This window comes from Burkholderia sp. Tr-20390 (assembly GCF_017104595.1).
Taxonomy (GTDB): domain Bacteria; phylum Pseudomonadota; class Gammaproteobacteria; order Burkholderiales; family Burkholderiaceae; genus Burkholderia.
The window spans coordinates 1-48784 of sequence record NZ_JAAGPC010000055.1 but is presented as its reverse complement, the minus strand read 5'-3'; the positions used below and the strand labels follow the sequence as shown (position 1 = coordinate 48784).

Below are 48784 nucleotides of genomic sequence, written 5' to 3'. Positions count from 1 at the left end.
CCCGCGCCCGTTCCTGCACACGCTGTCGCACGCGGCGCTCGACTGGGCCGGCGTCGACGTGACGCTGGTCGACGACCGCTGGGTGCCGGAGGACGATGCAGCCAGCAACGCGCAGCTCGTGCGCGACACGCTGCTGCAGCACGCCGCCGCCCCTGCCCGCTTCCTGCCGCTCGTCGACACGCGCGCCGCGCTCGACGCGCACGTCGCCGCGCTGAACGCGAACGCCGACTACCGCGTGCCGAGCGTCGCGGTGCTCGGCATGGGCGAGGACGGCCATACCGCGTCGATCTTCGCCGATGCGCCCGAATGGGATCACGCGATCACGACGCCCGAGCGTTTCGTCGCCGTCCATCCCGGCGCCGCGCCGCATGCGCGCGTGAGCTTCTCGCTCGATGCGCTCAAGCGCGTCGACCGGCTGTTCCTGCTGATCGCGGGCGAACGCAAGCGCGCGGTGCTCGACGCCGCGGCCGCATCGCTGCAGAAGAACGCGATTTCCCAACTGGCCAACGACAAGGGGACCCAGCTCGATGTCTACTGGTGCGCAAAGTAAGGCGGTCGTCGCGGGTCAGCATGCCGACGGCCCGCGCCTGCTCGCGGACGTCGGCGGCACCAACGCGCGCTTCGCGCTGGAAACCGGCCCCGGCGAGATCACGCAGATTCGCGTCTATCCCGGCGCCGACTATCCGACGATCACCGACGCGATCCGCAAGTATCTGAAGGATGTGAAGATCAGCCGCGTGAACCACGCGGCGATCGCGATCGCGAATCCGGTCGACGGCGACCAGGTCACGATGACCAACCACGACTGGAGCTTCTCGATCGAGGCGACGCGCCGCGCGCTCGGCTTCGACACGCTGCTCGTCGTCAACGATTTCACCGCGCTCGCCATGGCGCTGCCGGGCCTGACCGATGCGCAACGCGTGCAGGTCGGCGGCGGCGCGCGCCGCCAGAACAGCGTGATCGGGCTGCTCGGGCCCGGCACCGGGCTCGGCGTGTCGGGGCTGATTCCGGCCGACGACCGCTGGATCGCGCTCGGCAGCGAAGGCGGCCACGCATCGTTCGCGCCGCAGGACGAGCGCGAGGACCTGGTGCTGCAGTACGCGCGCAAGAAGTTTCCGCACGTGTCGTTCGAACGCGTGTGCGCGGGACCCGGCATGGAGATCATCTATCGCGCGCTCGCCGCGCGCGACAAGAAGCGCGTGGCCGCGACCGTCGACACGGTCGAGATCGTCGAGCGCGCGCATGCGGGCGACGCACTCGCGCTCGAGACGGTCGAATGCTTCTGCGGGATTCTCGGCGCGTTCGCGGGCAGCGTCGCGCTGACGCTCGGCGCGCTCGGCGGCGTGTACATCGGCGGCGGCGTCGCGCTGAAGCTCGGCGAACTGTTCACGCGCTCGTCGTTCCGCGCGCGCTTCGAGGCGAAAGGCCGCTTCACGCACTACCTCGAGAACATCCCGACCTACCTGATCACCGCCGAATACCCGGCGTTCCTCGGCGTGTCGGCGATCCTCGCGGAGCAGCTGTCGAACCGCTCGGGCGGTGCGTCGTCGGCCGTGTTCGAACGGATCCGCCAGATGCGTGACGCACTGACGCCGGCCGAGCGCCGCGTCGCCGATCTCGCGCTGAACCATCCGCGCTCGATCATCAACGATCCGATCGTCGACATCGCGCGCAAGGCCGACGTGAGCCAGCCGACCGTGATCCGCTTCTGCCGCTCGCTCGGCTGCCAGGGGCTGTCCGACTTCAAGCTGAAGCTCGCCACCGGCCTCACCGGCACGATCCCGATGAGCCACAGCCAGGTGCATCTCGGCGACACGGCCACCGACTTCGGCGCGAAGGTGCTCGACAACACGGTGTCCGCGATCCTGCAGTTGCGCGAGCACCTGAATTTCGAGCACGTCGAGAACGCGATCGAGATCCTGAACGGCGCGCGGCGCATCGAGTTCTACGGGCTCGGCAACTCGAACATCGTCGCGCAGGACGCGCATTACAAGTTCTTCCGCTTCGGGATCCCGACGATCGCGTACGGCGACCTGTACATGCAGGCCGCATCGGCCGCGTTGCTCGGCAAGGGCGACGTGATCGTCGCGGTGTCGAAGTCGGGGCGCGCGCCCGAGCTGCTGCGCGTGCTCGACGTCGCGATGCAGGCCGGCGCGAAGGTGATCGCAATCACGTCGAGCAACACGCCGCTCGCGAAGCGCGCGACCGTCGCGCTCGAAACCGACCACATCGAGATGCGCGAGTCGCAGCTGTCGATGATCTCGCGGATCCTGCATCTGCTGATGATCGACATCCTCGCGGTCGGCGTCGCGATCCGCCGTGCGTCGACGAACGGCGAACTGCCCGAGGCCGTCGCGCAGGCGAGGGCACGCGCGAGCGACGACGAAACGGCCGACGTGCTCGACTGGCTGAGCCACGGCGCGTCGCCGGCGGCGAAGGACGTCGCGCGGGATTGACGCGGCGCGGCGGCAGCCGCTTTCCGCGTTCGAGACAAAAACGCCACCGGCGCAGCGCGCGCGGTGGCGTTTTTCATTTTGCCGTCAGGCCGCGGATCAGGCGCCCGCCTTGACGGGCCGCCCGTGCCAGCGCAGCACGAGGTAGCGGCCGGCGAAACACAGCACGCCCGCAACGCCGATCGTCACGCCCATCGCGAACGGCGTGCCGTCCGCGAGTGCGCCGATCGCGACGCTCGCGAGCGCGCCGAGCGCCAGCTGCATCGCGCCGAACACGGCCGCCGACGCGCCCGCGTTGTGTGGATAGCGATGCATGAGGTCGGTCGTGCAGTTCGCGGACAGGATCCCGACCACGCCGACGACGAAGAACAGGCACACGACGATCGACCACAGCCCGCCCCACCCCGTCAGCGCGACGAGCGCGACCGCGAGCGACGCGATGCAGCTCACGAGCGACGCGGCCGCGATGATGCGCAGCGAGCCGAGGCGGCCGACGAGCCGCGTGTTCGTGAAGTTGCCGATCATGATGCCGACGACGTTCAGGCCGAACAGCAGCCCGTAGTGCTGCGGCGACACGTGGAAATACTCGATGTACACGAACGGCGTGGCGGTGATGTACGAGAACATCGACGCGAACGCCATCCCGCCGCACAGCATGTGCCCCCAGGCGACGGGGTCGGACAGGATGCGCCCGTACGACGCGAACGATGCGATCACGGCCGCGCTCTTGCGCCGCTCCTTCGGCCAGGTTTCGGGCACGCGCAGGTACGCGGTCGCCGCGCATACCGCGCCGAACACGGCCAGCACGACGAACACGCCGCGCCAACCGGAGAAGCGCAGGATCTGCCCGCCGATCAGCGGCGCGAGCAACGGCCCGACCGCGGTGACGATCGCCACCATCGACAGCACCTTCGCCGCGTCGGTCGGCTCGTGCGCGTCGCGGGCGATCGCACGCGACAGCACCGACGCCGCGCCGGCGCCGAGCGCCTGCAGGAAGCGCACGAGGATCAGCATGTCGATCGACGTCGACACGAAGCAGCCAATGCTGGCGAGCGTGAACAGCGCGATGCCGCCGAGCAGCACGGGGCGGCGGCCCCACGTGTCGGACAGTGGGCCGTACAGCAGCATGCCGACCGAGAAGCCGGCCATGAAGCTCGTCAGCGTGCGCTGCGCGGCGCCGGGGCTGACGGAGAAGCCGGCGGCGATCGACGGCAGGCTCGGCAGGTACATGTCGGTAGCGATCGGCCCGCAGGCGGCGAGCGCGCCGAGCAACAGGATCAGCCGGGCATCGGGCCGGCGTCGGATGACGTGAGACATGGGTATCCGGAATGGAGCCCGCGCGCATCGGGGCGCGCGTGGCGGTGAAGACGGGAGGCCGCGCCGCGAACGGCGCGCCCAGGCCCATGATTGTACGCGCAACTTTTTTGCGTGCTGGCGGCCGCGTGCGCGGCTGGCGGGAAAACACCGGCGCGACGCCCGCCGCGCGGGATCGAGCACCGGGATTCGATTAAGCTTGCAGCTTCCCGCCCCTCTTGTCTGACCAATTCGCCGCACGACCGAACCGATGACCGCTTTCCTGCTGATCTGGAGCCCCAAGAAATGGCCGTGGCCCGAACTGCCCGACGTCGCCGCGCGCGTGAAGGCCGGCGAGGCCGTGCATGACGTGTGGGGCTGCGGGTTCGCGCGCGGCATCCTGCCGGGCGACCGCGTGTTCCTGCATCGCGTCGCGAAGGAGCCCAAGGGCGTGTTCGGCTCCGGCTACGTGACGCGCTCGCCGTACGAGGTGCCCGATCCGTCGACGAAGCGCGGCTACCGGCTGTGCATCGACTTCGTGTACGACTGGCTGGTCGACGCGCACCAGGACGTCGTGATCGCGCGCGACGCGCTGCGCGTCCATCCGTATTCGGTGCAGACCTGGGATGCCCAGAGCTCCGGCACGGTGATCAAGCCGATGGTCGAAGGCCCGCTCGAGAAGCGCTGGGCCGAGCTGACCGGCAAGCGCAAGCCGCCGCCGTTGCCGGATCGATAACGGGGCCGAATCGCCCGCTCTTCCTTCCCGGTCCGCGCGATCCCTCGCGCGCCGATACGCCGCAGACCGCGCCGCGGGCCCGCCGCGCGCGTCTCCGGTACAATCAGACGATCGTTCCGCCCAGGCGCCGCGGCCCGTGCACAGGCCCCCGCGCCCTTCTCTCGCAGGTTTCGTCCATGTCCAACAATCAGATCCTCTTCGAACGCGCCCAGAAGACCATTCCCGGCGGCGTCAACTCGCCGGTGCGCGCATTCCGTTCGGTCGGCGGCACGCCGCGCTTCGTCGCGCGCGCACAAGGCCCGTACTTCTGGGATGCCGATGGCAAGCAGTACATCGACTACATCGGCTCGTGGGGCCCGATGATCGTCGGCCACGTCCATCCGGAAGTGCTGTCGGCCGTGCAGAACGTGCTCGCCGACGGCTTCTCGTTCGGCGCGCCGACCGAAGCCGAGATCGAGATCGCCGAGGAAATCTGCAAGCTCGTGCCGTCGATCGAGCAGGTGCGGATGGTGTCGAGCGGCACCGAGGCCACGATGAGCGCGCTGCGTCTCGCGCGCGGCTTCACGGGCCGCAGCCGCATCGTCAAGTTCGAAGGCTGCTACCACGGCCACGCGGACAGCCTGCTCGTGAAGGCCGGCTCGGGCCTGCTGACGTTCGGCAACCCGACGTCGGCCGGCGTGCCCGCCGACATCGCGAAGCACACGACCGTCCTCGAATACAACAACGTCGCCGCGCTCGAAGAAGCGTTCGGCGCGTTCGGCGACGAGATCGCCGCCGTGATCGTCGAACCGGTCGCCGGCAACATGAACCTCGTGCGCGGCACGCCGGAATTCCTGAACGCGCTGCGCGCGCTGTGCACGAAGCACGGCGCCGTGCTGATCTTCGACGAAGTGATGTGCGGGTTCCGCGTCGCGCTCGGCGGCGCACAGGCGTACTACGGGATCACGGCCGACCTCACCTGCCTCGGCAAGGTGATCGGCGGCGGGATGCCGGCTGCCGCGTTCGGCGGCCGCCGCGACATCATGGCCCACCTCGCGCCGCTCGGCGGCGTCTACCAGGCCGGCACGCTGTCGGGCAACCCGATCGCGGTCGCCGCGGGCCTGAAGACGCTGCAGCTGATCCAGGCGCCCGGCTTCTACGACGCGCTCACCGCGCAGACCAAGCGTCTCGCCGACGGCCTCGCGGCCGAAGCGCGTGCGGCCGGCGTGCCGTTCGCGGCCGACTCGATCGGCGCGATGTTCGGCCTCTACTTCGCCGAACGCGTGCCGACCAGCTTCGCCGAAGTGACGAAGAGCGACACCGAGCGCTTCAACCGCTTCTTCCACCTGATGCTCGACGAAGGCGTGTACTTCGCGCCGTCGGCGTACGAGGCCGGCTTCGTGTCGAGCACGCACGACGACGCGGTGATCGACGCGACGCTCGCGGCCGCGCGCCGCGCATTCGCGGCACTCGCTGCCTGACCCGGGTCCGCGCGCATGTTCTCGGATATCGATTTCGCCCACATGCAGCGCGCGCTCGCGCTCGCCGCGCGCGGCATGTATACGACGGCGCCGAACCCGCGTGTCGGCTGCGTGATCGTCAAGGACGGCGACGTGATCGGCGAAGGCTTCACGCAGCCGGCCGGCCAGGATCACGCGGAAGTGCAGGCGCTGAAGGACGCGCGTGCGCGCGGCTACGACGTCGCGGGCTCGACCGTCTACGTCACGCTCGAGCCGTGCAGCCACTTCGGCCGCACGCCGCCGTGCGCGAACGCGCTGATTGAAGCGCGCGTCGCGAAGGTCGTCGCCGCGATGGAAGACCCGAACCCGCAGGTGTCGGGGCGCGGCCTCGGCATGCTGCGCGACGCGGGCATCGATGTGCGCTGCGGGCTGCTCGCGCACGAAGCGGGTGAACTGAACGTCGGCTTCGTATCGCGGATGACGCGCGGCCGCCCGTGGGTGCGGATGAAGACCGCCGCGTCACTCGACGGCCGCACCGCGCTGCCATCCGGCGAAAGCCAGTGGATCACCGGCGAGGCCGCGCGCCTCGACGGGCACGCATGGCGTGCGCGCGCCTGCGCGATCCTCACCGGCATCGGCACCGTGCGTGAAGACAACCCGCTGCTGACCGTGCGCGGCATCGACACGCCGCGCCAGCCGCAGCGCATCCTGGTGGACAGCCGCCTCGACCTGCCGCTCGACGCGCGGCTGCTCGAAGGCGCGCCGCTGCTGATCTTCTGCGGCCGGCTCGACGCCGCCGGCGAAGTGCGCGCGAACGTGCTGAAGTCCCGTGGCGCGGAAATCGTGCCGATCGCGAATGCGCAAGGCAAGGTCGACCTGCCCGCGATGCTGGCGGCGCTCGGCGCGCGCGGCGTCAACGAGCTGCACGTCGAGGCCGGCCACAAGCTGAACGGCTCGCTGCTGCGCGAGCAGTGCGTCGACGAATTGCTCGTCTACCTCGCGCCGAGCCTGCTGGGCGCCGATGCGGCCGGCATGTTCGACCTCGCCGCGCCGGCGAACCTCGACGCGCGTACGCGGCTGTCGTTCCACGGATTCGAGCGGGTCGGCGACGATCTGCGAATCCTCGCGCGCTTCGCGCCGCCCGACGCCGCGCACTGAACGGGATCGTCACGACGTTTGCCGGCGTTGTCGCGGCAAGATCAATCTCGAAGTCGACATGATCGCGCGCTACGTCGAACGGATGCTGTCGTCGTCGCAAGGCATGCATCAGGACTGATCGTCAGCCGCGGACGGGCGGTTCGGCCCGTCGTGGCCGGGGCGCCGCCCTCGCACACCTCGTTCTGTGGGTCGCCGGTCGAGCCCCCCGCGCGACGCATGTCGCCCATCGCGTCGGGACGACGCGGATTGTTCACACCCCATTTCTCGCCGCGCCGCCGCTCGCCCACCTGCACCGACAGCTGGCCGAATGGCCAACGACGCGCACGGGTCATGCCGCCGCGCTAAGATGCGTCGACAGCGGTTCCGGCGCCGCAACGCACGGCGCGGCCGCGTATTGGTCACCCTCTTCCTCAAGGAGTCGTCCCCATGTCCATTTCGATGTATCAGGCCTCGGTGCCTGTCCTGATCCGTGGCCTGACCAATCTTCAGCACATTCTCGGCAAGGCGCAGGCGCATGCGGCCGAAAAGCAGATCGATCCGTCGGTGTTCGTCGGCGCCCGCCTGTACCCGGACATGCTGCCGCTCGTCCGCCAGGTCTACATCGCGACCGACACGGCCAAGGGCTGCGCCGCGCGCCTCGCCGATGTCGATATCCCCAGCTACCCGGACGTCGAGCAGACCTTCGACGAACTGCACGCCCGCATCCAGAAGACGATCGACTACCTGAAAAGCTTCGACGCCGCGCAGATCGACGGCAGCGAGGCGCGCCAGATCGTGCTGAAGATGCGCGTCGGCCCGATCGAGTTCACCGGCCAGTCGTACCTGCTGAACTTCGTGCTGCCCAACTTCTTCTTCCACGTGACGACCGCGTACGACATCCTGCGCCACAGCGGCGTCGAGCTCGGCAAGCTCGACTACCTGGGCGGGCGCGACCAGCACGCGTGACGCGCGGCCGGGCAAAGCCCGGCCCGCCACTGTCCGCACGCGCATGCAGCCATTGCGCGGCGGCCCCACCAGGCCTGCCGCGCAGGCCGGCCGCAGCGCTTTCCGGAGCGCTCGCCGGTCGCGCGCGGTCCACGCCAGCCGAAACGTCGTCCGGCTGGCGTAAAATACGCACTTTCCTCTTTCACGCCCCCTTATGACGCTCGCCTCCACGCTCGACATCATCGCCGAGCTGAAAGCCGGCCGGATGGTGATCCTGGTCGACGAAGAAGACCGCGAAAACGAGGGCGACCTCGTGATCGCCGCCGAATTCGTCACGCCGGAAGCGATCAACTTCATGGCCAAGTACGGCCGCGGCCTGGTTTGTCTGACGTTGACGCAGGAACGCTGCAAGCAGCTGCACCTGCCGCTGATGACCTACCGCAACGGCACGCAGTACGGCACCGCGTTCACGGTCAGCATCGAAGCGGCCGAAGGCGTGACGACCGGCATCTCGGCCGCCGACCGTGCGCACACGATCGCCACGGCGGTCGCGCATGACGTGCGCCCCGAGCACATCGTGCAGCCGGGCCACGTGTTCCCGATCATGGCGCAGCCGGGCGGCGTGCTCGTGCGCGCGGGCCACACCGAGGCCGGTTGCGACTTCACCGCGCTGGCGGGCCTCACGCCGGCCGCGGTGATCTGCGAGATCATCAAGGACGACGGCACGATGGCGCGCCTGCCCGACCTGATCGAGTTCGCGCAGGAACACAACCTGAAGATCGGCACGATCGCCGACCTGATCCAGTACCGCAGCCGCACCGAATCGATCATCGAGCGGATCGCCGAGCGTACGATGCAGACCGCGCACGGCACGTTCCGCGCGGTGCTGTACCGCGACCAGCCGAGCGGCTCGCCGCACATCGCGCTGGTGCGCGGCACGCCGTCGCCGGACGTCGATACGCCGGTGCGCGTGCACGAGCCGCTGTCGGTGCTCGACCTGCTCGAGACGGGCGTGTCGACGCACTCGTGGACGCTCGACGCCGCGATGCGCGAAATCGCGGAGCGCGACCTCGGCGTGATCGTGCTGCTCAACTGCGGCGACACGAAGGAACACCTGATCGACGTCTTCAAGGCGTTCGACGAGGAAGAAAAGGCCGCTGTGCTCAAGCGCCGGCCGGTTGATTTCAAGACGTTCGGCATCGGCGCGCAGATCCTGCGCGATGTCGGGGTCAGCAAGATGCAGGTGCTGTCGAATCCGCGCAAGCTGGGCAGCATGTCCGGCTACGGCCTGGAAGTCACGGGCTTCATTCCGATGCCCGGCGGCGAAGCCAAGTCCTGCCCGGCGTCCAACGCGTAACCCGCCACGGCGCTTTCGCCCTATAACCGTTCATCCACACCACGGACAAGATCATGGAAATCGGACAATACCAACCGAATCTCGAAGGCGACGGCCTGCGTATCGGCATCGTGCAATCGCGCTTCAACGAGCCCGTGTGCAACGGCCTCGCCGACGCGTGCGTCGAGGAACTGGAACGCCTCGGCGTTACCGGTGAAGACGTGCTGCTCGTGTCGGTGCCCGGCGCGCTGGAAATCCCGCTCGCGCTGCAGAAGCTCGCGGAAAGCGGCCAGTTCGACGCGCTGATCGCGCTTGGCGCGGTGATCCGCGGCGAGACCTACCACTTCGAACTCGTGTCGAACGAGAGCGGCGCGGGCATCACCCGCATCGGCCTCGACTTCAACCTGCCGATCGCGAACGCGGTCCTGACGACCGAAAACGACGAGCAGGCCGTCGCGCGCATGACCGAAAAGGGTCGTGACGCCGCACGCGTCGCCGTCGAGATGGCCAACCTGACGATGGCCCTCGACCAGCTCGGCGATGACGACGAGGACGAAGAAGAGGAAGACGACGAAGAGGAGCGCGCATGAAGAAGAGCGCCCGCCGACAATCGCGCGAGCTGGCGACGCAGGGGCTGTACCAGTGGCTGCTGTCGAACGCGTCCTCCGGTGAGATCGACGCGCAACTGCGCGGCGCGCTCGGTTACGACAAGGCCGACAAGGAGTTGCTCGACGCGATCCTGCACGGCGTGATCCGCGAGCACGCCACGCTCGTCGAAGCGCTGACGCCGTCGCTCGATCGCCCGATCGACCAGCTGTCGCCGGTCGAACGCGCCGTGCTGCTGATCGCCACGTTCGAGCTCACGCACCACGTCGAAACGCCGTACCGCGTGATCATCAACGAAGCCGTCGAACTCGCGAAGACGTTCGGCGGCTCCGACGGCTACAAGTACGTGAACGGCGTGCTCGACAAGCTCGCCGCGAAGCTGCGCCCCGCCGAAACGCAGGCGCGCCGCAACGGCTGAACCCGTTGGTCCGGAACGGGCGCGCATGCGCCCGTTTTTTCTTTTGCCCCGCCTCCCTCGCCCTGCCCGCCCGATGAATACCGCCACCGATTCGCTCGTCAGACTCGCCGCACGCGTCGACGCGATCCAGCCCTTCTACGTGATGGAACTGATGAAGGAGGCACAGCGTCTCGAGTCCTCCGGGCGCGATGTTATCCACATGGGCATCGGCGAGCCGGATTTCACTGCGCCGGAGCCAGTCGTCGAAGCGGCCGCGGCCGCGCTGCGCCGTGGCGTCACCCAATATACGAGCGCGCTCGGCATCGCACCGCTGCGCGAGGCGATCGCCGCGCACTACGCACGCGCCTACGGCCTCACGATCAGTCCGGAACGGATCGTCGTGACGGCCGGCGCGTCGGCCGCGCTGCTGCTCGCGTGCCTCGCGCTCGTCGGGCGTGACGACGAGGTGCTGATGCCCGACCCGTCGTATCCGTGCAACCGGCACTTCGTCGCCGCGGCCGAAGGCCGCGCGGTGCTCGTGCCGAGCGGCCCGGATGCGCGCTTCCAGCTCACCGAGGATGACGTCCGCACACGCTGGGGCGACCGCACGCGCGGCGTGCTGCTCGCGTCGCCGTCGAACCCGACCGGCACGTCGCTCGAACCCGACGAACTGAAGCGGATCGTCGAAGCCGTGCGCGCACGCGGCGGCTTCACGATCGTCGACGAAATCTACCAGGGGCTCAGCTACGACGCGGCGCCCGTGTCGGCGCTGTCGTTCGGCGACGACGTCGTCACCGTGAACAGCTTCTCCAAGTATTTCAGCATGACGGGCTGGCGGCTCGGCTGGCTGGTGGTGCCGCCCGCGCTGGTCGGCACGTTCGAGAAGCTGGCGCAGAACCTGTTCATCTGCCCGTCCGCGCTCGCGCAGCACGCGGCGCTCGCGTGCTTCGAGCCGGCCGCGCTCGACATCTACGAAGCCCGCCGGCTCGAATTCAAGCGCCGTCGCGATTTCATCGCACCGGCGCTCGAACGGCTCGGCTTCACGGTGCCCGTGATGCCGGACGGCGCGTTCTACGTGTATGCGCACTGCGGCGGCGTCGCCCACCCGGCGGCCGGCGACAGCGCCGCGCTCACGACGGCGATGCTGCACGACGCGGGCGTCGTGCTGGTACCCGGCATGGACTTCGGTGTCCATGCGCCGCGTGACTATATCCGCCTGTCCTATGCGACGGCCTACTCGCGGCTCGAGGAAGCGGTCGACCGGCTCGCGACACTGTTCGGGCAGCACTGACGCGCGGCCGGTGCGGCGGCCATTCCGCACCCCGCAAAAGCAAAAAGGCACCCGATCCGGGTGCCTTTTTCATGCCCTGCCGGCTGGAGCCGTGCGTGAGTTACGCGCCAAGCTCCGAACGATCGCCGTGCGGCTGCTTCGCGGTATCGACGCTCGCGTCGTCCTGCGACGTGGCTTCCTTCGATGCCGTCGACTTCGCCGCCGTTTCGAGCGTCGCATGCACGCGCTTCGCGCCGCCTGCGGCTGCCGTCACGGCGGCAGCCGTGACGATCGGCTTCGCCGGCGCCTGCGGCGCATTGACGGGTACGCTACGACCCCGCGCGACGTCACGCAGGCGACCACGCTCGGCCATCACCTTCGAACCGTAGCCGTTGTCGTCGGGGTTCGTCGAGCCGTTGTACAGGCGCAGGCCGTTCGCGAGCGAGCCGCCGCGTGCGATGCAGTCCTTCAGCACGAGTGCGCCGACCTGCAGGTTCGCGAGCGGCTGCAGCGCGGTATCGGTGCCGCCGAAATACTCGAACTTGTCGGAATGGACCTTCGACATGACCTGCATCAGGCCCTTCGCACCGACGCCGCTCTCGGCGTACGGGTTGAAGCCCGATTCGATCGCCATCACGGACAACAGCAGCAGCGGATCGAGGCCGACGTCACGGCCGGTCTGGAACGCAGCCTTGACGAGCTGGCCGAGCGGCTCCTGGGCGACGCGGTAACGGCGCGACAGGTAGGTCGCGACGAGCGCCTGTTCGCGATTCGATGCGAGCGCACGGTCGTCACGCGCATCGGCCGCCACGCGCTGGGTCGGGATCAGCTTCGCCAGCGCGACGGGCGACGGGCCGTTGCGGGCCGGGTCGGACGCGTCGCCCTGCGCGGCGGCGGCTTCCGGTGCGACGTCGAGGCCGACCGCAAGCGCGTCCGTTTCGGGGCTGTTCTCTTCCTGCTGCGGCTGCGCGCCGGCGGGCGCGAAGTTCGGCAGCGGATGGCCGGTCAGCAGACGGGCCGGGCCGGCTTGCACGGCCGCGGATACGACCGGCATCAGCTTCGCGGCCAGCGTGCCGCGGACGGTTGGCAGCAGCCACAGTGCAAGCGCAACTGCGACAGCGAGACAGCCGACAACGCTGAATAGATGGTGACTGACACGCGTCCCGCGACGCAGCATGCTGCGCACGAATTGCGCATGCTGCTCACTAGGACGCCACGATAACCAAGCGTTCATTCAGATCATCTCCCATGAACATGACTCGTGCGGCTCGCTCAGCTCGATGGCGAGACAGGTAACGCGCCGCGGAATCACGACGCCGCACGCTTTGGTTGGGGCGTGCAAGCATCGGGGAAACGGTATAAGTACCGTTCGAGGCCACGGTGTAAGAGGGCCGGCACCTTCGCAAACTGGGCGAGGCGGGCATACGCGGTGGCACCCACGCAAAAAACCAGCGTCTGGTGGCGCTGGCTGAGACTACGACTAAGGCCGTCGGATACGCCGTGCAGGATTCGGCGGACGGTGACGCGCTGCGTCAAAGATCGGTGATTGGCGGCTCGAAGCCTTTTACCCTGCAGCCAATGTGAGCGGATTCTAGCAGGGTTTTATAGATCGTCAACACTATAAAACCTTGAAATTATAACAAAAAGTAATTTACCGGTACTCTTCAGAACGCAATCCCCGTGCCGTAGGGGGTTTGCGCGCGGTCGACTTTTTTCACCGCCGGGCGGGCATGCGCCCGCGCGGGTAAAATCGTCGGTCGATTCGGGGTCGCAGCCGGCCGCTGCGCCCACCCATCGCTGCCCGCCTGGCGGGTGGCCCGGACCATCTTCATGAAATACAAAGACTTACGCGATTTCATCCAGCGCCTCGAGGCGCTTGGCGAACTGCGGCGCGTCACGCAGCCCGTGTCGCCCGTGCTCGAAATGACCGAGCTGTGCGACCGCGTGCTGCGCGCCGGCGGCCCTGCGCTGCTGTTCAACGCGCCGACCGGCTACGATTTCCCGGTGCTCGGCAACCTGTTCGGCACGCCGCGCCGCGTCGCGCTCGGGATGGGCGTGGATGCGGGCGACGACGCCGCGCTCGATTCGCTGCGCGATCTCGGGCGCCTGCTGTCCGCATTGAAGGAACCCGATCCGCCGAAGAGCCTGAAGGACGCCGGCAAGCTGCTGTCGCTCGCGAAGGCCGTGTGGGACATGGCGCCGAAATCCGTGTCGTCGCCGCCGTGCCAGGAGATCGTCTGGGAAGGCGCCGACGTCGACCTGAACCGGCTGCCCATCCAGACCTGCTGGCCCGGCGATGCGGGGCCGCTCGTCACGTGGGGGCTGACGGTCACGCGCGGGCCGAACAAGTCGCGGCAGAACCTCGGGATCTACCGTCAGCAGCTGATCGGCCGCAACAAGCTGATCATGCGCTGGCTCGCGCATCGCGGCGGCGCGCTCGACTTCCGCGAATTCGCGCTGCAGAACCCCGGCAAGCCGTACCCGGTCGCGGTCGTGCTCGGCGCCGATCCGGCCACGACGCTCGGCGCGGTGACGCCCGTGCCCGATTCGCTGTCCGAATACCAGTTCGCCGGCCTGCTGCGCGGCAGCCGCACGGAGCTCGCGAAGTGCCTGACGCCCGGCGTCGACACGCTGCAGGTGCCCGCACGCGCGGAGATCGTGCTCGAAGGCTTCATTTATCCGCAGGAAGGCAGCCCTGCCCCGGCTCCGGCCGGCGCACCGCCGCGCCCGGCCGGCAATGCGTCCGCCAAGTACGAGCACGCGCTCGAAGGCCCGTACGGCGACCACACCGGCTATTACAACGAGCAGGAGTGGTTCCCGGTGTTCACCGTCGAGCGCATCACGATGCGCCGCGACGCGATCTACCACTCGACCTACACGGGCAAGCCGCCTGACGAGCCCGCCGTGCTCGGCGTCGCGCTCAACGAGGTGTTCGTGCCGCTGCTGCAGAAGCAGTTCACCGAGATCACCGACTTCTACCTGCCGCCAGAAGGTTGCAGCTACCGGATGGCGATCGTCCAGATGAAGAAGAGCTACGCGGGCCACGCGAAGCGCGTGATGTTCGGCGTGTGGAGCTTCCTGCGGCAGTTCATGTATACGAAGTTCATCGTGGTCGTCGACGAAGACGTGAACATCCGCGACTGGAAGGAAGTGATCTGGGCGATCACGACGCGTGTCGACCCCGTGCGCGACACCGTGATGGTCGACAGCACGCCGATCGACTATCTCGATTTCGCGTCGCCGGTGGCCGGCCTCGGTTCGAAGATGGGGCTCGACGCGACCAACAAGTGGCCCGGCGAGACCAGCCGCGAATGGGGGCGCCCGATCGAGATGGATGCGGCCGTGAAGGCGCGCGTCGACCGGCTCTGGCAGGAGATCGGCCTCTGACGCCATGCGGCCGGCGCCTGCCGGCCCGTGGACCGCCATCGCGACACGCACATCGAAGATGATCTTTCCGCCCGCCTCCATGCTGTCCGACGGCTTCTTTCTGTCGCTGTCGCTGTGCCTCGACATCGGCCTCGTCAATGTCGCGATGCTGTCGCTGACGCTGTCGCACGGCTTCCGGCCGGGCTTCTGGCTCGGCATCGGCTCGTGCGTCGGCGATCTCGTCTATGCGGCGCTCGCGCTTGGCGGGATGGCCGTGCTGCTGCAGTTCGAGCCGGTGCGCTGGATCGTATGGATCGGCGGCGGCGCCGTGCTGCTGTTCCTCACGTGGAAGATGGCGCGTGAAGCGCTCACGCCGGCGAAGACGGCCGGCGACGACGCCCAGGACACGCCGCCGCCGCGCGCCAGCGCACGGCGCAGCTTCCTGCGCGGGATGCTGCTCGCGATGTCGTCGCCAAGCGCGATCCTGTGGTTCGCGGCGGTCGGCGGCGCGCTGATCGCGAAGGCCGGCGCGACCACGCCGGCCACCGCGTCGGTGTTCCTGTCGGGCTTTTTCCTCGGCGGCCTCGCGTGGACGCTCTTCATGTGCACGCTCGCAAGCCAGGGCCGCAAGCGCGCGGGTGCCGGGCTGATGCGCGCGTGTCATGTCGCGTCGGCGCTGCTGTTCGCGTATTTCTCGTACAGCGTGATCGTCGGCGGCTACCGCGACCTGATCGTGCACGCGGTGTAATCGAAGTCGGCCTCACCGAGGTCTGGCGGTGGGTCCAAAGAAAAAACGGCGCAGCGCCCCTTGCGGGACGTTGCGCCGTTTTGCCACGCGCGGCCAGGCCGCGCGGCACGAATCAGCGACGCCAGCCGTGATGGCCCCAGCCGCCGTAACCGTGACGCCAGTACGGGCGACCGTAGTAGCCACCATAGCCGCCGACGACCACGGCGGGCGGCGGCGCGTAGTAGGCCGGCGCCGGTGCGTAATAGACGGGCGGAGGCGGCGGCGCGTAGTACACGGGCGGCGGCGGTGCATAGACGGGATACGCGGGCGCGACCGGGATACCGATGCCGACCCCGATCGACACGTGAGCCTGCGCAGCGCTTGCGGCACCCAGGCCCAGCGCGGCGGCGGCGATGAACGGAATGAGCTTTTTCACTTCGATTCTCCTGCTGGAGCGGTATTTTATGCGCCCCTGTCGGCAACGGCGGGCGTGCACGTCGCATGGAAGCAATGTAGCGAAAACCCGCTCCTCGCGTACCGTGCATTTGTTGCAAATTGCAATCGCACGTGGCCGGAGCCGCCGCGCGGCGTGGCTCGCGGCGCCTGCGGCGCCCCTTGCCGGTCGCGCGACTCCGTCCGACGAATCGGGTCGCAACATCATGACCGGTCAGTCTTACCGGATACGGCGCACGCGGCGGGCACGCAACCGTAATGAACGATTACAAATTTGAGACAAGATGCCGACATTTCAAGCCGGATACGGGGGCGATATGTTTCGGGGTCGGATTCTCCGATCATGAATCGACCGCGGTGCCGGGCGGTGAAACGCGCGCCGAGATAGCGCCGCATACCGATAAGCCAAGTCACGTCCCGGGCAGAAGCCCCCCTTTCACGGCCCCGCGGTCATTCCTGCGATACTGGCGGTTGCTTCGTTTTCGCTTACATCCACCGCCATGTCCGTTCCCGATACACCCCGCCTCGGCTTTATCGGCGCCGGCCGTCTCGCGCGCTGCGTCTCGCAACGCTTCGCGCGGGCCGGCTTTCCGGTCGTCGCGATCGCGAGCCGCACGCCCGCGTCGGCCGCGGCGCTCGCCGCGCGCATCGACGGCTGCCAGGCGGTCGACACGCCGCAGCAGGTTGCCGACGCCGCCGACCTGATCTTCCTGACCGTGCCCGACGACCATCTCGCGTCAGCCGCCGCCGCGCTGCACTTCGACGCGTCGCGCGCTGCGCAGCAAGCCGTCGTTCACTGCAGCGGCGCGTCGGCGGTCGCCCTGCTCGATCCGGCGAAACGGCAAGGCGCGGCCACCGGCGGCTTCCATCCGCTCTACCTGTTCGGCGGCACTGACGCCGACCTCGCCCGCATCGACGGCTGCTCGGTCACGATCGAAGCCGACGGCGCGTTGCACGCGACGCTGCTGCGACTTGCTGCCGCACTCGGCTGCCATCCGCTGTCGATTCCGGCAGGCGGCCGGATGCTCTATCACGCAGCCGCGCACTACGCGGCGAGCTTCGCGCTGTGCGGGCTGGCGGAAGCGGTCGAGCTGTGGCGCGGCCTCGGTTTCGACGAGGACGCCGCGCTGCGCGCACTGCTGCCGATGCTGGCCGGCACGATCGAGACCGCCCGCGACAAGGGGCTCGCGAACGCGCTCTCCGGCCCGGTATCGCGCGGCGACACGGGCATCGTCGAACGCCAGTTGGCACTGCTTGAAACGCGCGGCGGCGATCACGCGACGCTGTACGCGCTGCTGACCCGCCGCGCGATCGCGCTCGCGGCACAGCGCGCCACGCCGCCGGCATCGCTGCCGGCGCTCGCCGAAGCCGTCGAAACGTCGCTCGCGCGCACCGCCGCACACCCCTCCCCGTCGCAAGACGAGGCGTGATAATGTGTCGGCCGATGCGCCGCCATCCGGCGTTGGCGGCCGCACGCTACTGACTAAAAAGGATGCCAACGATGTTCGGCGAGATCGCCCGTTTTCTGCTCAATACCGTTTTCACGCTGTTCGGCGCCGCGCTGATCCTGCGCGTCTGGATGCAGGCCGTCCGCGTGCCACCGTACAACCCCGTCACGCAGGCCGTGCTGCAGGCGACCAACTGGCTCGTGCTGCCGCTGCGCCGCGTGATCGCGGGCGTGCGCGGCATCGACTGGGCCAGCGTCGTCGCCGCGCTGCTCACCGCGCTCGTCTACGTCGTGCTGATGGTCGTGATGGCCGGCTTCGACCCGGCCGCGGTGATCGCGACGCTTGTCGTGGTCGCGTTGCTCACCGTCGTGAAGTGGGCGCTCAATCTCGTGATCTGGATGACGATCCTGATGGCGCTGCTGTCGTGGCTCAACCCGCGCTCGCCGGCGATGCCGATCCTCTACCAGCTCACCGCGCCGTTCCTGAACCCGCTGCGCCGCATCATCCCGAACCTCGGCGGCATCGACCTGTCGCCGATCCTGCTGTTCGTGATCGTGCAGGTGCTGCTGATGGTCGTCACGCGCGCCGCCGTGTCGCTGACGATGTTCGGCATCTGACGCCAACGTCACCCCTTACGCCGCCGGCCCCTGCGCCGGCGGTCCGCCGAGCGTGTCGATCACGCCGAAGCGCGCCGGCATCATCGCGTAGCACACGCGCACCTTCTCGTGCGACAACCGCTCGAGCAAGCGCTGCGCCTCGTCCTCGGTGACGATGAATTCGATCTCGATCGCGAGCGACCCCTGCAGTTCGAAGAAGCGGTCCTCGTGCAGCACGCGATGCTGACCGAACCCGGCCATCGCGCGAAACGCGGAACCGCCCGCGACGCCCATCCGGTTCGCTTCCTCCAGCAGCCATTCCCACAGCGGCTTCCAGTGCAGCCGGTGCTTCTCGTGCACGTAGAAGCGCAGGAAGATCTTGTCCATCGCACCCTCCGATGGCGGCGCGCTCAGGCCGCCGCGAGCCACGCGCGCGCGGTCCACATGCCGAGCGCCGTCAGCGCGAACGATCCAGTCAAGTGTAGGGCAGCCACCGCAAACGCCCATCCGAATTCGCCCTGCACCGCATGCGTCATCACTTCGACCGAATAGGTCGAGAACGTCGTGAGGCCGCCGAGAAAGCCCGTGATCACGAACAGCCGCCATTCGGGCGGCAGCCCGACGCGGGTCGTGAACACGACGGCGGCGATACCGATCACGTAGCCGCCGATCAGGTTCGCGGCGAGCGTGCCGAGCGGCACGGCGGGAAAGAATTCGTTGAGCGCGAGACTCAGGAACCAGCGCAGCAACGCGCCGAGCCCGGCGCCGACGAAGATCGCGACGATCGAATAGAACAAGGGCGCTCCCGGTCGAAGATGCGGCTGGAGTCAGCCGCCGGCCCCCGGTTGCCCGGGGCGAGGTCCGCTCCCGGACGCCGATCGCGCGTGCGCGGGCGGCACACGCTGAACTGTATGCGGATTCGCCGCGCACCTGCAACGGCGACCGGCTGCGGGATGCCGGCCCGTTCGGGGCGTTCGGGTCGTGAGCCCGCCCGCAGGCTCACGCGCGTTGCCAGGCTGCGTCGAGCGCGCTCAGCGTCGCCAGCGCACCGCCCTTCAGGCCAATCACGTCCGCCCGGCGCGCATGCGCTTCGCGTGCGTTGATGCGGATCACGTCGGCGCCGAGCCGTTCGCCCAGCAGGCGCACGGTCGGGATCGCGGTGCCCGCGCCGATCTCGACCACGGCGACGCGCCCGGCCTGCGCGAGCCAATCTTCCAGCGCACGCTCCTGCGCGTCGTAACGCGCCCCGAGCCAGCCGGTGTCGCCGAACATCAGGATGTTCGGCCGCGCGAGGCCGCCACAATGCGGACAACGCGGCATGTCGCCGACGAGGCGGCAGGTGGCTTCGTCGACGTCCGGCACGAACGGCACCGCCTCCCACGTGTCGTCCGAACAGGGGCGCAGGCACTGCATCGCGTGGATCGAACCGTGGATCTCGACGATCCGCGCCGGATCGAAGCCGGCTTTCTGGAACTGGCCGTCGACGTTGCTCGTCAGCACGAAGCCGCCGTTCGGCATCGCGTCGATCCAGCGGCGCAGGATCGCGAAGCCCGCATGCGGCTCCGTCGCGCGGTAAAGCGCGAGACGGTGCCCGTAGAAGCCCCACGCGAGCGGAGCGCGTGCCCGGAATGCATGCGGCGAGGCGATCTCGTGGAATTCGAAACGCTCGTGGCGCAGCGCCGGATACGCACGCCAGAAGCCGTCCGTGCCGCGAAAATCGGGCAGCCCGGAATCGACGCCAATACCGGCGCCGGCCGTCACGAGCAAGGCGTCGGCACGCGCGAGCGCGGCGACGGCGGCAGCGACGAGATCGGCTGGCAGTTGCGCGGCGGCAGCAGCGGTGGCGTCAGCGGAATAGGAAAGCGGCATGATGTGACGGAGGTAGCGTCGGGCGGTGCGCGGGTGGCGTCGCGATCATACGCCGGTTCGCGCGCGGCGCGGCATGCGCAATGCAACGGCTTGACCCGGTGCTCGCCCGGCTCAGAGTGATGCAGTCAGCCGGCCGATACCGAGGGCGGCCGGCGGCGCTCCGGCTGGCCGCCTCCCCGCCTGATCAGCTATCCGGATCGTCCTGCGCGACCGGAATGTCGTCCGCCGCGAAATAGACCGGCTTGCCGAGCTGTCTTGCGAGACTGACGTCCGTGTCCGCCCCGCGCGACGCGCCGTCGATGCGCAGCACCGCATCGCAGCGGCGCAGCAGCCGGTGCGCGGCCGGATACAGGAACGTCTCGCTGATCGCGTCGCCGACCTGTCGCGACCCGGCCGCAACGGCGAGCGGCAGCGAAACCCATTCGCCGATCATCGGCACGTGTCCGCGGCGATACACGGCAAGCGCCGCCGCCTCCAGGCGGTGCAGGTTCGCGGCGATGCGCGCGGGGTCGCCGTCCGTGCCGCTGCGATAGGGGCCGGCGACCAGCACGAGCAGCGGCGTCATGCCGTGCGCGCGCCGGCGGTTTCCCGCAGCGCGACGTACTGGAGCAGCATGATCGTCTTCGCATCGACGATCTCGCCGCGCTCGATCGCGTCGAGCGCGGCCTGCAGCGGCATCTCGACGACCTCGAGATCCTCGCCCTCTTCCGCGACGCCGCCGCCGTCGCCGGTGCGCAGCGACGCATCGTATTCGCCGACGAAGAAATGCAGCTTCTCCGTCACCGAGCCGGGGCTCATGAATGCCTCGAACACCTTGCGTACGCCGCGCACGCGATAGCCGGTCTCCTCTTCGGCCTCCGCGCGGATGCGCGCTTCGGGCGTCGCGTCGTCGAGCAGGCCGGCAGCAGCCTCGAGCAGCATGCCGTCGTGCCCGCTGACGAACGCCGGCATCCGGAACTGCCGCGTCAGCAGCACGTCGCCCGTCCCGGCATTGCGCAGCAGGATGGTCGCGCCATGGCCGCGATCGTAGGTCTCGCGGCTCAGGCGCTGCCACGTTCCGTCGCGGCGCAGGAAATCGAACGTCACCTTCTTCAGCACATACCAGTCATCGGACAGCACCGTCGTATCGACGATGCGGACACGGTCTCGCGTTGCAGCCATCCCAGCCTCCGGTTCGACAAAAGACGGCGTCCATGGTAGCGTGCATATTCGTGCAACTTCAAGAAAATTCGTGCAAACACGATGCTGACGACACAACGCAAGAAAGCGATCCTCGACGCACTCGCGCGCGACGGCCAGGTGCTGGCAGTCGAACTGAGCGCGCAATTCGGCGTGTCCGAAGATACTGTCCGCCGCGACCTGCGTGAGCTTGCGGCCGAAGGCCTGCTGCAGCGCGTGCATGGCGGTGCGCTGCCGGCGTCGCCCGCCGTTGCGCCGTTCGCGCAGCGCGAGGCGCTCGAGACGGCGGAGAAGCGGCGCATCGCGCGGCGGGCCGCGGAGATGATCGCACCCGGCCAGGTGGCGATCGTCGACGGCGGCACGACCTCGGCGCTGCTCGTCAGCCAATTGCCGGCCGATCTGCGCGCGACGATCGTCACGCACAGCCCGAGTGTCGCGGTGGCGCTCGCCGCGCATCCGTCGATCGATGTGATCCTGATCGGCGGGCGGCTCTACAAGCATTCGATCGTGGCCGTCGGCGCGGCGGCGATGGAGGGCATTGCGCGCATTCATGCGGACCTGTACTTCATGGGCGTCACGGGCGTACATCCGGTCGCGGGGCTCAGCACCGGCGATTTCGAGGAAGCGGCGATCAAGCGCGCGCTCGCCGAACGCGCGGCCGAGACGGTCGTGCTCGCGTCGCAGTCGAAGCTGCGCGCGGCGTCGCAGTTCGTGATCGGCGAGCTCACGCTGGCGCATACCGTCGTGGTCGAAAAGGAAACCGACGCCGCGCTGACGAAGCCGATCGAGGCGGCCGGGGTGACGGTCGTGCGTGCGTAGCGGCCAAGGGTTGCGTTCACGCGAATGCGCGGGATGCGTCGATGCGTTGATGCTTGATGTGCTGATGTACCGGGCCGATGGATGAACTCGATGAGCTGAGTGCACCGGAATGCACGCGTCGACTCGGCCGAAGGCTTTCATCACATCGCCGCCGAGCCCCTGTCAGCGTGCTGACAGGGGCCGCTTGCTAACATGGGCAACCGCCCAACCGCCACGCACCGCCCACCGATGCCGCCGCCCTCCTCCGCCACTTCACCTGCACCGCCAGCAGGCGACGCGCCGCCGCCCGGCGTCCTCGCGCTGTTCATCGCGTTCTCGCAGATCGGCCTGACCAGCTTCGGCGGCGGGCTCAGCGGGCGGATGATGCGCGACTTCGTCTACGAGCGGCGCTGGCTCGACGAAGAGGCGTTCCTCAACGGCCTCGCGCTGTCGCAAGCGCTGCCGGGTGTCAACGTGAAGAACCTCGCGATCTGGATCGGCTACCGGCTCGCCGGATGGCGCGGCGCGGTGGCCGGCTTCACCGGCATCATCGCGCCGCCCGCCGTGCTGATCGTGCTGTTCGGCATCGCATTCTCGACCCTCACGCGCTTTCCGCTCACGCACGTCGCGCTCGCCGGCGCGGCGGCCGCGGCGATCGGGCTGTCGATCTCCATGGCGATCACCGCCGTGCGCCGATTGCCGCGCCGCACGTTGCCGTTCGCGGTGATGGCGCTCACGTTCGTGTCGGTGGCCGTGCTGCACTGGCCGCTCGTGTGGACCGTGCTGGTGGGCGGCACGCTGAGCGTCGCGCTCGAATACCGCCGCGCGGCCGCGACGCCAGCCGGGAGCGACGCGCGATGACCGCATTGCAACGCTACACCGCGCTGTTCGGCGTGTTCGCGCCGCTGTCGATCGCGACGATCGGCGGCGGACAGGCGATCATCGCCGACATCCAGCGGCAGGTCGTCGACGTGCATCACTGGATGACCGCCGCGCAATTCGTGAACGACTTCGCGATCGCGCGGATGGCGCCGGGCCCCGGCTCACTGCTGGCAACGTTGATCGGCTGGCAGGTCGCCGGCTTCTGGGGCGCGGTGATCGCGACGCTCGCGCTGTTCGGCCCGACCGCGTTCCTGATCTACGGCGTCGCGCATCTGTGGCGGCGGCACCAGGGCGCACGCTGGCAGATCGCGCTCGAGGCCGGCCTGCGCCCGGTCGCGGCGGGCATGATCCTCGCGTCGGTGTGGGTGCTGCTGCAGGCGCTCGACGGCGGCTGGGCCGCACGGGCAATCGCGGTTGCGTCGACGCTGTGCGTGATTTACACGCGCATTCACGCGCTGCTGCTGATCGCGATCGGCGCGCTGTTGCTCGTCGGCGTGCACGCGCTCGGCATGTGACGCGCGGCGACGCGGCACGCGACGTCGGCCGCGCATGACGCAACCGATACCTGCACAACGACACGCGCGCGTCCGCACGCTTTTCACCGCTCGCGCGCCTCGCTCGCACAACCCGTCGCCTAGACGCCGCGAAACACCGGCGCGCGACGTTCCGAAAACGCACGCAGCCCTTCGTCGAAATCCGCGCCTTCGCACGCTTGCCGGCGAAGCTCGGCAATCCGTTCGACCGCATCGGCCGGCAACGGCCGCGCGTCCTGCAGCACGCGCAATTGCTCTTTCACCGCGTACACCGCGAGCGGCGCCTTCGCGGCGATCGTGCGCGCGACGTCGAGCGCCGTATCGTCGACGCCGCCCGCGTCGGCCAGCCGGTTCACGAGCCCGTGATGCGCGGCGCGCTCCGCATCGAGCGGCTGCGCGCAGAAGAACATCTCCTTCAGCACGTGGATCGGCAGGTTGTCGTAGAAGCGCAGCAGGCCGCTCGTCGAATACGGCAGGCCGATGTTCGCGGGCGTCATCGCGAAACGCGCGTCGCGCGCCGCGACCACCAGGTCGCAGCTCATCACGAGATCGACCGCCCCGCCCCACGCCGAACCCGACACCGCCGCGATCACCGCGCCCGGATAGGTCCGCACGCGCCGCAGCGCCCGGTCGAGCGGCTTGCCGTAGGCGAGCGGATCGCGATCGTCGGCCAGTTCGCGCAGGTCGTGCCCCGCGCTCCACACGTCGCCGCTGCCGTCGTTCGACAGGATCACGACGGGTGGCGGACGGTGTTCGGCCAGTGCATCGAGGTGCGCCACGAGCGCATCGAGCAACGGTGCATCGAGCGCATGCCGTCGCGCCGGATTCGCGAACCGCACGCGCGCGATCCGCTCGCCGACCCTGTCGACCGTCACGTTCGACGCCCCTTCGGGTTTCGTCGTGTCGCTCATTGCACGGCCTCCGCCAGCGCTTCCGCCTGGAAGATCGCACGCTCGGCCAGCAGTGCGTCGATCGCATCGTCGCCGTAGCCCGCTTCGCGCAGCACGTCGACCGTATGCTCGCCGAGCAGCGGCGGCGCATGGCGCGTGCGCGGCGCCGGCATCTCGTCGCCCATCCCGCCGAGCGGCGTGACGACCTGGCGCAGCGTGCCGAGCGTCGGATGCGCGACCGGCTCGACCAGCCCGCAATGCGCGAGTTGCGGATCGTCGAACACTTCGTCGAGCGTGTTGATCGGCCCGGCCGGCAGCCCGGCTTCGACGAAACGCTGCGTCCATTCGCGCTTGCCGCGCGTGCACAGCCGGCTTTCGAGCAACGCTTTCAGTGCGTCGCGGTGTGCGACGCGCGCATCGTTGGTCGCGAAGCGCGGATCGTTCGGCAGCTCGGGCAGGTCCAGCAACTGGCACAGCCGCAGCCACATGTCGGTCGTGATCGGCGCGAGGTTGAGCGGCCCGTCGGCCGTCTCGAACACGCCGTACGGCGCGATCACCGCATGCGCATTGCCGGTGCGCCGCGGCACGTCGCCGAGGCTCAGGTAGCGTTGCCCGTGCACGCTCAGCAGCGAAACGAGGCTTTCGAGCAGCGACGTACCGACATGCTGGCCGCGCCCGGTGCGCTCACGCTCGTACAGCGCGGCCATCACGCCGGTCGCAACCCACATCCCCGAGCTGAGATCGCCGATCGCGGTGCCCGTGCGGGTCGGCTCGCCGTCGGGAAAACCGGTGAGGCTCATCAGCCCCGCATAGCCCTGCGCGATCTGGTCGAAGCCCGGCCAGTCGCGCAACGGGCCGCGCGGGCCGAACGCGGTGACGCTGCCCATCACGAGCCGCGGATCGCGCGCACTCAGCGCGGCATAGCCGAGCCCCATCGCGTCCATCGTGCCCGCCTTGAAATTCTCGATCACGACATCGGCCTGCGCGATCAGCCGGCGCACGACGTCGAGGCCGGCCGGCTGCCGGAAATCCACGCAGATGCCGCGCTTGTTGCGGTTGCAGGACAGGTAGTACGTGCTCACGCCGCGATCGAACGGCCCCCATGCGCGGCTCATGTCGCCGTGCGGCCCCGACTCGACCTTGATCACGTCGGCGCCGAGGTCGGCGAGCACCATCGAGCAGAACGGCCCCGACAGCGCGCGGCTCAGATCGACGACCCTGATTCCTTGTAATGCCTGCATTCCGGACTCCTGATATTGATGACGAGGTGTGGCTTGTTGTCGGACGATCGCGGCGTGCTGCTCATTCGGGCAATGTCTGATGACGCGTTTCGACCGCGAACGGCAGGATCAGGATGCCGAGCCCGAACACGGCCGCGGTCCATGCGACCGGCACGCCGAGCGAGCCGTAGCCGTGTATCGCGGCGCCGAGCAGGAAGTTCACGCCCGCGCCGATGAAGCGGCCGACCGACGCGTTGAACGCGAACGCGGTGGCCCGTACGCGCGTCGGGTACTGCTCGGGCAGCCACAGCGAGAAAATCGCGAAATTGCCGCCGAAGAAACCGAGGAACGCCAGCGACACCATGAACGCCGCGAGCCCGTTCGGCTGGTAGAACGCCCAGCCGAACGCGAACACGATCGATGCGGCCATGCCCGCGAAATACACGCCGAGCGCGGTGCGCCGGCCGAGCCGTTCGGACAGCCACGGCGCCACCAGGCAGCCGGCGATCGTCGCGCACGACAGGATCGCCGCGCCGATCGATGCAAGCCGCATCGCGCCGATGTGGTCGATGCCCGCGCGCGCCGCCAGCGTGCTGACCGCGCTCGCCTCGTACACGGAGCCGGCCCACAGCCCGACGATCGCGACGCCGACGAGGCTCGCGCTCGTCACCGTGCGGCGCAGGAAGGCCGGCGCGAAGATCTCGCGCAGCGGATGGGCGCGTCGTGCGTCGGCCACGTCGCCGTCGCGTGCGTCATGCCGGCGCCACTGGCCGGGCTCCTTCACGCGCATCACGGTGAACACCGCGAGCAGCGCGGGCGCGAGCCCGCACAGGAACATCGCGCGCCACCCGTAGGTCGCGCCGATCGTGTAGTTCAGGCACGCCGCGATGAAGAAGCCGAAGTAGTAGCCCGTCTGCAGATAGCCCGCACCCATCTTGCGGCGGTCTTCCGGCCAGCTTTCGGCGACGTAGGTGCCCGCGAGCGCCCATTCGCCGCCGACGCCGATCCCGGCGATCAGCCGGCACGCGGCCAGCGCCCACACGTCGTGCACGAACGCGGCTGCGCCAGTGAACACCGAGTAGATCAGGATGCTCGCGGCGAGCGTGCGCACGCGGCCGAAGCGGTCGGCGAGCGGCCCCCAGATGAACGACAGCCCCCAGCCGATCAGGAACAGCGCGAACAGGATCGAGCCATACATCCCGAGATTCGCGGGCGTCGCCGCGATGCCGGACGCCGGCAGCAGTTCGGTCAGCGCCGGAATCAGCACCAGCGCGTAGATCACCGAATCCACGCCGTCGAGCACCCAGCCCGCATACACGGCCCAGAAGCCCTTGACCTGCTCGCGCGTGAGCGGCGTGCGCCGCGGCTTCGCGCCGGCCGCCGGCGCGTCGATCGCCTTGAACATCTTCGTCTCCTTGCCGGCAGGGCCGGCGCTTTTGCCGCGTCCGGTCCGGGATGGCCGGGAGGCTGGCTCTTTTGTGAGACGAGTATAGAAACACCATCGATCGGGGAAAAATATGATATTCATCTCGCTCGATCGGATTCGCTTATGGCTCGAAACGGGAGGGGCGACGATGGACTTGAGGCAGTTGCGCTATTTCGTGAAGGTCGTCGAATGCGGCAACGTCACGCATGCGAGCGAGGCGCTGCATGTCGCGCAGCCGGCGGTCAGCCAGCAGATGCGCAATCTCGAACAGGATCTCGGGATGCAGCTGCTCGAACGCAGCGTGCGCGGCGTCGCGCCGACCGCCGCCGGCCGCACGCTGTACCAGCACGCGCTCGAGCTGCTGCGCCAGGCCGACGGCACGCGCGAGCTGCTGCGCCGCGACGCCGAGACGCCGCAGGGCCGCGTGACGGTCGGCATGCCGTCCAGCACCGCGCGCGTGCTGGCCATCCCGCTCGCCCGCGCGGTGCGCGACCGCTTTCCCGGCATCATGCTGGAGCTGATCGAGGCGCCGAGCGCCGATCTCGACACGCTGCTCGAACGCACGCGGCTCGATCTCGCGATCGTCGTCGACGCGGTCGACACGCGCGGCATCGCGGTTCACCGGCTGCTGACGGAAACGCTGTACCTGATCACGTGGCCCGGGTTCCCGGTGCCGGACGATCCCGTGCCGCTCGACGCGATCGCGCGGATGCCGCTCGTGCTGCCGAGCGCGCCGAACACGATCCGCAACCGCGTCGACTGGGCGATGCGCGAGGCCGGGCTGTCGTACGAGATCAGCTTCGAGGCGAGCTCGACCGGGCTGCTGTTCGCGGCCGTGATGGCGCAGCTCGGCGTGACGATCCTGCCGTGGACGGCCGCGCACGTCGAGATCGAGGAGCGCAAGCTCAAGCTGTCGACGGTCGCGCACCGGCTGTTCGCGCGCGACCTGTCGCTGTGCTGGCACGATACGGCGCTCGTCAGCAACGCGGTGCAGAAGGTGAAGGCGGAGATCGTCCGGCTGTTCGACACGCTCGGGCAACGGCCCGAGTGGGCATTGACAACGCCCCCGGGCACCCCTTAACGTTTCGTTCATCGTAACCCTCACCGGTTCAGCTTAAGAGGTTGTCGGCCCGCTCGTGCTCGACACCTCTGCCTTCACCGAAGGCCTGCTGCTTGGCGCCGGACTGTTCACGTCCGTCGGCCCCAAGGACGCTTTCGTCATCAAGCGCTCGATCTCGAGCCCCCATCTGCTTTCCATCGCCCTCGTCTGCGCAGGCAGCGATGCGCTGCTGATCGTGCTCGGCGCGCAGGGGTTGTCGTCGTTGCTGTCGCGACATCCCGGCGTGGTATCGGCCGCGCTTTGGGCCGGCATCGCGTATCTCGCCGGCTATGGCCTGCTTGCACTGCGCTCGGCGATCCGGCGACGACAGCCGGAGCACGTCGACGGTCCGCGCACGGGCAGCGAACCCACGCGCTCGCGCACGGTGCTCGCGACCGCCGCCGTCTCGCTGCTCAATCCGTATGCGTGGATCGACACCGTGCTGCTGCTCGGCACCGTGATCGTGAGCCACGCGTCCGCCGCACGCGCGCCGTTTGCGATCGGCGCGATGACGGCTTCGCTCGCGTGGTTCCTGATGCTCACGTATGGCGCACGCGCATGCCGCGCGTGGTTCGCCCGCACGCTCGCATGGCGCATGCTCGATTGCTTCGTCGCGGTGATGATGCTGGGCTTCGCGGTGCGTTTCGCGATCGACGCGCTACAGGCGTCAGCGGCCCGATAACGTGCGAAACACGTCGTGCGCGCCGGCATGCAGCTCGAAGCCGATGCCCGGCGCTTGCGGCACGCGTGCGTATCCGGCGTCGACGCTTGCGCCATCGGCCAGTCCGCTGAACGGATGAAACGCGAATGGACTGACTTCCGCACCGCCGAGCCCGAGCGCCGCGACGACGTGCAGCGAGAACAGGTGGCCGCCATGCGGCCAGAACGCATCGCGCCGCCAGCCGCGCGATGCGAAGTGCTCGACGATCTGCAGATAGCCCGGCAGCCCGTAGCCATGCACCGGATCGAACACGAGCACGTCGCGCTCGGGGCGCAGGCCGCCGTAGCGGTCGAGCAGCTTCGCTTCCGCGAGCGAGAACAGCGCCTCGCCGGCCGCGATCGGCGGTGCGTAGCGCGTGGCGATGTCCGCCTGGAGCGGCAGGTCGAGCGGATCGCAGATGTCCTCGAACCACCAGAGATCGAACGGCGCGAGCATCGCGGCGGCCGCATCGACCGCTGTCGCGTCATACGTGTTCATCGCGTCGACCGCGAGATGCGAACTGTCCGCCAATTGCGTGGCGGCCGCTTCGATGCGCCTGCGGTCCTGATCGAGATCCGCGCCGCCGATCTTGATCTTCGCGTGCGTGTAGCCGAGATCGGCAATGCGGCGCATTTCGTCCGACAGACGCGCGAGATCGTCATGCGGATAGCGGTAGCCGCCACCCGCATACACATGCACGCTTGGGGCGGCCGTGCGTTCAAGTCGGTCGGCGAGAAAGGAAGCGAGCGGCAGGTCGGCGATCTTCGCGGCGGCATCCCAGATCGCCATGTCGAGCGCGCCGACTGCGACGCATCGTTCTCCGTGCCCACCGGGCTTCTCGCCGGCCATCATCGCGCGCCATGCGCGGAACGGGTCGAGGTTCGTGCCGGCCTCGTCGGCGAGTGAGTCGGCGGCGGCCAGCAGGCGCGGCGCGAACCGTTCGCGAATCAGGCCGCCCTGCGCGAAACGGCCGATCGACGCGTAGCCGTAGCCCGTCACCGGGCGGCCATCGCGCACGACGTCGGTGGTAACCGCGACAACGCTCGTCGTCAGGCCGCCGGACGGGATCGCCGGATCGGCATAGCGGGACACGGGAATCGCTTGCTCGTGAATCGCGGTGATGCGCATGGTCGGGGTTCCGGAGGTAGCGGCCGACGCGCAGGCGAACGATGGATGCGATGCGGCCGGAACGGTGGACGGACCGCTGCATCATAGGCGCTGTCGCCGCGGGATGCAGGCGTGCGCTACCGTGGCGGACGATCGCGCTGCAGCCGCTGCGTGAGCGCGGAATTCCGATCCGGAACGCTTTCTATCGAGCCGGCATCATCCGCTTGCCCTCCCGGCTCCGGGAACCGGGAAGGGATCGGGCAACGAAGGGATGCGTCGATCGAATCGACCGGCCCGCTCAGGCAAAGACGAAGTACTTGCGCACCGTTTCCACCACTTCCCACGTCCCTTTCATGCCGGGTTCGATCACGAACACGTCGCCGGCCTTCAGGTGCACCGCTTCTTCGCCTTCCGGCGTGATGATGCAGTAGCCGTCGAGGAAGTGGCAGTACTCCCATTTCTCGTAGTTCACCTCGAACTTGCCCGGCGTGCAGATCCAGGTGCCCATGATCTTGCTGCCGTCCTTCGAGACGTAGGCGTTCAGGTTCACGGTGTGCGGATCGCCGCCGATGCGTTTCCACTTGGTTGCATCGAGGACGGGGGTCGGGCAGGTTTCGCGCAGAACGGTGATGAAATCGGACATGTCGGCTCCAGACTAACGATCGTGTAAGAGGCCTGTCACGTTAGTTCGAAAGCGTGGTGGGGACTTGTATGCTTCCGACGCGGACTCGTCTATTTTCGACACCGGCCTGCGGGCGGGCACTCGGCCGTTCGTTCGGCTCCCGCGTTGCGCGTTACGCCGACGAACCGCTTCCAGCCGATCCCTTTTTGACGACCATTTCCGGCGGTGCCACCGCACCTCCCTCGCGTCGTGCGGGCCTTGAAGCCGGCGACCAAAACCGCCCACTTGCCACATCTCGGCCAAACCCTGTAGAATCACGCGTTCTGCGGGCGTCGTATAATGGCCATTACCTCAGCTTCCCAAGCTGATGACGTGGGTTCGATTCCCATCGCCCGCTCCACTTTCCGGCTGCAACGCAGCCTGCGCATGAGCCGCCTCGTCGAAGGCGGCTTTTTTGTACCATGTGCCGGTTCCCCCCGCGCACTGCTGCGCGCAACGGGCCCTCGCCCGCAACCGAGCCTTTCTCTGTCACCGATGATGCACGACGATCCGAACGAAGCCGGCCTGCCGCCGCACGACGACGCCATTCCCGATGAAGCCGCCGAAGGCGCCGACGCAGTCAATCCGCTGCACCACCGCCGCATCCGCAGCTTCGTGACGCGCGCCGGCCGCGTGTCGACCGGCCAGCGCCGCGCGATGGACGAACTCGGCCCGCGCTTCGTGGTGCCGTATGCGCCGGAACTGCCCGACTGGAACGCCGTGTTCGGCCGCAGCGCACCGCGCATCCTCGAGATCGGCTTCGGCATGGGCGCATCGACCGCGGAAATCGCCGCGAACCGCCCCGGCGACGACTTCCTCGGCGTCGAGGTGCACGAACCGGGCGTCGGCGCGCTGCTGAAGCTGATCGGCGAGCAGGATCTGTCGAACATCCGCATCATCCAGCACGACGCGGTCGAAGTGCTCGAGCACATGCTCGCGCCGGAAAGCCTCGACGGCGTGCACATCTTCTTCCCCGACCCGTGGCACAAGGCGCGCCACCACAAGCGCCGGCTGATCCAGCCGCCGCTCGTCGCGCATCTCGCGTCGCGCCTGAAGCCCGGCGCGTACATTCACTGCGCGACCGACTGGCAGAACTACGCGGAACAGATGCTCGACGTGCTCGGCGCGGAGCCGACGCTCGAAAACACGGCCGCCGACTACGCGCCGCGCCCCGACTACCGCCCGGTGACGAAGTTCGAACGGCGCGGGCTGCGGCTCGGCCACGGCGTGTGGGACCTGGTGTTCCGCAAGCGCGCAGGCTGAGCCCTCCCGCTGAGTCGGGCGCACGCCGCCCTGCTCCGGACACGAAAAAGCCCGACCGGCCTACGCCGATCGGGCTTTTTCTTTCCATGCGAGACGCGCCGGCCTTCGTGTTCGCGTCACGCCCAGTTCAGCCAGCCGCTATACCCGACCAGCAGCACGAACAGCCCGAACGCGATCCGATACCACGCGAACACGGTGAAATCGTGCGACGCGACATAGCGCAGCAGCCAGCGCACGCACACGAACGCGCTGACGAATGCCGCGACGGCGCCCAGCACGAACAGGCCGAGCGAATCGACGGTGAATGCCTGCCAGTCCTTGACGGTTTCATAGAGCGTCGCGCCGAAGATGATCGGGATCGCGAGGAAGAACGAGAATTCGGTGGCAACGCGCCGGTCGAGGCCGAACAGCATCCCGCCGATGATCGTCGAGCCCGAGCGCGACATGCCGGGAATCAGCGCGAAGCACTGCGCGATGCCGACCTTGAGCGCGTCGAGCGGCGTCAGCGCATCGACCGACACCACGCGCGGCGGCTCGCTGCGCTCGCGCTGCCGCGCCTCGGCCCACAGGATGATCGCGCCGCCCACGACGAGCGCGAACGCAACGGGAACCGGCGAGAACAGCACGGCCTTGATCTTCTTCTCGAACAGAAGGCCGAGCGCAATGGCGGGAATCGTCGCGATCACGACGTTCAGCGTGAAGCGCCGCGCGTCGGGCCGGCTCGGCAGCCCGGACACGATGGACGCGATCCGTTGCCGGTATTCCCAGCAGACCGCGAGGATCGCGCCGAACTGGATCACGACGTCGAACGTCTTCGCGTGTGAATCGTTGAAATTCAGGAAGCTGCCCGCGACGATCAGGTGGCCGGTGCTCGACACCGGTAGGAATTCCGTCAGCCCCTCGACGACGCCGAGGATCAAAGCCTTGCAGATCAGGATCCAGTCCATCCGTGGCCCAACTCCGAAATGGTCGAATGAATGAGCCACTCTTCCGCGCGCGGCCCCCCTCCGGCCGAGCGCGGTGCGTCGTCACTTTTCGACGATCGCCACGCGTATGCCGTTTGTAAGAATCGTAATTGTACCGGGTTCGTAGTTCACCCCGGCAAATTGCAGCTGTTCGGGCTTGAACGTGTAGATCGGATAGTTGGTCAGCAACTGCGTCGCGAGCAGGCCGGCGGCCGCGCCGACCTGCTGCGCGTACATCTGCGCGTCGCCGTCGAGCGCGAGGCTGTCGACGGCCGGCGACTTCAGCACGACCGAGCGGCTCGGCGCGTCATAGGCCAGCTGGCCCGACACGGTGAACTTGCCGCTGACGGGCGCACGCAGGAACGGGCTCACGAAATGCGCGTCGAGCTGCACGGCCACGCGGTTCTGGTCGGGCAGCAGGTTGACGGCCGGGTTCGCGAGCGACACGTCGACGACCTGCGCGACCGTCTTCTGGTACGGGAACTTGCGCGCGACGGCTTTCTGCACGTCACCGCGCGAGAAGGTGTAGTGATCGGGGATGAACGGGAACGTCGACGCGCACGCGGCAAGCGAAAGCGTCACGCCGATGGCGCCGACGGTTGCGGCAAGAAAACGGCGCCGGCCGGGCGCGCAAGGTGCGGTCATGCTGAACACTCTCCTGGTTGCGACGGCCGCGTCGCGGCCTCGAGACGCGTGAGCCACGCGAGCGCGTCGTCGCGCGACGCGCCGCACATGTCCGCGGCCGGCTGCAGCCCGGAACAGCACGCGGGCCGCTCGGGGCGGCCGAAGATCCGGCAGCGCAGATCGTCGCCGAGCTGCACGCAGCGCACGCCGGCGGGCTTGCCGTCCGGCATGCCCGGAATCGGGCTGGAAATCGACGGCGCGATGCAGCACGCGCCGCAGCCCTCGCGGCACGCATGCGGCGGCGGGACGGTTGACGCCGGGCGGACAGGCAATTCGACGGACACTCGGCTCTCTCGAACGAACAACAAAAAACGGTGCGGCAACCGGACGCGGTGCCGGCAACCCTACCCCGCATTGTGCCATCGCCGGCTGCGACGTTATTACACAATGCAGCCCAATCGCGCGTTTATATACTCGAAAGCATCTAAAAAGCGCGAGACCGTCATGCATTCTGGTTCTGCCGACACACTGTTCCGTCCCGATTTGCTCACGAAATACGGCGCGAACGGGCCGCGCTATACGTCGTACCCCACCGCGCTGCAGTTCCGCGACGATTTCGACCCGGCCGACTACGTGCGCGCGGCAACCGACCCCGGTGCATCGTCGAGCGAGCTGTCGCTGTACTTCCACATCCCGTTCTGCAACACCGCGTGCTTCTACTGCGGCTGCAATAAGATCGCGACCAACAACCATCGCCGCGCGCGCCCGTATCTCGACCAGCTCAAGCGCGAGATGGCGCTGCAGGCCGCGCTGTTCGATCCCGCGCGCCCGGTCACGCAGCTGCACTGGGGCGGCGGCACGCCCACCTTCCTGTCCGACGACGAAACGGCCGAGCTGATGGCGGCCACCCGCGAGCACTTCGCGCTCGCGCCGGATGCCGACGCCGAATTCTCGATCGAGATCGACCCGCGCACGGTCACGCCCGCGACGCTCGTCCACCTGCGCAACATCGGCTTCAACCGGCTGAGCCTGGGCGTACAGGATTTCGATCCGGTCGTGCAGCAGGCGATCAACCGCATCCAGCCGCTGGCGATGACGGCCGACCTGCTCTCCGCCGCGCGCACGACGGGCTTTCATTCGGTGAGCGTCGACCTGATCTACGGGCTGCCGCACCAGACCGTGTCCGTGTTCGCGCGCACGCTCGAAACGATCATCGAACTCGCGCCCGACCGGCTGTCGGTGTTCGGCTACGCGCACATGCCGCACCTGTTCAAGATGCAGCGGCAGATCGACGACGCGACGCTGCCGCCGCCGGAAACGCGCATCGCGCTGCTCGGCCTCGCGATCGACATGCTGACGTCGGCCGGCTACGTGTACATCGGGATGGACCACTTCGCGCGGCCGTCCGACGAACTCGTGCGGGCGCAGAAGAACGGCACGCTGCAGCGCAATTTCCAGGGCTACAGCACGCGCGCGGATACCGACCTCGTCGGCTTCGGCGTGTCGTCGATCGGCAAGGTCGGCGACGTCTACGCGCAGAACGCGAAGGACCTGCCCGCGTACGGCGCCGCGCTCGACGCGGGCCGGCTGCCGATCACTCGCGGCGTGCGGCTCACGCCCGACGACCGGCTGCGCCGCGACGTGATCACGCAGCTGATGTGCAACCTCGACCTGCCGTTCTCTCACGTCGAGGCCGCGCACGGCATCCGCTTCGCCGACCATTTCGCGCGCGAACTCGACGCGTTGCGCCCGTTCGAGCGCGACGGGCTGCTGACGATCGCGGCCGACCGCCTGACGATCCATCCGGCCGGCCGAATGGTCGTGCGCAACATCGCGATGGCATTCGACGCATATCTCGGCCAGACGCCGCAGCAGCGCTACTCGCGCACGGTCTGAGCCCGACGGGCCCGGCGGCCCGCACGCGGGCGGCCGGTTTGATACAGTGTGGGGCTTACGCCCCGCCAGAATCCGCACGATGCGCACCACCAAAGCGACCCACGCGGTCGAACGCCTGAAGACCCGCTCCGGCAACCCGCAATTCGCGGCCGTCGCGATGGCGGGCGGCCTGTTTTATCTCGTCGACCGCTCCGGCGGCACCGCCGAAAAGCGCTGCGAGCCGCTGCCGCTCGACGAGTTCGTCAAGTTCGTCGACGAATTCGGCCCCAAAAAGCCGCGCAAGGCGAGCAAGCTCGACCTCGCGTTCGAGGCGCAGATCAAGAAGAGTAAGGGGTAAAGGTCTGTTGCAGGCCGCCTGAAGGCTTCGCGGCCGCCCCCTTTGGTACAATCACGAAGTTTCTCTATCCCCGCTGATGGCCGACGAGGCTGCGTGACCACACCATGAATATCGAAAACGCGCGTTTCAACATGATCGAACAACAGATCCGGCCGTGGGACGTGCTGGATCTCGACGTCCTGGGCCTGCTGTCGATCGTCAAGCGTGAAAACTACGTTCAGGCCGAATACCGCGATCTCGCGTTCGCCGACCTCGAACTGCCGCTGCCCGGCGGCAACAGCAAGATGCTGTTCCCGCGCGTCGAAGCGCGCGTGCTGCAGGAGCTGACGGTCAAGAAGCACGAGAACGTGCTCGTGATCGGCGCCGGCTCCGGCTACCTGGCTGCGCTGTTCGCGCACCGCGCGCAGCACGTGACGGCCGTCGAGATCGATCCGACCAACGCGAAGTTCGCGGAAGACAACCTGCGCAACGACGGCGTGACCAACGCGGAAGTCGTCCTCGGCGACGGTTCCCGCGGCTGGGCCGGCAAGGCGCCGTATGACGTGATCTGCGTGGCGGGCGGCCTGCCCGTCGTGCCGCAGGAAATGCTCGAACAGCTGAAGGTCGGCGGCCGCCTCGCGGCATTCGTCGGCGGCCGTCCGGTGATGAAGGCGCAGATCATCACGCGCATCGACGACAAGCAGTACCGCGTCGCCGACGTGTTCGAAACGTACATCGACCACCTCGTCAACGCGATCGAGCCGTCGCGCTTCAAGTTCTGAGCGGCGGAGCGACCATGCAGATCCTGACGGCCGCGATGCTCGCGGAATGGCTCGGCGACAAGGCGCGCCCCGCGCCGGTCGTGCTCGACGTGCGCGAACCGTGGGAAATCGCGACCGCGCATATCGCCGGCAGCGTATCGATCCCGATGCAGCAGATTCCCGCGCGCAGCGAGGAGCTCGACGACGAAGCGGAAATCGTCTGCGTGTGCCATCACGGGATGCGCAGCGCGCAGGTCGCGATGTTCCTCGAATCGCGCGGCTTCACGAAGTTGTACAACCTGCAAGGCGGGATCGACGCGTGGTCGCGCGACGTCGATCCGGCCGTACCGCGCTACTGATCCTGCCCGCGGCGCATCACGCGCCGCCGCGCCGATCGGCACCCTGCCGCCGGCCGCACTGATCCCCCGAACGGGCACGCATCGCGTGCCCGTTTCTCTTTTCCGCTCCGGTCAGCCACCTCAACAGCGCCGCGCCCGCGCCCTGCCTGCGCGGTGCGAAGTCATGGTGCACGACGGCTCCCGCACCGCGTGCAGGTGCAGGCACCGGAACGGGGAACCCTGACCGTGCACCATTTGCGCCCGTGAACCTGCACCGCGACGGACCGCGCATGCTGCACGACGCGTCATGCGCACCGTCCCGACGCCCCGCATCGCCCCGCGCAGGCACGCCGGACGTGCATCCGCACGACTGGCACATGCCTTGCGTTACTCGTTGGCCGACGCCTTCACGGCGCGCATATCCAACACGACAAGGGGATCCCGATGAAACGTCGCAGTCTGTTGAAGTTCGGTTCGATGGCCGGCGCACTCGCGCTCGCGGGCAAGAGCCCGTTCGCTCATGCGGCTGACGCGGGCACCGGCCCGATCAAGGTCGGCATCCTGCATTCGCTGTCGGGCACGATGGCGATCTCGGAGACGTCGCTGAAGGACACCGCGTTGATGACGATCGCCGACATCAACAAGAGCGGCGGCGTGATGGGCCGCAAGCTCGAGCCGGTGGTGGTCGATCCCGCGTCGAACTGGCCGCTGTTCGCGGAGAAGGCGCGCCAGCTGCTCACGCAGGACAAGGTCGCGTGCGTGTTCGGCTGCTGGACGTCGGTGTCGCGCAAGTCGGTGCTGCCGGTGTTCGAGGAACTGAACGGCCTCCTCTACTATCCGGTGCAGTACGAAGGCGAGGAAATGTCGCGCAACGTGTTCTATACGGGCGCCGCGCCGAATCAGCAGGCGATCCCGGCCGTCGAGTACCTGATGGGCGCGGAAGGCGGCGGCGCGAAGCGCTTCTTCCTGCTCGGTACCGACTACGTGTATCCGCGCACGACCAACAAGATCCTGCGCGCGTTCCTGAAATCGAAGGGCGTGAAGGACGCCGATATTCAGGAGGTCTACACGCCGTTCGGCCATAGCGACTATCAGACCATCGTCGCAAACATCAAGAACTTCTCGCAAGGCGGCAAGACGACCGTGATCTCGACGATCAACGGCGACTCGAACGTACCGTTCTACAAGGAGCTCGGCAACCAGGGGATCAAGGCGACCGACGTGCCGGTCGTCGCGTTCTCGGTCGGCGAGGAAGAGCTGCGCGGGATCGACACGAAGCCGCTCGTCGGCCACCTCGCCGCATGGAACTACTTCATGTCGGTGAAGAACCCGACCAACACGAAGTTCAAGGACCAGTTCGCCGCGTGGGTGAAGGCGAACAACCTGCCGGGCGGCGCGAAGCGCGTGACCAACGACCCGATGGAAGCGACCTACGTCGGCATCCACATGTGGAAGCAGGCCGTCGAGAAGGCGAAGAGCACCGACGTCGACAAGGTGCGCGTCGCGATGATCGGCCAGACGGTGGCCGCACCGTCGGGCTTCAAGCTCGCGATGGACGGCAACCATCACCTGCACAAGCCGGTGATGATCGGCGAAATTCGCGGCGACGGGCAATTCAACGTGGTGTGGAAGACCAAGACCGCGGTGCGCGCGCAACCGTGGAGCCCGTTCATCGCAGGCAACCAGGGCAAGCCGGACATCGTCAGCTCGATTCCGGCGTTCCTGCGCCGGCAGCGCGCGGCGCTCGCCTGATGCCGGGCGGCGCGTCGCGCTTCACGCGCGACGTGCCGCTCGCACGCCGATGCCCAACCCGATGCGCCGGCCGCGCTTGCCGTGACGAACCGCACGCGCCCGCGCATCGCCCCCGCATCCGCTTCCCCACGCCCGACAGGATTTCCCGATGCCTACACGCTTTCGCCGAGCCGCCGCCGCGATCGTCGCGTGCGCTGCCCTCGCGGGCGGGTTGCCGCACGCCGCGTTCGCGCTGACGGCCACCGATACCGCCGCGCTCGCCGGCGACGACTTCGATGCGAAGACGGCCGCGATCGAACGGCTCGCCGCCGACGCCGATCCGCGCGCCGTCGCGCTGCTCAACGCGCTGTCGACCGGTGACGCGCTCGCGACCGGCGACGGCCGCCTGCTGATCCAGACCGGGGACACCGCACACGACGCGCTCACGCAGGCCGCGACGCCGGCCGGCGACGCCCAGCCCGTGATGCTGAACAACCTGCTGCGCACGAAGATTACGGGCGCGCTGTCGGGGCTCGCGCTCGCGTCGCCCGACGTCGCCGCACGCCGCGACGCGATCGACGCGTTGCTGAAATCGCCCGACCCGGCGCTCAAGCCGATGATCGACCGCGCCCGTGCGAAGGAAACCGATCCCGCGCTGAAACGCCGCCTCGATGCGTTGTGGGCGATCGCCGCGCTGCACGATGCCGATCCGGCGAAGCGCCTCGAAGCCGTGCAGGTGGTGGCCGCGCGCCACGACCTCGACATGATCGAGCAGTTGCGCCCGCTCGTCGCGAAGAACGCCGACGGCAGCTATGCGGAGCCCGACGCGCGCGTGCGCGACGCCGCACAGCAGGGTCTCGACACGCTGCACGCGTTGCAGCGCCGCGGCGAGATCGTCGGCACGCTGTTCGCCGGGCTGTCGCTCGGCAGCGTGCTGCTGCTCGCCGCACTCGGCCTCGCGATCACGTACGGGCTGATCGGTGTGATCAACATGGCGCACGGCGAATTCCTGATGATCGGTGCGTACGCAACCTATGTCGTGCAGACGCTGATCCAGCGCTACGCGCCCGGCGCGTTCGACTGGTATCCGCTGGTCGCGGTGCCCGTGTCGTTCGTGACGGCCGCGCTCGTCGGCATCGTGCTCGAACGGCTCGTGCTGCGACACCTGTACGGCCGCCCGCTCGAGACGCTGCTCGCCACCTTCGGCGTGAGCCTGATCCTGATCCAGGCGACGCGGATGCTGTTCGGCGCGCAGAACGTGCAGGTCGTGAACCCGTCGTGGATGAGCGGCGGCGTGACCGTGATGCAGAACCTGATCCTGCCGTACAACCGGCTCGCGATCCTCGCCTTCGCGCTCGCCGTCGTATTCGTCGCGTGGGCCGTGCTGACGAAGACGCGGCTCGGCCTGTTCGTGCGCGCGGTCACGCAGAACCGCCGGATGGCCGCGTGCGTCGGCGTGAAGACCGCGCGCGTCGACGCGTATGCGTTCGCGTTCGGCGCGGGCATCGCGGGCCTCGGCGGCTGCGCGCTGTCGCAGATCGGCAACGTGGGCCCCGACCTCGGCCAGAACTACATCATCGATTCGTTCATGGCGGTCGTGCTCGGCGGCGTCGGGCAGATCGCCGGCACCGTGCTCGGCGGCTTCGGGCTCGGCCTCGCGAGCAAGGCGATCGAGCCGTTCTGGGGCGCCGTGCTCGCGAAGATCGCGGTGCTCGTGATGATCGTGCTGTTCATCCAGAAACGTCCGCAGGGCATGTTCGCCCCGAAGGGCCGCAGTGCGGAGGCTTGACGTGACTTCATTCACTCACTCGTTGTCCAACCCGGCCGCCGATGCGCCGAAGCCCGCTGCCACCGCGCGTGCGGAAGAGCGCTTCGCGCTCGGCCTGCCGCCCCGCCCCGCACTGCTGTCGCGGCGCGCTTGGCTCGCGCTGATCGCGCTGTGCGTCGCGATCGGCATCGGCGTGCCGCTCGCCGCGCTCGTCGCGCCCGAGTCGAGCGCGTTCCATCTGTCCGCGTACGCGATGACGCTCACCGGCAAGCTGATGTGCTACGCGATCGCCGCGCTCGCACTCGATCTCGTGTGGGGCTACTGCGGGATCCTGAGCCTCGGCCACGGGCTGTTCTTCGCGCTCGGCGGCTATGCGATCGGCATGTACCTGATGCGCGAGATCGGCCGCGACGGCAAGTACGGCAGCGACCTGCCCGACTTCATGGTGTTCCTCGACTGGCACCAGTTGCCGTGGTACTGGAGCGGCACGCAGCATCTCGCGTGGGCGCTCGCGCTCGTCGTGCTCGTGCCGGCCGTGCTCGCGTGGGTGTTCGGCTTCTTCACGTTCCGCTCGCGCGTGAAGGGTGTGTACTTGTCGATCATCACGCAGGCCATGACGTTCGCCGCGATGCTGCTGTTCTATCGCAACGAGACCGGCTTCGGCGGCAACAACGGCTTCACCGACTTCAAGCGCATCGCGGGCTTCACGATCACGTCGCCCGGCACGCGCACGGTGCTGTTGCTGCTGACGTTCGCGACGCTCGTGCTCGCGTTCATCGCCGCGCGCGCGATCGTCACCAGCAAGCTCGGGCGTGTCGTCACCGCGGTGCGCGACGGCGAGACGCGGCTGATGTTCCTCGGCTACAGCCCGCTCGCGTACAAGCTGTTCGTGTGGACGGTGTCGGCCGTGCTGTGCGGCATCGCGGGCGCGCTGTACGTGCCGCAGGTCGGCATCATCAACCCCGGCGAGATGTCGCCCGGCAACTCGATCGAGATGGCGATCTGGGTCGCGGTGGGAGGACGCGGCACGCTGATCGGGCCGATCGTCGGCGCGTTCGCGGTGAACGGCGCGAAGAGCCTGTTTACCGCATACTTCGCCGAATACTGGCTGTTCTTCCTCGGCCTGATCTTCGTGCTGGTGCCGCTGCTGCTGCCGCGCGGGATCATGGGCCTCGTCGAAACCGTGCTCGCGAAGGGGAAACGCGCATGAACGGAACGGCCCTCTACCAATTCACGCCGCCGCCCGAGGACGAAGGGCGGGCCGTCAGCGGCACCGCGTCGATGGGGCGCGTGGTGCCGGCCGGCATCGACACGTCGCACGGCACGATCCTCTACCTCGAGGATATCGAGGTGAGCTTCGACGGCTTCCGCGCGCTGAAGAAGCTGTCGCTCGCGATCGACGCGGGCGAGCTGCGCTGCGTGATCGGCCCGAACGGCGCGGGCAAGACGACGATGATGGACGTGATCACCGGCAAGACGCGCCCCGATGCGGGCAAGGTGTTTCTCGGCCAGACGATCGACCTCGCGCGGATGAACGAGCCCGAAATCGCGCGCGCGGGCATCGGCCGCAAGTTCCAGAAGCCGACCGTGTTCGAACAGCATCCGGTGTGGGAGAACCTCGAGCTCGCGATGCAGACCGACAAGGGCTGGCTCGCATCGCTGCGTGCAAAGCTCGATCGCCCCGCGCAGGCGAAGATCGAGGAGACGCTCGCGCTGATCGGCCTCGAAAGCCAGGCCTTTCGCGCGGCCGGCGAGCTGTCGCACGGGCAGAAGCAGCGGCTCGAGATCGGCATGCTGCTGATGCAGCGCCCCGCGCTGCTGCTGCTCGACGAGCCGGCGGCCGGGATGACCGACCACGAGACGATGGAGCTCGCCGAGCTGCTGAACACGCTGCGCGGCACCTGCTCGATGATGGTCGTCGAGCACGACATGGAATTCGTCGCGGCGCTCGCGGGCGACACGGGCCGCGTGACGGTGATGGCCGAAGGCGCGGTGCTCGCGCAAGGCACGCTCGACCAGGTCAAGCGCGACGACGCGGTGATCGAGTCTTACCTTGGACGATGATGCGATGCTGAAAATCGATGCACTGAACCAGTACTACGGCGGCAGCCATATCCTGCGCAACGTGAGCCTCGCCGCCGACGACGGCAAGCTCACCGTGCTGCTCGGCCGCAACGGCGTCGGCAAGAGCACGCTGCTGCGCTGCCTGATGGGCGTCGTCGCCGCGAAGAGCGGCAGCGTGTCGTGGCGCGGCACGGCGCTCGGCGCGATGCCGCCGTATGCGCGCGTCGCGGCCGGGCTCGCGTACGTGCCGCAGGGCCGCGACATCTTTCCGCGGCTGACCGTCGAGGAAAACCTGCTCGTCGGCGCCGCGAGCCGCAAGGCGCCGTCCAAGGTGCCCGACCGCATCTACGACCTGTTCCCGGTGCTGAAGGACATGCGCGCGCGACGCGGCGGCGACCTGTCGGGCGGCCAGCAGCAGCAGCTCGCGATCGGCCGCGCGCTGATGAGCGAGCCGCAGCTGCTGATCCTCGACGAGCCGACCGAAGGCATCCAGCCGTCGATCATCCAGGACATCGGCCGCACGCTGCGCCAGCTCGTCGACGAATCGAAGATGACCGTGCTGCTCGTCGAACAGTATTACGATTTCGCCCAATCGATCGCCGACCGCTACTGGGTGATGAGCCGCGGCGAGATCGTCGCGGGCGGCGACGCGCAGGACATGGAAGCGAACGGCGTGCGCGAGCTGATCGCGGTGTAACGGGAAAGGCGGCCCGGAGCGGCATCGCTTCCGGCCATCGCTTCGGCACCTCGTCGACCGGCGCATGTCGGGCGCACGCCGGCGAAGCGGCTCGGCGCGAGATCGCGCGTTACCCCGCGCTGCAGCGCGGGTACCGCAGCGTATATTGTTGCGGTAGCATCCTCGTTCCCCGCGCCCGTCCCCTGCTTCCCGCCGATGTCCGCCCCCGATTCCCACGCCCCGCTGTCCCGCCCCGCCGTCGCCAAGTCGTGGCGCGGCCGCCTCGAACTCGGCTTCGAGCGGCACGGCGCGCGCACGACGCTCGCGCACCGGCTGCACGACGGCCCGCTGCGCGTGCAGCGACCGCTGTACCCGGAAGGCGATGCGATCTGCCACGCGGTGATCGTCCACCCGCCGGGCGGCGTCGCGGGCGGCGACCGGCTCGACATCGACATCGCGCTCGGCGACGGCACGCACGCGGTGCTGACCACGCCCGGCGCGACCAAGTGGTACAAGTCGAACGGGCTGGACGCGACACAGCGCATCGGCATCACGGTCGGCGAACACGCGAAGCTCGACTGGCTGCCGCAGAACAACCTGTTCTTCGACGCGGCGCATGCGTCGCTCGCTTTCACGGTCAAGCTCGGCGCGGGCGCCAGCGCGATCGGCTGGGACGCAACGCAGCTCGGCCGGCAGGCGGCCGGCGAAACCTGGTCGGCGGGCCGCATCGCGTCGACTTCGGCGCTCGTCGATGCCGACGGCCGGCCGCTGTGGACCGAGCGCGCGCTGCTCGATGCGCACGACCCGCTGCGCGGCGCGCTGCAGGGTCTCGCCGGCTTTCCCGCGTACGGCACGCTGTGGGCCGCCGGCGCCGCGTGCGACGCCGCGCTCGCCGAATCGCTCGCCGCGCGGATGCCGTTCGATGGCACGCTACGTGCGGGCGCGACTTGCGTGACGCCGGGTGTCGTGCTGATCCGCGCGCTGTCGACGTCGATGGAAGCGCTGCAACGGCACTTCACCGATTGCTGGCTGCACCTGCGGCCGATCGTGCACGGCGTCGACGCACGGCCGCTGCGTCTCTGGCAAACCTGAGCGCGGTCATACCACGCACCGTTTCGGCGCAGCGTCGCGGCGGATGCTGCACGTTGCCCATGCATCGCGCACCACAAGCGCGCATCGCACCGCGTTCCATGCACATGGCACGCGCCTTGCTCCTTACATAACCGATACACGACGCACGCAAAACAGCGCGGTGCTACGATGAACCGCGCGTTCGCCCCGTTGCGCACGCACCGATAACAATTACGTTTTCCTGAACGTTTGCCTTCATGAAACTGACTCCCCGCGAGAAGGACAAGCTGCTGATCTTCACGGCGGCGTTGCTGGCCGAGCGCCGTCGCGCACGCGGCCTGAAGCTCAACTATCCGGAGGCGGTCGCCTTCATCACCGCCGCGCTGATGGAAGCCGCGCGCGACGGCAAGACGGTCGCCGAGGTGATGCACTACGGCACGACGCTGCTCACGCGCGACGACGTGATGGACGGCGTGCCGGAGATGATTCCCGACATCCAGGTCGAGGCGACCTTCCCCGACGGCACGAAGCTCGTGACCGTCCATCACCCGATTCCGTGAGGCCCCGCATGATCCCCGGCGAAATCCTCACCGACGACGGCGAACACGAACTGAACGCGGGCCGCGCGACGCTGACGCTCGTCGTCGCGAACACCGGCGACCGCCCGGTGCAGGTCGGCTCGCACTACCACTTCTTCGAAGTCAACGACGCACTGTCGTTCGACCGCGCGGCCGCGCGCGGCTTTCGCCTGAACATCGCGGCCGGCACCGCGGTGCGCTTCGAGCCGGGCCAGACGCGCACCGTCGAGCTGGTCGCGCTCGCGGGCGATCGTGCCGTCTACGGTTTTCAGGGCAAGGTGATGGGGCCGCTCTAAGCCGCGCCCCGCTCTTCAGGAACAGCACCATGACACTACGCTTGAGCCGCCGCGCGTACGCGGAAATGTTCGGGCCGACGACGGGCGACCGCGTCCGGCTCGCCGATACCGACCTGCTGATCGAGATCGAACGCGATTTCACGACCTACGGCGAGGAAGTGAAATTCGGCGGCGGGAAAGTGATCCGCGACGGGATGGGCCAGTCGCAGCGCGTGGCCGCCGACGTGCCCGACACGATCATCACGAACGCGGTGATCCTCGATCACTGGGGCATCGTGAAGGCCGACATCGCGATCAAGCACGGCCGTATCGCCGCGATCGGCAAGGCCGGCAACCCGGACATCCAGCCGGGCGTGACGATCGCGATCGGCGCCGCGACCGAAGTGATCGCGGGCGAAGGGCTGATCGTGACGGCCGGCGGCATCGACACGCACATCCACTTCATCAGCCCGCAGCAGATCGACGAGGCGCTCGCGTCGGGCGTCACGACGATGCTCGGCGGCGGCACGGGGCCGGCCACCGGCACCAACGCGACGACCTGCACGCCGGGCCCGTGGCACATGGAGCGGATGCTGCAGGCCGCCGACGGCTGGCCGATCAACCTCGGCTTTCTCGGCAAGGGCAATGCGAGCCTGCCGCAGCCGCTCGTCGAGCAGATCGCGGCCGGCGCGATCGGGCTGAAGCTGCATGAGGACTGGGGCACGACGCCCGCGGCGATCGACAACTGCCTGTCCGTCGCCGACGACACCGACACGCAGGTCGCGATCCACACCGACACGCTGAACGAAGGCGGCTTCGTCGAATCGACGGTCGCCGCGTTCAAGGGCCGCACGATCCACACGTACCACACCGAAGGCGCGGGCGGCGGCCATGCGCCCGACATCCTGAAGGTGTGCGGCGAGGCGAACGTGCTGCCGTCGTCGACCAACCCGACGCGCCCGTACACGATCAACACGCTCGACGAGCATCTCGACATGCTGATGGTGTGCCATCACCTCGATCCGTCGATCGCCGAGGATCTCGCGTTCGCCGAATCGAGGATCCGCCGCGAGACGATCGCGGCCGAGGACATCCTGCACGATCTCGGCGCGCTGTCGATGCTGTCGTCCGACTCGCAGGCGATGGGCCGCGTCGGCGAGGTGATCATCCGCACCTGGCAGACCGCGCACAAGATGAAGGTGCAGCGCGGCGCGCTGCCGGAAGACGGCACGCGCAACGACAATTTCCGCGCGAAGCGCTACGTCGCGAAGTACACGATCAACCCGGCGCTCACGCACGGCATCGCGCATGAAGTCGGCTCGATCGAGCCCGGCAAGTGGGCCGACCTCGTGCTGTGGGAGCCGGCGTTCTTCGGGATCAAGCCGACGATGATCCTGAAGGGCGGGATGATCGCGATGGCGCAGATGGGCGACCCGAACGCGTCGATTCCCACGCCGCAGCCGGTCCACTATCGCGAGATGTTCGCCACCCGCGGCGGCGCGCTCGCGCGCACGTCGCTGACCTTCGTGTCGCAGATGGCCGCCGATGCGGGCATCGCGGAACGCTACGGGCTCGCGAAGCAGATCGTGCCGGTGCGCAACTGCCGCAACGTGACGAAGGCCGACATGATCCACAACGCGTGGCGCCCGTCGATCAGCGTCGACCCCGAAACCTACGACGTGATCGCCGACGGCCAGTTGCTCACCTGCGAGCCGGCTACCGTACTACCGATGGCGCAGCGCTATTTCCTGTTCTGACCTGATTGCCGGCTTTCGATTCATGCGCACCCTCGACAAACGCATTGCCCCGAACGTGAAACTCGCCGCGTCGCTCGTCGCGCGCGCGCCGACGCTCACGCTCGCCTATGACGCCCGCTGCAAGAGCCGCCTCGCGGCGACGCTCGACACCGGCGAGGACGTCGCGGTCCTGCTGCCGCGCGGCACGATCCTGCGCGACGGCGACGTGCTCGTCGCCGACGACGGCGCGCTCGTGCGCGTCGCCGCGGCGCCCGAGACCGTGCTGCGCGTGCACGCGGCCGACCCGCTCACGCTGATGCGCGCCGCATACCACCTCGGCAACCGCCACACGCCGGTCGAGATCGGCGACGGCTACCTGAAGCTCGAAGCCGACCCGGTGCTCGCGGACATGCTGCGCCGGCTCGGCACGCAGGTCGAGGAGACCCTTGCGCCGTTCCAGCCGGAAGCCGGCGCGTACGGCGGCGGCCACAAGCACGGGCACGACGCGACCTTCGCCGAGGATTACGCGCTCGCGCAGCAGGTGTTCGGCGAGCATCACGGCCACGCGCATTCCCATTCGCACGACCACGACCACGACCACGACCATCAGCATGGTCCAGGTTGCGCGCACGGCCACGGCCATGACCACCACTGAACTCGTCGCGCTGCTGCACCTTGCATCTCCGGCGCTGCCGATCGGCGCGTTCAGCTATTCGCAGGGGCTCGAAGCGGCGCTCGACGCGAACCTGATTCACGACGCCGATACCGCGCGCGACTGGATCGCGAGCGGCCTGACCGACGTGCTCGCGCACGGCGAGCTGCCGTTCCTCGCACATCAACTCGCGCGCTGGCACGCGCACGACGCGCCGGCGCTCGCGGCCGAGAATGCGTGGTTCATCGCGAGCCGCGAATCGGCAGAACTGCGCCGCGAGACCGAACAGATGGGCTGGTCGCTCGCACAGCTCTGCGCATCGCTCGAATGGGGCGATGGCGCACGCCGCGCGACGCTCGCGGCGATTGCGCCGATCGCGCTGCCCACCGCATTCGCGTACGCAGCCGCCGCGCACGACGCGAGCGCCGATGCGGTGCTCGCCGCGTACGCATTCGGCTGGGTCGAGAACCAGACGTCCGCCGCGCTGAAGGCCGTGCCGCTCGGCCAGCTCGCCGGGCAACGCATCATCGTCGCGCTGCGCGGCGCGATCGACGCGGCCGTGCGCCGCGCGCTCGCGACGCCGCCCGACGCCGTCAACACGTTCGCGCCGCAGCTCGGCATCCTGTCCGCGCGGCACGAAACCCAGTATTCGCGGTTGTTCCGCTCCTGAACCCGACGCTACCCGCCATGAACGCACCTGCTCCCTCCTCCGCCCGCCGCACGAAGAAACTGCCGCCGCTGCGCGTCGGCATCGGCGGCCCCGTCGGCTCCGGCAAGACCACGCTGCTCGAAATGCTGTGCAAGGCGATGCGCGACAAATACGACCTCGTCGCGATCACCAATGACATCTATACGAAGGAAGACCAGCGGCTGCTGACGGTCGCGGGCGCACTGCCCGAGGAGCGCATCATGGGCGTCGAGACGGGCGGCTGCCCGCACACGGCGATCCGCGAGGACGCGTCGATCAACCTCGAGGCCGTCGACCGGATGCTGTCGCGCTTTCCCGACGCCGACATCGTGTTCATCGAATCGGGCGGCGACAATCTCGCGGCGACCTTCAGCCCCGAGCTGTCGGACCTGACGATCTACGTGATCGACGTCGCGGGCGGCGAGAAGATTCCACGCAAGGGCGGCCCCGGCATCACGAAGTCCGACCTGCTCGTGATCAACAAGACGGATCTCGCGCCGCTGGTCGGCGCGAACCTCGACGTGATGGCGTCCGACACGAAGAAGATGCGCGGCGAGCGGCCTTACGTGATGACGAACCTGAAGGCGCTCGAAGGCGTCGCGGACGTGATCGCGTTCATCGAGAAGAAGGGTTTGCTGACGGTCTGAGCGACGTGGCGGCGCCTCGCGGTGCCGCCACGCGGGCTTCCGGCGGCATGGCGCCGCCTTCGTCTAGTCGTCGGACGGGTCCTGCGTGTCCTGCAGCGCGCGCCCGCCGCGCTCGGCGGGCGGCAACAGTGCCGCGAGCACGTCGACCGTGCGCGCGGTCGCGCCGCGA

The 48784-nt window shown here is 68.6% G+C and carries 52 protein-coding genes, 1 tRNA gene and 1 pseudogene; 38 read left to right on the top strand and 16 right to left on the bottom strand.

The features are described 5' to 3' along the window. Positions 1 to 550, top strand: a 550-nt coding sequence (gene pgl / locus G3N98_RS17415) for a 6-phosphogluconolactonase (protein WP_206148764.1), incomplete at its 5' end; no start/stop codon positions are given. Continuing rightward, the gene (locus G3N98_RS17410) at positions 528 to 2456 is read left to right on the top strand and encodes a bifunctional transcriptional regulator/glucokinase (RefSeq protein ID WP_089439434.1); all 1929 of its coding nucleotides are present in this window, start codon (positions 528 to 530) and stop codon (positions 2454 to 2456) included. The genes pgl and G3N98_RS17410, both read left to right, overlap by 23 nt. Positions 2457 to 2552: 96 nt before the next feature. Here G3N98_RS17410 and G3N98_RS17405 read toward each other — a convergent pair whose 3' ends face one another. Further along, positions 2553 to 3770, bottom strand: a complete 1218-nt coding sequence (locus tag G3N98_RS17405) for a Bcr/CflA family multidrug efflux MFS transporter (RefSeq protein ID WP_206148763.1) — start codon at positions 3768 to 3770, stop codon at positions 2553 to 2555. Positions 3771 to 4017: 247 nt separating this feature from the next. Here G3N98_RS17405 and G3N98_RS17400 point away from each other — a divergent pair, with 247 nt between their 5' ends. The 9 genes and pseudogenes from G3N98_RS17400 to G3N98_RS17365 all read left to right on the top strand — a co-directional run bounded on the left by G3N98_RS17400 (position 4018) and on the right by G3N98_RS17365 (position 11633). Next, positions 4018 to 4482 carry a hypothetical protein gene (locus G3N98_RS17400; RefSeq protein ID WP_206148762.1) on the top strand — a complete coding sequence of 155 codons (465 nt, stop codon included), beginning with the start codon at positions 4018 to 4020 and terminating at the stop codon, positions 4480 to 4482. Positions 4483 to 4658: 176 nt separating this feature from the next. Continuing rightward, the gene (gene hemL, locus G3N98_RS17395) at positions 4659 to 5942 is read left to right on the top strand and encodes a glutamate-1-semialdehyde 2,1-aminomutase (RefSeq protein ID WP_014897811.1); all 1284 of its coding nucleotides are present in this window, start codon (positions 4659 to 4661) and stop codon (positions 5940 to 5942) included. A gap of 15 nt (positions 5943 to 5957) precedes the next feature. Then, positions 5958 to 7079: a bifunctional diaminohydroxyphosphoribosylaminopyrimidine deaminase/5-amino-6-(5-phosphoribosylamino)uracil reductase RibD gene (gene ribD, locus G3N98_RS17390; protein WP_089424718.1), complete on the top strand. Its 1122-nt coding sequence runs from the start codon at positions 5958 to 5960 to the stop codon at positions 7077 to 7079. A 37-nt stretch (positions 7080 to 7116) separates the two neighbouring features. After that, positions 7117 to 7197, top strand: a pseudogene (locus tag G3N98_RS39825) (riboflavin synthase); the annotation flags it as partial. A gap of 308 nt (positions 7198 to 7505) precedes the next feature. Further along, a complete protein-coding gene (locus G3N98_RS17385; protein ID WP_206148761.1) occupies positions 7506 to 8024 on the top strand; it encodes a DUF1993 domain-containing protein in 519 nt (172 codons plus the stop codon). A 193-nt stretch (positions 8025 to 8217) separates the two neighbouring features. Beyond that, positions 8218 to 9360: a bifunctional 3,4-dihydroxy-2-butanone-4-phosphate synthase/GTP cyclohydrolase II gene (gene ribBA, locus G3N98_RS17380; protein WP_089439431.1), complete on the top strand. Its 1143-nt coding sequence runs from the start codon at positions 8218 to 8220 to the stop codon at positions 9358 to 9360. Between the two features lie 53 nt (positions 9361 to 9413). Beyond that, positions 9414 to 9929, top strand: a complete 516-nt coding sequence (ribH, locus tag G3N98_RS17375; protein ID WP_039371042.1) for a 6,7-dimethyl-8-ribityllumazine synthase — start codon at positions 9414 to 9416, stop codon at positions 9927 to 9929. After that, entirely contained in the window at positions 9926 to 10363 is a 438-nt protein-coding gene (gene nusB / locus G3N98_RS17370; protein WP_021157083.1) for a transcription antitermination factor NusB, read from the top strand. The genes ribH and nusB overlap by 4 nt, the downstream gene beginning before the upstream one ends. 73 nt (positions 10364 to 10436) lie before the next feature. Then, the gene (locus tag G3N98_RS17365) at positions 10437 to 11633 is read left to right on the top strand and encodes a pyridoxal phosphate-dependent aminotransferase (RefSeq protein ID WP_039371039.1); all 1197 of its coding nucleotides are present in this window, start codon (positions 10437 to 10439) and stop codon (positions 11631 to 11633) included. A gap of 100 nt (positions 11634 to 11733) precedes the next feature. Here the strand turns inward: G3N98_RS17365 and G3N98_RS17360 are convergent, their stop codons facing one another. Beyond that, positions 11734 to 12846: a transglycosylase SLT domain-containing protein gene (locus G3N98_RS17360; RefSeq protein ID WP_175240708.1), complete on the bottom strand. Its 1113-nt coding sequence runs from the start codon at positions 12844 to 12846 to the stop codon at positions 11734 to 11736. Between the two features lie 596 nt (positions 12847 to 13442). Here G3N98_RS17360 and G3N98_RS17355 point away from each other — a divergent pair. After that, positions 13443 to 14999, top strand: coding sequence for a UbiD family decarboxylase (locus G3N98_RS17355; protein WP_089472310.1), 1557 nt, complete (start codon positions 13443 to 13445; stop codon positions 14997 to 14999). A gap of 58 nt (positions 15000 to 15057) precedes the next feature. Then, a complete protein-coding gene (locus G3N98_RS17350) occupies positions 15058 to 15726 on the top strand; it encodes a LysE family transporter (RefSeq protein ID WP_206148760.1) in 669 nt (222 codons plus the stop codon). Positions 15727 to 15838: 112 nt separating this feature from the next. Here G3N98_RS17350 and G3N98_RS17345 read toward each other — a convergent pair whose 3' ends face one another. Further along, positions 15839 to 16141, bottom strand: coding sequence for a hypothetical protein (locus G3N98_RS17345; protein WP_021157078.1), 303 nt, complete (start codon positions 16139 to 16141; stop codon positions 15839 to 15841). 517 nt (positions 16142 to 16658) lie between these two features. On the opposite strand from G3N98_RS17345, the gene G3N98_RS17340 reads away from it, so the two are divergent. Together G3N98_RS17340 and G3N98_RS17335 are read left to right on the top strand one after the other, a co-directional pair. Then, complete coding sequence (locus G3N98_RS17340; RefSeq protein WP_089472308.1) at positions 16659 to 17588, top strand: DUF2520 domain-containing protein; 930 nt, start codon at positions 16659 to 16661, stop codon at positions 17586 to 17588. Positions 17589 to 17659: 71 nt separating this feature from the next. Then, the gene (locus G3N98_RS17335) at positions 17660 to 18223 is read left to right on the top strand and encodes a YggT family protein (protein WP_089425861.1); all 564 of its coding nucleotides are present in this window, start codon (positions 17660 to 17662) and stop codon (positions 18221 to 18223) included. A gap of 15 nt (positions 18224 to 18238) precedes the next feature. Here the strand turns inward: G3N98_RS17335 and G3N98_RS17330 are convergent, their stop codons facing one another. The 5 genes from G3N98_RS17330 to G3N98_RS17310 all read right to left on the bottom strand — a co-directional run bounded on the left by G3N98_RS17330 (position 18239) and on the right by G3N98_RS17310 (position 21232). After that, positions 18239 to 18589 (bottom strand): DUF190 domain-containing protein, encoded by a 351-nt coding sequence (locus tag G3N98_RS17330; protein ID WP_089495250.1) that lies wholly within the window; start codon positions 18587 to 18589, stop codon positions 18239 to 18241. A gap of 23 nt (positions 18590 to 18612) precedes the next feature. Then, positions 18613 to 18999 carry a fluoride efflux transporter CrcB gene (gene crcB / locus G3N98_RS17325; protein ID WP_011351225.1) on the bottom strand — a complete coding sequence of 129 codons (387 nt, stop codon included), beginning with the start codon at positions 18997 to 18999 and terminating at the stop codon, positions 18613 to 18615. Between the two features lie 202 nt (positions 19000 to 19201). Then, positions 19202 to 20071 carry a Sir2 family NAD-dependent protein deacetylase gene (locus G3N98_RS17320; protein WP_206148759.1) on the bottom strand — a complete coding sequence of 290 codons (870 nt, stop codon included), beginning with the start codon at positions 20069 to 20071 and terminating at the stop codon, positions 19202 to 19204. Between the two features lie 184 nt (positions 20072 to 20255). Beyond that, positions 20256 to 20636: a DUF4406 domain-containing protein gene (locus G3N98_RS17315; protein WP_175240704.1), complete on the bottom strand. Its 381-nt coding sequence runs from the start codon at positions 20634 to 20636 to the stop codon at positions 20256 to 20258. Beyond that, positions 20633 to 21232 (bottom strand): NUDIX domain-containing protein, encoded by a 600-nt coding sequence (locus tag G3N98_RS17310; protein ID WP_089439421.1) that lies wholly within the window; start codon positions 21230 to 21232, stop codon positions 20633 to 20635. Before G3N98_RS17310 ends, G3N98_RS17315 begins: the two co-directional genes overlap by 4 nt. Positions 21233 to 21313: 81 nt before the next feature. Between G3N98_RS17310 and G3N98_RS17305 the strand changes: the two genes are divergently transcribed. The 3 genes from G3N98_RS17305 (at position 21314) to G3N98_RS17295 (ending at position 23445) form a co-directional block, all read left to right on the top strand. Continuing rightward, complete coding sequence (locus G3N98_RS17305; protein WP_089450074.1) at positions 21314 to 22069, top strand: DeoR/GlpR family DNA-binding transcription regulator; 756 nt, start codon at positions 21314 to 21316, stop codon at positions 22067 to 22069. A gap of 228 nt (positions 22070 to 22297) precedes the next feature. Then, positions 22298 to 22909 carry a chromate transporter gene (locus tag G3N98_RS17300; protein ID WP_206148758.1) on the top strand — a complete coding sequence of 204 codons (612 nt, stop codon included), beginning with the start codon at positions 22298 to 22300 and terminating at the stop codon, positions 22907 to 22909. Continuing rightward, entirely contained in the window at positions 22906 to 23445 is a 540-nt protein-coding gene (locus G3N98_RS17295) for a chromate transporter (protein ID WP_089472304.1), read from the top strand. The genes G3N98_RS17300 and G3N98_RS17295 overlap by 4 nt, the downstream gene beginning before the upstream one ends. 119 nt (positions 23446 to 23564) lie before the next feature. Here G3N98_RS17295 and scpB read toward each other — a convergent pair whose 3' ends face one another. From scpB to G3N98_RS17280, 3 genes are all read right to left on the bottom strand, one after another. Next, positions 23565 to 24374: a methylmalonyl-CoA decarboxylase gene (gene scpB / locus G3N98_RS17290; RefSeq protein WP_206148757.1), complete on the bottom strand. Its 810-nt coding sequence runs from the start codon at positions 24372 to 24374 to the stop codon at positions 23565 to 23567. Continuing rightward, positions 24371 to 25594 (bottom strand): CaiB/BaiF CoA-transferase family protein, encoded by a 1224-nt coding sequence (locus G3N98_RS17285; protein WP_206148756.1) that lies wholly within the window; start codon positions 25592 to 25594, stop codon positions 24371 to 24373. Before G3N98_RS17285 ends, scpB begins: the two co-directional genes overlap by 4 nt. Before the next feature lie 61 nt (positions 25595 to 25655). Further along, positions 25656 to 26978 (bottom strand): MFS transporter, encoded by a 1323-nt coding sequence (locus G3N98_RS17280; RefSeq protein WP_089472301.1) that lies wholly within the window; start codon positions 26976 to 26978, stop codon positions 25656 to 25658. A 169-nt stretch (positions 26979 to 27147) separates the two neighbouring features. On the opposite strand from G3N98_RS17280, the gene G3N98_RS17275 reads away from it, so the two are divergent. Both G3N98_RS17275 and G3N98_RS17270 read left to right on the top strand, forming a co-directional pair. After that, complete coding sequence (locus tag G3N98_RS17275) at positions 27148 to 28080, top strand: LysR substrate-binding domain-containing protein (protein ID WP_206148755.1); 933 nt, start codon at positions 27148 to 27150, stop codon at positions 28078 to 28080. A gap of 55 nt (positions 28081 to 28135) precedes the next feature. Beyond that, positions 28136 to 28780, top strand: coding sequence for a LysE family transporter (locus tag G3N98_RS17270; protein ID WP_206148754.1), 645 nt, complete (start codon positions 28136 to 28138; stop codon positions 28778 to 28780). Here G3N98_RS17270 and G3N98_RS17265 read toward each other — a convergent pair. Continuing rightward, a complete protein-coding gene (locus G3N98_RS17265) occupies positions 28766 to 29926 on the bottom strand; it encodes a mandelate racemase/muconate lactonizing enzyme family protein (RefSeq protein WP_206148753.1) in 1161 nt (386 codons plus the stop codon). The two genes, G3N98_RS17270 and G3N98_RS17265, sit on opposite strands and share 15 nt — an antisense overlap. A 277-nt stretch (positions 29927 to 30203) precedes the next feature. After that, on the bottom strand, positions 30204 to 30548 hold the full coding sequence (locus tag G3N98_RS17260; protein ID WP_174986832.1) for a cupin domain-containing protein: 345 nt from the start codon (positions 30546 to 30548) through the stop codon (positions 30204 to 30206). Between the two features lie 304 nt (positions 30549 to 30852). On the opposite strand from G3N98_RS17260, the gene G3N98_RS17255 reads away from it, so the two are divergent. Together G3N98_RS17255 and trmB are read left to right on the top strand one after the other, a co-directional pair. Beyond that, positions 30853 to 30927: transfer RNA gene (locus G3N98_RS17255), tRNA-Gly, on the top strand. Between the two features lie 134 nt (positions 30928 to 31061). Beyond that, positions 31062 to 31829 (top strand): tRNA (guanosine(46)-N7)-methyltransferase TrmB, encoded by a 768-nt coding sequence (gene trmB / locus G3N98_RS17250; protein WP_089439409.1) that lies wholly within the window; start codon positions 31062 to 31064, stop codon positions 31827 to 31829. Positions 31830 to 31945: 116 nt separating this feature from the next. Here trmB and G3N98_RS17245 read toward each other — a convergent pair whose 3' ends face one another. The 3 genes from G3N98_RS17245 to G3N98_RS17235 all read right to left on the bottom strand — a co-directional run bounded on the left by G3N98_RS17245 (position 31946) and on the right by G3N98_RS17235 (position 33762). Further along, complete coding sequence (locus G3N98_RS17245) at positions 31946 to 32776, bottom strand: undecaprenyl-diphosphate phosphatase (RefSeq protein WP_039367732.1); 831 nt, start codon at positions 32774 to 32776, stop codon at positions 31946 to 31948. Positions 32777 to 32857: 81 nt separating this feature from the next. After that, positions 32858 to 33439, bottom strand: coding sequence for a DUF1439 domain-containing protein (locus G3N98_RS17240; protein WP_011351198.1), 582 nt, complete (start codon positions 33437 to 33439; stop codon positions 32858 to 32860). After that, the gene (locus G3N98_RS17235) at positions 33436 to 33762 is read right to left on the bottom strand and encodes a YkgJ family cysteine cluster protein (protein ID WP_346779091.1); all 327 of its coding nucleotides are present in this window, start codon (positions 33760 to 33762) and stop codon (positions 33436 to 33438) included. Before G3N98_RS17235 ends, G3N98_RS17240 begins: the two co-directional genes overlap by 4 nt. A 160-nt stretch (positions 33763 to 33922) precedes the next feature. On the opposite strand from G3N98_RS17235, the gene hemN reads away from it, so the two are divergent. From hemN to ureG, 16 genes are all read left to right on the top strand, one after another. Continuing rightward, positions 33923 to 35314, top strand: coding sequence for an oxygen-independent coproporphyrinogen III oxidase (hemN, locus tag G3N98_RS17230; RefSeq protein WP_206148752.1), 1392 nt, complete (start codon positions 33923 to 33925; stop codon positions 35312 to 35314). Positions 35315 to 35393: 79 nt separating this feature from the next. Continuing rightward, positions 35394 to 35651 carry a hypothetical protein gene (locus G3N98_RS17225; protein WP_006488573.1) on the top strand — a complete coding sequence of 86 codons (258 nt, stop codon included), beginning with the start codon at positions 35394 to 35396 and terminating at the stop codon, positions 35649 to 35651. Positions 35652 to 35755: 104 nt separating this feature from the next. Continuing rightward, positions 35756 to 36412, top strand: coding sequence for a protein-L-isoaspartate O-methyltransferase (locus G3N98_RS17220; RefSeq protein ID WP_089460533.1), 657 nt, complete (start codon positions 35756 to 35758; stop codon positions 36410 to 36412). A 14-nt stretch (positions 36413 to 36426) separates the two neighbouring features. Further along, positions 36427 to 36750 carry a rhodanese-like domain-containing protein gene (locus G3N98_RS17215; protein WP_089424695.1) on the top strand — a complete coding sequence of 108 codons (324 nt, stop codon included), beginning with the start codon at positions 36427 to 36429 and terminating at the stop codon, positions 36748 to 36750. 423 nt (positions 36751 to 37173) lie between these two features. Next, entirely contained in the window at positions 37174 to 38481 is a 1308-nt protein-coding gene (gene urtA, locus G3N98_RS17210; protein WP_206148751.1) for an urea ABC transporter substrate-binding protein, read from the top strand. A gap of 148 nt (positions 38482 to 38629) precedes the next feature. Beyond that, the gene (gene urtB, locus G3N98_RS17205; RefSeq protein ID WP_206148750.1) at positions 38630 to 40249 is read left to right on the top strand and encodes an urea ABC transporter permease subunit UrtB; all 1620 of its coding nucleotides are present in this window, start codon (positions 38630 to 38632) and stop codon (positions 40247 to 40249) included. Position 40250: 1 nt separating this feature from the next. Continuing rightward, a complete protein-coding gene (gene urtC / locus G3N98_RS17200) occupies positions 40251 to 41438 on the top strand; it encodes an urea ABC transporter permease subunit UrtC (protein WP_206148749.1) in 1188 nt (395 codons plus the stop codon). After that, positions 41435 to 42292 (top strand): urea ABC transporter ATP-binding protein UrtD, encoded by an 858-nt coding sequence (urtD, locus tag G3N98_RS17195; RefSeq protein ID WP_175240614.1) that lies wholly within the window; start codon positions 41435 to 41437, stop codon positions 42290 to 42292. The genes urtC and urtD overlap by 4 nt, the downstream gene beginning before the upstream one ends. Before the next feature lie 4 nt (positions 42293 to 42296). Further along, positions 42297 to 42989, top strand: coding sequence for an urea ABC transporter ATP-binding subunit UrtE (gene urtE / locus G3N98_RS17190; RefSeq protein WP_175240613.1), 693 nt, complete (start codon positions 42297 to 42299; stop codon positions 42987 to 42989). Positions 42990 to 43184: 195 nt separating this feature from the next. Then, a complete protein-coding gene (locus G3N98_RS17185) occupies positions 43185 to 44060 on the top strand; it encodes an urease accessory protein UreD (protein WP_206148748.1) in 876 nt (291 codons plus the stop codon). A 236-nt stretch (positions 44061 to 44296) separates the two neighbouring features. Then, a complete protein-coding gene (ureA, locus tag G3N98_RS17180) occupies positions 44297 to 44599 on the top strand; it encodes an urease subunit gamma (protein ID WP_006406310.1) in 303 nt (100 codons plus the stop codon). Positions 44600 to 44607: 8 nt separating this feature from the next. Beyond that, positions 44608 to 44913 carry an urease subunit beta gene (locus tag G3N98_RS17175; protein WP_046545089.1) on the top strand — a complete coding sequence of 102 codons (306 nt, stop codon included), beginning with the start codon at positions 44608 to 44610 and terminating at the stop codon, positions 44911 to 44913. A gap of 29 nt (positions 44914 to 44942) precedes the next feature. Further along, complete coding sequence (ureC, locus tag G3N98_RS17170; RefSeq protein WP_175240611.1) at positions 44943 to 46649, top strand: urease subunit alpha; 1707 nt, start codon at positions 44943 to 44945, stop codon at positions 46647 to 46649. A 22-nt stretch (positions 46650 to 46671) separates the two neighbouring features. Then, positions 46672 to 47283 carry an urease accessory protein UreE gene (ureE, locus tag G3N98_RS17165; RefSeq protein WP_206148747.1) on the top strand — a complete coding sequence of 204 codons (612 nt, stop codon included), beginning with the start codon at positions 46672 to 46674 and terminating at the stop codon, positions 47281 to 47283. Then, positions 47270 to 47950, top strand: a complete 681-nt coding sequence (locus G3N98_RS17160; RefSeq protein ID WP_089473220.1) for an urease accessory UreF family protein — start codon at positions 47270 to 47272, stop codon at positions 47948 to 47950. Before ureE ends, G3N98_RS17160 begins: the two co-directional genes overlap by 14 nt. 17 nt (positions 47951 to 47967) lie before the next feature. Beyond that, positions 47968 to 48615 carry an urease accessory protein UreG gene (gene ureG, locus G3N98_RS17155; RefSeq protein WP_046196649.1) on the top strand — a complete coding sequence of 216 codons (648 nt, stop codon included), beginning with the start codon at positions 47968 to 47970 and terminating at the stop codon, positions 48613 to 48615. Positions 48616 to 48784: the final 169 nt, after the last annotated feature.

What these genes read in the sequence shown, in the direction of transcription:
- G3N98_RS17280 (WP_089472301.1), bottom strand. Translation starts at nt 26,978, where the DNA reads ATGTTCAAGGCGATCGACGCGCCGGCGGCCGGCGCGAAGCCGCGGCGC.
- G3N98_RS17295 (WP_089472304.1), top strand. Translation starts at nt 22,906, where the DNA reads ATGACCGCATTGCAACGCTACACCGCGCTGTTCGGCGTGTTCGCGCCG.
- ureG (WP_046196649.1), top strand. Translation starts at nt 47,968, where the DNA reads ATGAACGCACCTGCTCCCTCCTCCGCCCGCCGCACGAAGAAACTGCCG.
- G3N98_RS17175 (WP_046545089.1), top strand. Translation starts at nt 44,608, where the DNA reads ATGATCCCCGGCGAAATCCTCACCGACGACGGCGAACACGAACTGAAC.
- G3N98_RS17350 (WP_206148760.1), top strand. Translation starts at nt 15,058, where the DNA reads ATGATCTTTCCGCCCGCCTCCATGCTGTCCGACGGCTTCTTTCTGTCG.
- urtD (WP_175240614.1), top strand. Translation starts at nt 41,435, where the DNA reads ATGAACGGAACGGCCCTCTACCAATTCACGCCGCCGCCCGAGGACGAA.
- ribH (WP_039371042.1), top strand. Translation starts at nt 9,414, where the DNA reads ATGGAAATCGGACAATACCAACCGAATCTCGAAGGCGACGGCCTGCGT.
- G3N98_RS17400 (WP_206148762.1), top strand. Translation starts at nt 4,018, where the DNA reads ATGACCGCTTTCCTGCTGATCTGGAGCCCCAAGAAATGGCCGTGGCCC.
- G3N98_RS17160 (WP_089473220.1), top strand. Translation starts at nt 47,270, where the DNA reads ATGACCACCACTGAACTCGTCGCGCTGCTGCACCTTGCATCTCCGGCG.
- G3N98_RS17185 (WP_206148748.1), top strand. Translation starts at nt 43,185, where the DNA reads ATGTCCGCCCCCGATTCCCACGCCCCGCTGTCCCGCCCCGCCGTCGCC.
- G3N98_RS17220 (WP_089460533.1), top strand. Translation starts at nt 35,756, where the DNA reads ATGAATATCGAAAACGCGCGTTTCAACATGATCGAACAACAGATCCGG.
- G3N98_RS17320 (WP_206148759.1), bottom strand. Translation starts at nt 20,071, where the DNA reads ATGCCGCTTTCCTATTCCGCTGACGCCACCGCTGCTGCCGCCGCGCAA.
- ribD (WP_089424718.1), top strand. Translation starts at nt 5,958, where the DNA reads ATGTTCTCGGATATCGATTTCGCCCACATGCAGCGCGCGCTCGCGCTC.
- urtB (WP_206148750.1), top strand. Translation starts at nt 38,630, where the DNA reads ATGCCTACACGCTTTCGCCGAGCCGCCGCCGCGATCGTCGCGTGCGCT.
- G3N98_RS17300 (WP_206148758.1), top strand. Translation starts at nt 22,298, where the DNA reads ATGCCGCCGCCCTCCTCCGCCACTTCACCTGCACCGCCAGCAGGCGAC.
- G3N98_RS17260 (WP_174986832.1), bottom strand. Translation starts at nt 30,548, where the DNA reads ATGTCCGATTTCATCACCGTTCTGCGCGAAACCTGCCCGACCCCCGTC.
- G3N98_RS17225 (WP_006488573.1), top strand. Translation starts at nt 35,394, where the DNA reads ATGCGCACCACCAAAGCGACCCACGCGGTCGAACGCCTGAAGACCCGC.
- hemN (WP_206148752.1), top strand. Translation starts at nt 33,923, where the DNA reads ATGCATTCTGGTTCTGCCGACACACTGTTCCGTCCCGATTTGCTCACG.
- G3N98_RS17410 (WP_089439434.1), top strand. Translation starts at nt 528, where the DNA reads ATGTCTACTGGTGCGCAAAGTAAGGCGGTCGTCGCGGGTCAGCATGCC.
- G3N98_RS17355 (WP_089472310.1), top strand. Translation starts at nt 13,443, where the DNA reads ATGAAATACAAAGACTTACGCGATTTCATCCAGCGCCTCGAGGCGCTT.
- G3N98_RS17335 (WP_089425861.1), top strand. Translation starts at nt 17,660, where the DNA reads ATGTTCGGCGAGATCGCCCGTTTTCTGCTCAATACCGTTTTCACGCTG.
- urtE (WP_175240613.1), top strand. Translation starts at nt 42,297, where the DNA reads ATGCTGAAAATCGATGCACTGAACCAGTACTACGGCGGCAGCCATATC.
- scpB (WP_206148757.1), bottom strand. Translation starts at nt 24,374, where the DNA reads ATGAGCGACACGACGAAACCCGAAGGGGCGTCGAACGTGACGGTCGAC.
- G3N98_RS17215 (WP_089424695.1), top strand. Translation starts at nt 36,427, where the DNA reads ATGCAGATCCTGACGGCCGCGATGCTCGCGGAATGGCTCGGCGACAAG.
- G3N98_RS17310 (WP_089439421.1), bottom strand. Translation starts at nt 21,232, where the DNA reads ATGGCTGCAACGCGAGACCGTGTCCGCATCGTCGATACGACGGTGCTG.
- G3N98_RS17315 (WP_175240704.1), bottom strand. Translation starts at nt 20,636, where the DNA reads ATGACGCCGCTGCTCGTGCTGGTCGCCGGCCCCTATCGCAGCGGCACG.
- G3N98_RS17275 (WP_206148755.1), top strand. Translation starts at nt 27,148, where the DNA reads ATGGACTTGAGGCAGTTGCGCTATTTCGTGAAGGTCGTCGAATGCGGC.
- G3N98_RS17240 (WP_011351198.1), bottom strand. Translation starts at nt 33,439, where the DNA reads ATGACCGCACCTTGCGCGCCCGGCCGGCGCCGTTTTCTTGCCGCAACC.
- trmB (WP_089439409.1), top strand. Translation starts at nt 31,062, where the DNA reads ATGATGCACGACGATCCGAACGAAGCCGGCCTGCCGCCGCACGACGAC.
- G3N98_RS17305 (WP_089450074.1), top strand. Translation starts at nt 21,314, where the DNA reads ATGCTGACGACACAACGCAAGAAAGCGATCCTCGACGCACTCGCGCGC.
- hemL (WP_014897811.1), top strand. Translation starts at nt 4,659, where the DNA reads ATGTCCAACAATCAGATCCTCTTCGAACGCGCCCAGAAGACCATTCCC.
- G3N98_RS17385 (WP_206148761.1), top strand. Translation starts at nt 7,506, where the DNA reads ATGTCCATTTCGATGTATCAGGCCTCGGTGCCTGTCCTGATCCGTGGC.
- G3N98_RS17265 (WP_206148753.1), bottom strand. Translation starts at nt 29,926, where the DNA reads ATGCGCATCACCGCGATTCACGAGCAAGCGATTCCCGTGTCCCGCTAT.
- G3N98_RS17330 (WP_089495250.1), bottom strand. Translation starts at nt 18,589, where the DNA reads ATGGACAAGATCTTCCTGCGCTTCTACGTGCACGAGAAGCACCGGCTG.
- G3N98_RS17340 (WP_089472308.1), top strand. Translation starts at nt 16,659, where the DNA reads ATGTCCGTTCCCGATACACCCCGCCTCGGCTTTATCGGCGCCGGCCGT.
- urtA (WP_206148751.1), top strand. Translation starts at nt 37,174, where the DNA reads ATGAAACGTCGCAGTCTGTTGAAGTTCGGTTCGATGGCCGGCGCACTC.
- G3N98_RS17365 (WP_039371039.1), top strand. Translation starts at nt 10,437, where the DNA reads ATGAATACCGCCACCGATTCGCTCGTCAGACTCGCCGCACGCGTCGAC.
- G3N98_RS17245 (WP_039367732.1), bottom strand. Translation starts at nt 32,776, where the DNA reads ATGGACTGGATCCTGATCTGCAAGGCTTTGATCCTCGGCGTCGTCGAG.
- G3N98_RS17285 (WP_206148756.1), bottom strand. Translation starts at nt 25,594, where the DNA reads ATGCAGGCATTACAAGGAATCAGGGTCGTCGATCTGAGCCGCGCGCTG.
- ureC (WP_175240611.1), top strand. Translation starts at nt 44,943, where the DNA reads ATGACACTACGCTTGAGCCGCCGCGCGTACGCGGAAATGTTCGGGCCG.
- G3N98_RS17405 (WP_206148763.1), bottom strand. Translation starts at nt 3,770, where the DNA reads ATGTCTCACGTCATCCGACGCCGGCCCGATGCCCGGCTGATCCTGTTG.
- ureE (WP_206148747.1), top strand. Translation starts at nt 46,672, where the DNA reads ATGCGCACCCTCGACAAACGCATTGCCCCGAACGTGAAACTCGCCGCG.
- ureA (WP_006406310.1), top strand. Translation starts at nt 44,297, where the DNA reads ATGAAACTGACTCCCCGCGAGAAGGACAAGCTGCTGATCTTCACGGCG.
- G3N98_RS17360 (WP_175240708.1), bottom strand. Translation starts at nt 12,846, where the DNA reads ATGAACGCTTGGTTATCGTGGCGTCCTAGTGAGCAGCATGCGCAATTC.
- ribBA (WP_089439431.1), top strand. Translation starts at nt 8,218, where the DNA reads ATGACGCTCGCCTCCACGCTCGACATCATCGCCGAGCTGAAAGCCGGC.
- nusB (WP_021157083.1), top strand. Translation starts at nt 9,926, where the DNA reads ATGAAGAAGAGCGCCCGCCGACAATCGCGCGAGCTGGCGACGCAGGGG.